The sequence below is a fragment of the Pseudobutyrivibrio ruminis CF1b genome (assembly GCF_000424005.1).
Lineage (GTDB): Bacteria > Bacillota > Clostridia > Lachnospirales > Lachnospiraceae > Pseudobutyrivibrio > Pseudobutyrivibrio ruminis_C.
Window position 1 is genome coordinate 403,701 of the sequence record NZ_AUJB01000008.1, and the last position, 57,671, is coordinate 461,371.

50 protein-coding genes and 1 riboswitch (2 of these 51 cut by a window edge) are annotated in these 57,671 nt (G+C 40.2%); of the genes, 45 read left to right on the plus strand and 5 right to left on the minus strand.

Going from position 1 to position 57,671, the window contains the following annotated elements; genetic code table 11:
- A protein-coding gene (locus G592_RS0104120) for an MFS transporter (protein ID WP_028246693.1) crosses the window boundary here: on the plus strand, nucleotides 1–1,215 show its 3' portion. The gene continues 189 nt to the left of window position 1, outside the view; only the last 1,215 of its 1,404 coding nucleotides appear in the window; the start codon falls outside the window, past its left edge; its stop codon occupies nucleotides 1,213–1,215.
- Between the two features lie 3 nt (nucleotides 1,216–1,218).
- On the plus strand, nucleotides 1,219–3,630 hold the full coding sequence (locus G592_RS0104125) for a glycoside hydrolase family 3 N-terminal domain-containing protein (protein WP_028246694.1): 2,412 nt from the start codon (nucleotides 1,219–1,221) through the stop codon (nucleotides 3,628–3,630).
- Here G592_RS0104125 and G592_RS0104130 read toward each other — a convergent pair.
- On the minus strand, nucleotides 3,619–4,584 hold the full coding sequence (locus tag G592_RS0104130; protein ID WP_028246695.1) for an AraC family transcriptional regulator: 966 nt from the start codon (nucleotides 4,582–4,584) through the stop codon (nucleotides 3,619–3,621). The genes G592_RS0104125 and G592_RS0104130 overlap by 12 nt on opposite strands.
- A gap of 113 nt (nucleotides 4,585–4,697) precedes the next feature.
- On the opposite strand from G592_RS0104130, the gene rhaB reads away from it, so the two are divergent.
- From rhaB to G592_RS0104170, 8 genes are all read left to right on the plus strand, one after another.
- Nucleotides 4,698–6,119: a rhamnulokinase gene (gene rhaB, locus G592_RS0104135; RefSeq protein WP_028246696.1), complete on the plus strand. Its 1,422-nt coding sequence runs from the start codon at nucleotides 4,698–4,700 to the stop codon at nucleotides 6,117–6,119.
- A complete protein-coding gene (locus G592_RS0104140) occupies nucleotides 6,113–7,534 on the plus strand; it encodes an arabinose isomerase (RefSeq protein WP_028246697.1) in 1,422 nt (473 codons plus the stop codon). The genes rhaB and G592_RS0104140 overlap by 7 nt, the downstream gene beginning before the upstream one ends.
- Nucleotides 7,535–7,546: 12 nt before the next feature.
- The gene (rhaD, locus tag G592_RS0104145; protein WP_028246698.1) at nucleotides 7,547–8,374 is read left to right on the plus strand and encodes a rhamnulose-1-phosphate aldolase; all 828 of its coding nucleotides are present in this window, start codon (nucleotides 7,547–7,549) and stop codon (nucleotides 8,372–8,374) included.
- A 144-nt stretch (nucleotides 8,375–8,518) separates the two neighbouring features.
- Nucleotides 8,519–9,766: a glutamine synthetase family protein gene (locus G592_RS15620; protein WP_036951711.1), complete on the plus strand. Its 1,248-nt coding sequence runs from the start codon at nucleotides 8,519–8,521 to the stop codon at nucleotides 9,764–9,766.
- Between the two features lie 13 nt (nucleotides 9,767–9,779).
- Nucleotides 9,780–10,343, plus strand: coding sequence for an ANTAR domain-containing response regulator (locus tag G592_RS0104155; protein ID WP_028246699.1), 564 nt, complete (start codon nucleotides 9,780–9,782; stop codon nucleotides 10,341–10,343).
- Between the two features lie 159 nt (nucleotides 10,344–10,502).
- Nucleotides 10,503–11,135 carry a hypothetical protein gene (locus tag G592_RS0104160; RefSeq protein WP_028246700.1) on the plus strand — a complete coding sequence of 211 codons (633 nt, stop codon included), beginning with the start codon at nucleotides 10,503–10,505 and terminating at the stop codon, nucleotides 11,133–11,135.
- 69 nt (nucleotides 11,136–11,204) lie between these two features.
- The gene (locus tag G592_RS0104165; RefSeq protein WP_028246701.1) at nucleotides 11,205–15,458 is read left to right on the plus strand and encodes a S8 family serine peptidase; all 4,254 of its coding nucleotides are present in this window, start codon (nucleotides 11,205–11,207) and stop codon (nucleotides 15,456–15,458) included.
- Nucleotides 15,451–16,251, plus strand: a complete 801-nt coding sequence (locus tag G592_RS0104170) for a cohesin domain-containing protein (RefSeq protein WP_028246702.1) — start codon at nucleotides 15,451–15,453, stop codon at nucleotides 16,249–16,251. The genes G592_RS0104165 and G592_RS0104170 overlap by 8 nt, the downstream gene beginning before the upstream one ends.
- Before the next feature lie 51 nt (nucleotides 16,252–16,302).
- On the opposite strand, the gene G592_RS0104175 is transcribed toward G592_RS0104170, so the two are convergent.
- A complete protein-coding gene (locus tag G592_RS0104175) occupies nucleotides 16,303–16,686 on the minus strand; it encodes a thioesterase family protein (protein WP_028246703.1) in 384 nt (127 codons plus the stop codon).
- Between the two features lie 103 nt (nucleotides 16,687–16,789).
- Between G592_RS0104175 and G592_RS0104180 the strand changes: the two genes are divergently transcribed.
- From G592_RS0104180 to G592_RS0104320, 29 genes are all read left to right on the plus strand, one after another.
- A complete protein-coding gene (locus tag G592_RS0104180) occupies nucleotides 16,790–17,161 on the plus strand; it encodes a hypothetical protein (protein WP_028246704.1) in 372 nt (123 codons plus the stop codon).
- A 120-nt stretch (nucleotides 17,162–17,281) separates the two neighbouring features.
- Complete coding sequence (gene argS / locus G592_RS0104185) at nucleotides 17,282–19,042, plus strand: arginine--tRNA ligase (RefSeq protein ID WP_028246705.1); 1,761 nt, start codon at nucleotides 17,282–17,284, stop codon at nucleotides 19,040–19,042.
- On the plus strand, nucleotides 19,043–20,362 hold the full coding sequence (locus G592_RS0104190; protein WP_028246706.1) for an RsmF rRNA methyltransferase first C-terminal domain-containing protein: 1,320 nt from the start codon (nucleotides 19,043–19,045) through the stop codon (nucleotides 20,360–20,362).
- Nucleotides 20,359–21,225, plus strand: a complete 867-nt coding sequence (locus G592_RS0104195; protein WP_036951719.1) for a YitT family protein — start codon at nucleotides 20,359–20,361, stop codon at nucleotides 21,223–21,225. Before G592_RS0104190 ends, G592_RS0104195 begins: the two co-directional genes overlap by 4 nt.
- Entirely contained in the window at nucleotides 21,225–23,768 is a 2,544-nt protein-coding gene (locus G592_RS15625; protein ID WP_051194753.1) for a translation factor GTPase family protein, read from the plus strand. The genes G592_RS0104195 and G592_RS15625 overlap by 1 nt, the downstream gene beginning before the upstream one ends.
- A 119-nt stretch (nucleotides 23,769–23,887) precedes the next feature.
- Nucleotides 23,888–26,044: an EAL domain-containing protein gene (locus G592_RS15630; RefSeq protein WP_051194754.1), complete on the plus strand. Its 2,157-nt coding sequence runs from the start codon at nucleotides 23,888–23,890 to the stop codon at nucleotides 26,042–26,044.
- A 45-nt stretch (nucleotides 26,045–26,089) separates the two neighbouring features.
- Nucleotides 26,090–26,286: riboswitch (cobalamin riboswitch) on the plus strand.
- A gap of 104 nt (nucleotides 26,287–26,390) precedes the next feature.
- A complete protein-coding gene (locus G592_RS0104210; protein ID WP_028246708.1) occupies nucleotides 26,391–27,602 on the plus strand; it encodes a sirohydrochlorin cobaltochelatase in 1,212 nt (403 codons plus the stop codon).
- A 12-nt stretch (nucleotides 27,603–27,614) separates the two neighbouring features.
- Entirely contained in the window at nucleotides 27,615–28,175 is a 561-nt protein-coding gene (locus G592_RS0104215; RefSeq protein ID WP_028246709.1) for a hypothetical protein, read from the plus strand.
- Nucleotides 28,176–28,210: 35 nt separating this feature from the next.
- Nucleotides 28,211–29,749, plus strand: a complete 1,539-nt coding sequence (locus tag G592_RS0104220) for an ABC transporter substrate-binding protein (RefSeq protein WP_028246710.1) — start codon at nucleotides 28,211–28,213, stop codon at nucleotides 29,747–29,749.
- A gap of 45 nt (nucleotides 29,750–29,794) precedes the next feature.
- Entirely contained in the window at nucleotides 29,795–30,775 is a 981-nt protein-coding gene (locus G592_RS0104225; protein WP_036951998.1) for a FecCD family ABC transporter permease, read from the plus strand.
- Nucleotides 30,762–31,538 carry an ABC transporter ATP-binding protein gene (locus tag G592_RS15635; protein ID WP_051194755.1) on the plus strand — a complete coding sequence of 259 codons (777 nt, stop codon included), beginning with the start codon at nucleotides 30,762–30,764 and terminating at the stop codon, nucleotides 31,536–31,538. Before G592_RS0104225 ends, G592_RS15635 begins: the two co-directional genes overlap by 14 nt.
- On the plus strand, nucleotides 31,526–33,025 hold the full coding sequence (locus tag G592_RS0104235) for a cobyric acid synthase (protein ID WP_028246712.1): 1,500 nt from the start codon (nucleotides 31,526–31,528) through the stop codon (nucleotides 33,023–33,025). The genes G592_RS15635 and G592_RS0104235 overlap by 13 nt, the downstream gene beginning before the upstream one ends.
- Entirely contained in the window at nucleotides 33,022–33,651 is a 630-nt protein-coding gene (locus G592_RS0104240; RefSeq protein WP_036951722.1) for a precorrin-8X methylmutase, read from the plus strand. Before G592_RS0104235 ends, G592_RS0104240 begins: the two co-directional genes overlap by 4 nt.
- A 133-nt stretch (nucleotides 33,652–33,784) precedes the next feature.
- Nucleotides 33,785–34,144, plus strand: a complete 360-nt coding sequence (locus G592_RS0104245; RefSeq protein WP_028246714.1) for an endonuclease domain-containing protein — start codon at nucleotides 33,785–33,787, stop codon at nucleotides 34,142–34,144.
- Nucleotides 34,137–35,315 (plus strand): cobalt-precorrin-5B (C(1))-methyltransferase CbiD, encoded by a 1,179-nt coding sequence (cbiD, locus tag G592_RS0104250; RefSeq protein ID WP_081660307.1) that lies wholly within the window; start codon nucleotides 34,137–34,139, stop codon nucleotides 35,313–35,315. The genes G592_RS0104245 and cbiD overlap by 8 nt, the downstream gene beginning before the upstream one ends.
- A complete protein-coding gene (gene cobM / locus G592_RS0104255; protein WP_028246716.1) occupies nucleotides 35,312–36,067 on the plus strand; it encodes a precorrin-4 C(11)-methyltransferase in 756 nt (251 codons plus the stop codon). Before cbiD ends, cobM begins: the two co-directional genes overlap by 4 nt.
- A complete protein-coding gene (locus G592_RS0104260; protein ID WP_028246717.1) occupies nucleotides 36,064–37,011 on the plus strand; it encodes a cobalt-precorrin 5A hydrolase in 948 nt (315 codons plus the stop codon). Before cobM ends, G592_RS0104260 begins: the two co-directional genes overlap by 4 nt.
- On the plus strand, nucleotides 36,990–37,745 hold the full coding sequence (gene cobJ / locus G592_RS0104265; protein WP_028246718.1) for a precorrin-3B C(17)-methyltransferase: 756 nt from the start codon (nucleotides 36,990–36,992) through the stop codon (nucleotides 37,743–37,745). Before G592_RS0104260 ends, cobJ begins: the two co-directional genes overlap by 22 nt.
- A complete protein-coding gene (gene cobK / locus G592_RS0104270; RefSeq protein ID WP_028246719.1) occupies nucleotides 37,742–39,805 on the plus strand; it encodes a precorrin-6A reductase in 2,064 nt (687 codons plus the stop codon). Before cobJ ends, cobK begins: the two co-directional genes overlap by 4 nt.
- Nucleotides 39,806–39,813: 8 nt before the next feature.
- The gene (locus G592_RS0104275) at nucleotides 39,814–41,154 is read left to right on the plus strand and encodes a cobyrinate a,c-diamide synthase (RefSeq protein WP_028246720.1); all 1,341 of its coding nucleotides are present in this window, start codon (nucleotides 39,814–39,816) and stop codon (nucleotides 41,152–41,154) included.
- The gene (locus tag G592_RS0104280) at nucleotides 41,141–42,220 is read left to right on the plus strand and encodes a nicotinate-nucleotide--dimethylbenzimidazole phosphoribosyltransferase (RefSeq protein WP_028246721.1); all 1,080 of its coding nucleotides are present in this window, start codon (nucleotides 41,141–41,143) and stop codon (nucleotides 42,218–42,220) included. Before G592_RS0104275 ends, G592_RS0104280 begins: the two co-directional genes overlap by 14 nt.
- Nucleotides 42,217–42,735, plus strand: coding sequence for a bifunctional adenosylcobinamide kinase/adenosylcobinamide-phosphate guanylyltransferase (locus G592_RS0104285; RefSeq protein WP_028246722.1), 519 nt, complete (start codon nucleotides 42,217–42,219; stop codon nucleotides 42,733–42,735). The genes G592_RS0104280 and G592_RS0104285 overlap by 4 nt, the downstream gene beginning before the upstream one ends.
- Nucleotides 42,732–43,514, plus strand: a complete 783-nt coding sequence (locus G592_RS0104290; RefSeq protein WP_028246723.1) for an adenosylcobinamide-GDP ribazoletransferase — start codon at nucleotides 42,732–42,734, stop codon at nucleotides 43,512–43,514. The genes G592_RS0104285 and G592_RS0104290 overlap by 4 nt, the downstream gene beginning before the upstream one ends.
- Before the next feature lie 20 nt (nucleotides 43,515–43,534).
- Nucleotides 43,535–43,867, plus strand: a complete 333-nt coding sequence (locus G592_RS0104295) for a bifunctional adenosylcobinamide kinase/adenosylcobinamide-phosphate guanylyltransferase (RefSeq protein WP_028246724.1) — start codon at nucleotides 43,535–43,537, stop codon at nucleotides 43,865–43,867.
- Nucleotides 43,868–44,443 carry a histidine phosphatase family protein gene (locus G592_RS15640; RefSeq protein ID WP_036951726.1) on the plus strand — a complete coding sequence of 192 codons (576 nt, stop codon included), beginning with the start codon at nucleotides 43,868–43,870 and terminating at the stop codon, nucleotides 44,441–44,443.
- Nucleotides 44,385–45,395 carry an adenosylcobinamide-phosphate synthase CbiB gene (gene cbiB / locus G592_RS0104305; RefSeq protein WP_028246725.1) on the plus strand — a complete coding sequence of 337 codons (1,011 nt, stop codon included), beginning with the start codon at nucleotides 44,385–44,387 and terminating at the stop codon, nucleotides 45,393–45,395. Before G592_RS15640 ends, cbiB begins: the two co-directional genes overlap by 59 nt.
- Entirely contained in the window at nucleotides 45,344–46,387 is a 1,044-nt protein-coding gene (locus tag G592_RS0104310) for a pyridoxal phosphate-dependent aminotransferase (RefSeq protein ID WP_036951729.1), read from the plus strand. The genes cbiB and G592_RS0104310 overlap by 52 nt, the downstream gene beginning before the upstream one ends.
- Complete coding sequence (locus G592_RS0104315; RefSeq protein WP_028246727.1) at nucleotides 46,380–47,144, plus strand: HD domain-containing protein; 765 nt, start codon at nucleotides 46,380–46,382, stop codon at nucleotides 47,142–47,144. The genes G592_RS0104310 and G592_RS0104315 overlap by 8 nt, the downstream gene beginning before the upstream one ends.
- An 18-nt stretch (nucleotides 47,145–47,162) precedes the next feature.
- On the plus strand, nucleotides 47,163–48,122 hold the full coding sequence (locus tag G592_RS0104320) for a Gfo/Idh/MocA family protein (RefSeq protein WP_028246728.1): 960 nt from the start codon (nucleotides 47,163–47,165) through the stop codon (nucleotides 48,120–48,122).
- Here the strand turns inward: G592_RS0104320 and G592_RS0104325 are convergent.
- Complete coding sequence (locus tag G592_RS0104325; protein WP_028246729.1) at nucleotides 48,119–49,018, minus strand: TIGR01212 family radical SAM protein; 900 nt, start codon at nucleotides 49,016–49,018, stop codon at nucleotides 48,119–48,121. The genes G592_RS0104320 and G592_RS0104325 overlap by 4 nt on opposite strands.
- Nucleotides 49,019–49,140: 122 nt before the next feature.
- On the opposite strand from G592_RS0104325, the gene G592_RS0104330 reads away from it, so the two are divergent.
- Nucleotides 49,141–49,563 carry a hypothetical protein gene (locus tag G592_RS0104330; RefSeq protein WP_028246730.1) on the plus strand — a complete coding sequence of 141 codons (423 nt, stop codon included), beginning with the start codon at nucleotides 49,141–49,143 and terminating at the stop codon, nucleotides 49,561–49,563.
- Here G592_RS0104330 and G592_RS15645 read toward each other — a convergent pair.
- The gene (locus G592_RS15645; RefSeq protein ID WP_051194756.1) at nucleotides 49,555–50,976 is read right to left on the minus strand and encodes an Mbeg1-like protein; all 1,422 of its coding nucleotides are present in this window, start codon (nucleotides 50,974–50,976) and stop codon (nucleotides 49,555–49,557) included. The genes G592_RS0104330 and G592_RS15645 overlap by 9 nt on opposite strands.
- Nucleotides 50,977–50,992: 16 nt before the next feature.
- On the minus strand, nucleotides 50,993–51,649 hold the full coding sequence (locus G592_RS0104340) for a hypothetical protein (protein ID WP_028246731.1): 657 nt from the start codon (nucleotides 51,647–51,649) through the stop codon (nucleotides 50,993–50,995).
- A gap of 397 nt (nucleotides 51,650–52,046) precedes the next feature.
- Between G592_RS0104340 and G592_RS0104345 the strand changes: the two genes are divergently transcribed.
- From G592_RS0104345 to G592_RS0104365, 5 genes are all read left to right on the plus strand, one after another.
- Nucleotides 52,047–54,170, plus strand: a complete 2,124-nt coding sequence (locus G592_RS0104345; protein ID WP_028246732.1) for a PTS transporter subunit IIABC — start codon at nucleotides 52,047–52,049, stop codon at nucleotides 54,168–54,170.
- 16 nt (nucleotides 54,171–54,186) lie between these two features.
- Entirely contained in the window at nucleotides 54,187–55,020 is an 834-nt protein-coding gene (locus tag G592_RS0104350) for a PRD domain-containing protein (protein ID WP_028246733.1), read from the plus strand.
- A 220-nt stretch (nucleotides 55,021–55,240) separates the two neighbouring features.
- A complete protein-coding gene (locus G592_RS0104355) occupies nucleotides 55,241–56,377 on the plus strand; it encodes a CobW family GTP-binding protein (protein WP_028246734.1) in 1,137 nt (378 codons plus the stop codon).
- Nucleotides 56,378–56,400: 23 nt separating this feature from the next.
- Nucleotides 56,401–57,357, plus strand: coding sequence for a GTP-binding protein (locus tag G592_RS0104360; RefSeq protein ID WP_028246735.1), 957 nt, complete (start codon nucleotides 56,401–56,403; stop codon nucleotides 57,355–57,357).
- Nucleotides 57,358–57,488: 131 nt separating this feature from the next.
- Nucleotides 57,489–57,671, plus strand: partial view of a sulfide/dihydroorotate dehydrogenase-like FAD/NAD-binding protein gene (locus tag G592_RS0104365; protein WP_028246736.1) — the beginning only. The gene runs 708 nt beyond the window's last position; 183 of the gene's 891 nt are visible here — the first part of the coding sequence; the start codon lies at nucleotides 57,489–57,491; its stop codon lies beyond the right edge, outside the window.

A 57,671-nucleotide genomic window follows, 5' to 3' on the forward strand; every position in this document is an offset into this window, starting at 1 on the left:
TGTAAAGTTATTGATGCTTTTACAGACATCATCATGGGTAATATTATTGACCATACAAAGCCAGGTAAAGAAAAGTACAGACCTTGGTTACTTAAGATGGCAATTCCAGCAGCGGTTGTAATCGTAGCATTGTTTACAGTTCCAGCTAATGCATCAGAAGGATTGAAACTTGCTTACATGCTTGTAACTAACATACTTCTAACTGCTATCGTTTATACAGCAATTGCAATTCCTTATAGTTCACTGATGGTAGTTAGAACAAACAGCCAGCAGGAGCGAGGAGTTATGGGAACTTGGCGAGCTGCAGCAGGATATGTATCAGGAATGATTATCTCCATCGGCATCATCCCAATTACAAATGCACTTGGTGGAAATCAGAGTGCTTGGGTTAAGTTCGGCGTGGGTTTTGCATTAATGGTTGTTCTTACAATGTTAATCTGCTATGCCCGCTCTAAGGAAACAGCAGTTGAATCTGGAAAAGAAGCTGAAATGACTTTTGTACCAGACGATGAAGAGGCAGTTCCTTTCAAAGAAGCCATTGGAAATCTTTTCAGAAATAAATACTGGGTCATGATTCTTGTTATGGGATTCCTTTCACAGTTATCTTATGGAATCACAAGTGGTGCAGGAGCTTATTATTGCAAGTGGATTTATGGTGATGATAACCTTACAGCTGTTCTTGGAGGTGTGGGATTAATTCCAACAGTTATCGGATTTGCGGTAATTGGTCCAATGATTAAAAAGCTCGGTGTTACAAAATCCCTTAAGGTATCGTTCTTTATTGGTATGGTGACAACAGCACTTAGAATTATTGATCCTACAAACTTTATGTACAACACAGCTCTTGGATGCTTTGCAACTTTTGCAAATATCCCAATGATGTGTTTGCTTGGCGTTATGACAGCCATGACAATTGATTTCAATGAATATAAGTATGGCAAGAGAATGGTTGCTACATCTCAGGCAGCATCAGGTTTTGGTGGTAAGATTGGCTCAGGTGTTGGATCATCAGTGATTGTTTTCTGCCTTGCACTTGCTAACTATGATGGATTTGCAACAGTGCTTACACCAGCCGTTAGACAGGCGATTTACACATTTAGTATCTATATTCCATTAGCACTATTTATTATAATGTTTGTAATAACACTTAAGTTTGATCTAGAGGAAAAATTACCGGAGTATAGACAAGAAATAGAAAAAAGAAAGAGAGCATAAATTATGCAACTGTATGAAAAGAACCATTTAGATTTTGTACTTAATAACGCAGCAGAGTGTGCTGTACTTCTTAAGTCAAATGGAGATTTTCCAATTGAGAAACCGGGAAAGCTTGCAGCCTTCGGAGCAGGACTTCGCTACACAATCAAAGGTGGTACAGGTTCTGGTGAGGTAAATTCAAGATTTAAGTACACTATCGAGGAAGGACTTGAGCAGGAAGGTTTTGAGATTACATCCAAGGGCTGGCTTGACCAGTATGATGAAGTTCGCGCAAAAGCCAAAAAGGATTTCTATAAAAGAGTTCGTAAAGAATTAAAGGGCAATTTCCTTGCAATTATGGGCAAGACCATGAGGGAACCTGAACATAATCTTACACTTAGTGGCGAAGGTGATGTTGCTATCTATGTACTTAGTCGTAATTCTGGCGAAGGCTCAGATAGAGAAGTGGTAGAAGGAGAGGTAAAGCTTAACAACTCTGAGATTCGAGATATTTTAGAGCTAAACAAGAGTTATCAAAAGTTTATGCTTGTTCTTAATGTTGGCGGTGCTGTAGACCTTACACCAGTTATGGATGTTGATAACATTCTTCTTATTTCTCAGCTTGGTGTAAATATTGGAAAAGTTCTTGCTGATATTTTAGTGGGCAAGCAGAATCCATCAGGAAAGCTTACTACCACATGGGCTACTTGGGACCAGTACAGCAATGAGGGAACCTTCGGTGAGTGGAATGAGACTAAGTACACAGAGGGTATTTATGTAGGATATCGTTACTTTGATACCTTTGGAAAGAAAGCTCTTTTCCCATTTGGATATGGTCTTTCTTATACTAATTTTGAAGTTGGCGAGACAAAAGTTCAGGCAAAGGCTTCAGAGATTATCGTAAATACGGTAGTAAAGAATACTGGCGTATGTGCTGGTAAGGAAGTAGTTCAGGTTTACTTATCAAAGCCTACTGGCAAGCTTGACCAGCCATATCAGGAGCTTGTTGCTTTTGCAAAGACTAATAATCTTGCAGCAGGTGAGGAGCAGGAGCTTCAGCTCACCTTTGATTTACAGGATGTTGCTTCTTATGATGAGGAGACAGCCAGCTACATTCTTGAAGTAGGCGATTATTTAGTTCGCGTAGGCAATAGTTCAGTAGCTACAAAGATTGCTGCTGTAGTATCACTTGATGCTACTGTTACATGTCTTAAGGCAAAGAACTGCCTTGGAGATCCAGGCTTTAAGGATATTAAGGCACCAGCAAGAAACGCTGAAGCTGTTCCAGCTGAGGCTGCCAGACTTCAGATTCTTGCGGCAGAGCTTCAGAGCCAGTCAGTAAGCTATGACACTAAATACGATATCGCAGATCAGGCAAAGAAGATGACTGATGAGGAGCTTATCTATATGGGTATCGGTGGATTTAATCCAGATGCCAAGATGTTCTCTGCAGTTGGTAATGCAGGTTCCCATGTGGCAGGCGCAGCAGGTGAAACCACTTCTCAGGTGAAGGGCGTAAAGCCAATGATCATGGCTGATGGCCCTGCAGGTCTTCGTCTTTGCAGAACTTATTTTGAGGATGAAAAGGGAGCTCACGACGCATCAGGAAAAGGCAGCATGCCTGAAAGCGTAACTGACGCTATGGGACCTGTTGTTAGATTCATTGCAAATCTTGTGGTTGGAAAGACAAAGGTGCCAAAGGATGCTGTAATTAAAGAGCAGTCATGCACAATGATTCCTATTGGAACAGCTATTGCTCAAAGCTTTAACTATGATTTGGCAAAGAAGTTTGGCGATATTGTTGGAACAGAGATGGAAATGTTTGGAGTTCATTTATGGCTTGCACCAGCTCTTAACATTCATAGAAGTATACTATGCGGACGTAACTTTGAGTACTATTCAGAAGATCCATTTGTTTCAGGTATGATTGCTTCTGCTATTACAGAAGGTGTACAGCAGCACAAGGGCTGTGGCACCACAATCAAGCATTATGCTGCAAACAATGCAGAGACAAACAGATACAACAACGACAGTCAGGTTAGTGAGCGTGCTATGAGAGAAATCTATTTAAGAGGTTTCGGACTTTGCGTTAGAAAGACTCAGCCCAAGGCAATCATGACCAGCTACAACCTTTTGAATGGCGTTCATACAGCTGAGCACAGAGGCTTGATTGAGGATATCTTAAGATGCGAGTATGGCTTTAAGGGTATCGTAATGACGGATTGGATTCTTGAAATGATGGCAGACAAAAACTCTATCAACAGAATTGCTCTTTCAAATGAAGTGGCAAAGGCAGGTGGCGATTTATTTATGCCAGGCTGCAAGGGAGACTTCAATAGGATGAAGGCCGCAATTGAAGATGGCTCACTTTCAAGAGAGCAGCTTCAGATTAACGCAACTAGAGTACTTAGAATGATTGATACCTTAGTTGGCTAATCTATAATCTCTAGGAGACATGCCATAGGCTTCCTTGAATTTGCGGTAGAAGTAACTACTGTTATCGTACCCAATGTAGGTATAAATATCTTCAATGGTAAGAGTGGTGTGGCTGAGGAGATAGGCCGCCTGTTGAAGACGACGTGTCATCAATTGTTCTTTAAAATTTTTACCAGTGTGCTTTTTAAGCAGTCTACTTATGTAATAGGTAGGCTGCTTTGTTTGTTCAGCAATTGCTTCAAGGGTGCCATGCTTATAGTGAGCATCAATATATTTCAAAACAGTAAGTAAAAGGTTTTGTTCATACTGAGATGGTGTGCCTTGGTTAACCAAAGAAACATATACTGAAAGGGTCTGTAATAGTAGACCCATTGTGGTCTTATTTATATTATTGATAATTGTTTCTGAATCCTGTTTTAGCATAGTGAAAATCATATTTTCCATAAGATTTTGCACAGGAAGAATATCTGCAGTAGGAAAGTGCAGATAAGTAAGGAAGGATGATTCTGGAGACAGTGTGGAAATCAAAAAGTCTCTAAGTAAGTCTCCTTCTGGAATCATTTGTAATGCTTCATCAAAAAACTCAGGAAGCAGGATAAAGTTAATTGCAACATCACCCTCTGATGCTGGAAGAATTTCCTGAGTAGCATTTTGGTTCAAGAATAAAAGTTCACCGGCTTTTAGTGTGATTTCATCAGTTCCATTTAAAATATGATGAGTTTCCCCTGAAACCATATAAACGAATTCAACATAGTTATGGGTGTGCTTTGGAAAGTGCACAAAACGAGTATGAGGACGTATCTCTATGAGACGTCCTTTTTTTAATAGCTTCTCGCTGTCGATGACAAAACTGTTGCCGCTGGAGTACCTATTTTTGTCAATGACACCGCCCTTTAAAATTTCTTGTTCTTCCTCTGTCAGCTGTGATAGCTGCTGTAATAAACTCTTTTCCATAGATAAATTATATAATGAATCTAGCTGCAAATAAAGTCCTATTTTTGATTATTTTACGACCTTAAAAGTTAGCTTATCAGGATATATACTCATATCATAAACGAGGTGAAACTATGAGTAACTATTATTTGGCAGTAGACATTGGGGCCTCAAGTGGCCGTCATATGCTATTTACAATTGAAGACGGTAAGATTCAGATGGAAGAAATCTACCGTTTCGAAAATGCCATGACAAATGTAGGGGGAAAGCTTCTTTGGGATACAAAAAAGCTTTTTAACGAAATCAAAAATGGCATGAAGGAATGCAAAAGACTTGGTAAGATTCCATGTTCTATGTCCATTGATACTTGGGGCGTTGATTACGTGCTCCTAAATGAAGAGGGACAGGTTCTTGGTGATACATACGGTTATCGTGATCACAGAACTGATGGAATGGATGAGGAAGTTTATAAAATCATCTCTGAAGAAGAATTGTATAAGCGAGTTGGAATTCAAAAAGCAATTTTCAACACAATATATCAATTGACAGCAGATAAGCTTCAAAGACCAGAGGTGTTAAAAGAAGCAAAGACTTTGCTTATGATTCCGGATTATCTAAATTTCCTTCTTACAGGTGTTAGAGCATCAGAGTATACCAACGCGACAACAACAGGTCTTGTTAATCCTCATACCAAGCAGTGGGATTATCAGTTAATAGAAATGCTTGGTCTTCCTAGAGAAATCTTCTTAGAGCTTAAGCTTCCTGGTAATGAAGTGGGTAATCTAAGAGATGAAATCAAAGAGGAAGTAGGCTTTGATTTAAAGGTGCTTCAGTGTGCCAGCCATGATACAGCTTCTGCTGTAATGGCAATGCCTCATTTAGGCAACGAGGGGCTTTACATCAGCTCTGGCACCTGGTCACTAATGGGTGTGGAAAATACAGAAGCCCTCACCCGCGATTGCGACAGAAAGAGTAACTTCACAAATGAGGGTGGTTACGATTATAGATACAGATATTTGAAAAATATCATGGGTCTTTGGATGATTCAGCAGGTTCGCCATGAGGCAAACGATGCGCTTAGCTTTGCAGAATATGCAGAGTTGGCAGCAAGAGCAAACAGCTTCCCATCTCTGGTGGATGCCAACGATGAGCGATTCCTTTCGCCAAAGAACATGACAGAGGAGATCAAGCAGGCCTGCGCTGACACTAGACAACAGATTCCAACAACCTCAGGAGAGCTTGCTGCAGTTATCTACAAGAGTTTGGCAGCTTGCTACGGAAATACAATAAAAGAGATTAGCGCAAATACAGGCAAACAGTACAAGGTGCTTCATATTATCGGTGGAGGTTGTAAAAACAGGTATTTAAATCAGCTTACAGCAGATGCCACAGGACTTACAGTCCTTGCAGGCCCATCAGAAGCAACAGCCATCGGAAATGCAATGGTGCAGATGATTGAAGATGGTGCGTTGGCAGATCTTTTGGCAGCTCGTGAGGCGGTACATAGGTCATTTGATATAGAGGTTTTTAATCCAAAAGGAGGAGAAAGATGTTAGTAAATACAAAAGCTAAGGTGGGAGTTTTTTCAATTGCACTTGGAGCATACCTTCCACAGTTTCCAAGCTTAGTTCCAGAGTTTAATAAACAGTTTGAGAATTTCAAAGCGTCAATTCCTGACACAGTTGAAATCATTGATGGTGGTGTAGTTACCACAAAGGAGCAGTCACAGGCTGCAGGAGATTTGTTCAGGGCAGCAGATGTTGATTTAGTATTCATGCAGCTTCTTACTTATGCTACATCTTACAACATGCTTCCAGCAGTAAAGGATTTAGATGTACCAGTTGTACTTGTAAATCTTCAGAAGCTTAAGGCTCTTGATTACGATACAGCCGGCACAGCAGAGTGGCTTGGTGAAGCATATGCATGTGGTGCAGTTGGTGAGATGGTAGCTGACTTAAATCGTTACGGAAAGCGCTCTGCTGTTATCACAGGTGTAGTAGAAGGCGGCGATGCAGCTGTTGCAAAGGAAATTGACCAGTGGTGTCGCGCAGCACAGTGTCGTAGAAGATTTAGAGAGACAAATCTTGCTCAGATTGGTCGTCCTTATCCTGGTATGATGGACCTTTATATTGATGAGTCAAATCTTTACAGAAGAATGCACGTATATACAAAGCAGTTCGATTGGGAGAAGATTTGGGCTATTGCAGATGATATTACAGATGAGGCTGCTATCAAGGCAAAGGCTGATGATATCATTGAGACCTTTGAGGTAGTTGGTGGTGTTGATGAAGAGAAGCTTCACGAGATGGCAAAGTACGTTGTTGCCTTCGAGCAGTGGGTTAAGGATGAGAAGCTTGGTTTTGTAGCATCTCACTACGATGGATTCGCAAAGGGGCAGGCAGGAGTTGTTGACAGTATTCTTATTCCAGCCTTCTCAATGTTAATAAAGCAGGGCACAGCATGTGCTGTAGAAGGCGATATCAAGGTTGCCATGGCAATGAGTATCTTAAAGACAATTGCAGGCTCTGGTCAGCTTTCAGAGATGTACACAATTGATTTCAATGATGGAGTAACTCTCATAGGACACAGCGGTTCTGGTGATGCAGATTTCTCTCAGGCTAAGAAGCCTACTATGAAGATTGTAGATGTATTCCACGGCAAGACAGGTGGTGGATATCTTACACAGTTTTATCCACCAGAGGGAGATATTACATATCTTGCAATTACTCAGGATGGTGAAGGTCACTTCAAGTTCGTTTGTGCTGAGGGTGTAAATGTACCAGGAAAGATTCTTCAGAATGGTGACACAATGATGCGTACAGAGTTCGCAATTTCACCAGCTGAGTTCGTAACAAAGTGGAGCGAGGCAGGTCCTACGCATCACTTTGCAGCGGCAATCGGTCGTCACATCGATGTAATTGAAAAGGTAGCAAAGATTTTTGATGTACCAGTGGAAATCATCACAAGATAAGGAGATATAGAAATGAAGATAACAGAAGTAAAGTTTGTAGAAGGTTTTATTAGAATGGCAAATGATGGATGGGAGCAGGGCTGGCATGAGCGTAACGGCGGTAACCTCTCATATAGAATGAAGGATGAGGATGTTGCAGCTGTTAAGGAATTCCTTTCAGAAGATGGTGAGTGGAAGGAAATCGGCACAGAGGTTCCAGGTCTTGCAAATGAGTACTTCATGGTAACAGGTAGTGGAAAGTATTTCCGCAACGTTATCATTGATCCAGAGGATTCTATCGGTATCATCAAGGTAGATGAGACTGGTACAAAGTATCAGATTCAGTGGGGCTTCGTAAATGGTGGAAGACCAACATCAGAGCTTCCTTCACACCTTATGAATCTTGAAGTAAAGAAGCGTGTTACAAATGGTAAGTACAGAGTTGTTTACCACGCTCACACTACAAATACAATCGCTCTTACATTTGTACTTCCGCTTAAGGATGAGGTATTTACAAGAGAGCTTTGGGAGATGGCTACAGAGTGTCCAGTAGTATTCCCATCAGGAATTGGCGTTGTGGACTGGATGGTTCCAGGCGGAAAGGATATTGCAGTAGCAACATCTAAGCTTATGGAGCAGTATGATGTAGCTATCTGGGCTCATCATGGTATGTTCGCATCAGGTGAAGATTTTGATCTTACATTTGGTCTTATGCACACTGTAGAAAAGGCTGCAGAGATTCTTGTAAAGGTCCTTTCTATTACACCTAACAAGCTTCAGACAATCACACCAGATCAGTTTAGACACCTTGCAAATGATTTTAAGGTTGAGCTTCCTGAGAAGTTTTTATACGAAAAGTAAAATGGTTCTAGATTAATAAAAAACACTTTACAAAAGGATACGCCTGTTGTACTCTAGATGAGTACAAAGGCGTATTTTTTGAGCAATAGAAGGCTTAAAAAGTGCGCCATTTTTTTACATAAAAGGATTTATCTAGGAGGGAATATGTCACAGTTTACAGTTGAAGATGTAATTGAGTTTATTGAAGAAAATGACGTTAAATTTATCCGTCTAGCATTTTGCGATTTATATGGTATTCAGAAGAATATTTCCATAATGCCTGGAGAGCTTCGTTCAGCTTTTGAAAAGGGAATTAATTTTGATTCCTTCCTTATAAATGGATATGAAAAAATCGAGAATCAGGATTTATTCTTAAAGCCAGATCCTGACACACTTCATATATTACCTTGGCGTCCACAGTCTGGCCGAGTAGTTAGATTATACTGCGATATCGTTCTTGCTGATGGCACACCATTTGCATACGACTATCGTCACTTTCTTAAGGAGACTTTAAAGGAGTGTGAGGCAGAGGGATTTAATACAAGAATGGGATTAAAGTCTGAGTTCTATCTTTTCAAGACTGATGAAGATGACAATCCTACAAACATTCCATTTGATAATGGTAGTTATTTTGATGTTGCTCCTAATGACAAGGGTGAAAATATTCGAAGAGAAATCTGTCTTACACTTGAGGAGATAGGTATCAAGCCACAGTCATCTCATCACGAGAGAGGACCAGGACAGAATGAGATTGATTTCATGCCAGATGATGTACTTACAACAGCAGACAATTTTGTTACATATAAAAATGTAGTTGAAAACATTGCTGCAAGAAATGGTGTATATGCATCCTTTGATCCAATGCCACTTGAGGACAAGCCAGGAAACGGTCTTCATATTAAGATGGCTAATTATAAGAAGGGAGAGAATCTCCAGATTACAGATAAGGAATTTTCAGAGAGCTTTATAGCAGGAATTCTCAACAGAATGAGAGACATCACTCTCTTCCTTAACTGTAGAAAAGATTCGTATAACCGTTTTGGAATTACTGAAGCACCAAAGTATATTACATGGTCTTCCCAGAACAATTCCAGACTTTTAAGAGTGCCTGAGATTAATGGTCACAGTGAGCATTTCATCTTACGTTCACCTGATTCATGTATTAATCCATATCTTGCAAGTGCTATTGTTATTCAGGCTGGCTTGGCAGGTGTTAGAAATAAAGAACAATTGCCACCACCTCTTGATATTAATTCAAGATTATTAACGGAGGATAGAACAGCAAATTTGGCAACACTGCCTCTTACTATTGAGGATGCCATTGAATGTGCTTCGAATAGTGAATTTATTAATAATTCCAATTTCAAGGATATTGCAACTCATTACATTGAGACAATTAAGAGCAGAGTTTAAGGAGTATTAATAAATGGATAGGGCACTAATTGTGTGCGATAACGAAAAGGGAACTTCCTTTTACAAATCCTTCCTAAAAGAAAATGGCTATATTGACATAGTGGCAGTTACAAGTGGCCCTATGGCAAAGCGAGCTATTTTGGACTATGATTTTGAGATTTGCATTATTAATGGTCCTATAGGAGGAACCAGTGGAGAAGAACTTTCCATAGATATCGCTGAAAAGAATATGTGTCAGGTAATACTGTTTGTTAAGGCTGAGCGTTTGGAGGAGATTTCTGCCCAGGTAGAAGACTATGGCGTAATCACCGTAGGCAAGCCTATTAATAAGCAACTCTTTTGGCAAGCGCTAAAGCTTGCGAAGGTTGCCCAAAGACGTATTAACATGGCACATAAAGAAAATGAAAAGCTTGAGAAAAAACTTGAGGATATGAAAGTTATTTCCAGAGCAAAAATACTCCTTATGGTGGAGAAAAATATCTCTGAGGAAGAGGCTCATAAGCTGATAGAAAAGCAGGCTATGGACCGAAGGATGACCCGAATAGAAGTGGCCAGAGAGATAGTAAAAAATGCATAAAAATACATGATTATTTAATAATAAATTCCTATATCGAAGTATAAAAAAAAACTATATAGGAATTTATTTTAAACTTCTTGACTTTAACACTTGAAAGTGATATCAATTTAAATTAGTACTGTTTATTAAACATAGTTTTATTTTTTGAGTAGAGAAGATATGGCAAAAGTTGAATTTACTGAGGTTACAACAGATTCATTTGTAGGAAATAATTTAGACAAACAGGAACAGGATACCACAATCAATAAAGATGAGTTAGGTATATCTGAAGGTACAAATAGTGATGCTGTTGTGCATGCTTATATCGTATTTACGAATGACATTTCTATTGATGAAGGCATTGGTACTATTGAAGAAAAGGTTTGTAATGGTCAAACCCTTAAAGTTATCAGAAGAGATGATTCTGGCAATGCAGTAGTAGCTGTTATTTCACAGGCAGAAGCTAAATCAATTGAACAGTTATCGCTAGTGTCATCTGTAAAGATTGATACAGGTGTAGAGACTACAAATACTGATAAAAAAAAAGATGCTACAAATGAAACAGTAGAGACAGCAAATAAGACAGAAGAGAAGACAGATGAGAAGGTAGAAGCACAAGAAACAGAAGAGACATCAAATACTGATTCACAATCAGTTATAAGCAACGATATTACTTCAGAGACAACAACTGAAGTTCAGGACAACAATTTAGATACTAGTATTAAAACAGGGGTCACTTTTCCAATTGTAATAGCGGCACTTTTAGCTGTAGCTATTCTAATCGGAATTATTATAAAGAAAACCAATAGATAGAAATACGTATCTGACTGTATAAGGTTGGGTACGTTTTTTTATAAATAATATTAAGGGAGGACTCATTATATGAGAAGGAACTGGATACCTAAAAAGGTATTGTCTGTAATTCTGGCAGCCGCCATGACAATGTCGCCAGCACTTACAGCACTTGCTAGTCCAGTTGACGAGTCAGCAGAGGTAGCCGTCGAAGCAGCTGCTTCAGAGGAGGCTGTTGAAGCCGCTTCAGAAGAGTCAGATGAGGCCGAAGATGTTGAAGCATCAGAGGAAGAGACTGCAGAGGTTGAAGAGACATCAGATGCTGAGGAGCCACTGTTTGAGGAAGTAGATCCTCAAGAAGAAGGTCTTGTTGATCCTAAGGAAGCTATCGCAGGGGAGGAAGTTGAAGCACCTGTAGAAGCTCAGGATCCAGAAGAACAGACCAGAGTTATTATTGTTATGGAGGGCGACAGCGTCCTCGACAAGGGATTCGACACAGCAGATTTAGCAGACAACAAGGCTGCTATGAAGGCCGCTGATAAAATCGAAGCTCAGCAGGAGAATGAAGTAAAGAAAATCGAGAGAGAAGCTCTTGACGGAGAAGCTCTTGAGGTTAACTACAATTTCTCTATCTTAACAAATGCTATTTCAGCTGATGTAGCATTTAAGGACATTGAGGAGATTGAAAAGGTTGACGGAGTTGCAGCTGTATATGTAGCAGCACAGCATGACCCACAGGTAGAGGCAGAGCCTAATACAATCACTTCAGGTGACATGGTAGGCAGCTACAACACATGGACAGCTGGTTACACAGGAGCAGGAACAAGAATCGCTGTAATCGATACAGGTCTTGATATTGATCATCCATCTTTTGATGGCGGTGCATTCGATGCTCACCTTAAGGAGACAGCAGAAGCTGCAAGCAAGACTGTAGCTGATTATGATCTTCTTGATAAGGAAGAAATTGATAACGTATTACCAAATCTTAATGCGTTCAAGAGAGATGCTGATATCACAGCAGATACTCTTTACAACAACGAGAAGGTAGCATTTGCATTTAACTATGTAGATTCAAACCTTGATATTACACATGACAATGATGATGAGGGAGACCATGGTACACATGTAGCTGGTATTTCTCTTGCAAACACTTATGTACCAAGTGCAACTTCAGCAACAGGTTATGATAAGCAGGCAGCAGGCGTTGTAGGTATCGCTCCAGATGCACAGCTTATTGTAATGAAGGTTTTCGGTACAAACGGTGGTGCATACACAGATGATTATATGGCAGCTATTGAGGATGCAATTCTCCTTAAGGCTGATGCTGTAAACCTTTCACTTGGTTCTTCAGCTGCTGGTGAGTCATCTGATGTAGAAGGTTATATCAATGATATTTTCAAGAAGCTTGAAGGAACAAGTACTGTAGTTTCTATCTCAGCTGGTAACTCAGGTCGCTGGTCAGATAGCTCTCAGTATGGAGTAAACTTAAGCAAGGATGTAAACCTTGATACAGTTGGCTCACCAGGTTCATACTTCAATGCTCTTACAGTAGCTAGTGCTGTTAACTCAGGTTTAACATCTTTCTATTTTGCTACTACAGATGATAAGCATGTATTCTTTGCAGATGGTTCAGATTCACTTGCACCACATTTCTATGAGCTTGATACAACAGCTGATCAGAGTGGTGTTGAGTATCCATTCGTATACTTTGATGGTATCGGTGAAGCTTCTGATTATGAAGGTGTAGATGTTAAGGATAAGGTAGTACTTGTATCTCGTGGTTCTATCACATTTGCTCAGAAGCACATGAACGCAGCAGCAGCTGGTGCTAAGGCTTGTGTAATTTACAATAACCAGCCAGGTACAATCAGCATGACAATGCAGGGCTCTGATGCAACTATTCCAGTATGTTCTATCACACAGGCTGATGGACAGGCTGTAGCTGCAACAGGTAAGCAGGTCGCTGAGGGCGTTTACGAAGGAACAATCAAGGTAACATCACTTCCTGAGACAGTAAGAGATGTTGCAGATGGTTACACAATGAGTGATTTCTCATCAGTTGGTGTTCCTGGTACACTTGATCTTAAGCCAGAGATTACAGCTCCTGGTGGAAATATCTTCTCAACAAGAGATAATGGTTCTTACGGACTTATGAGTGGTACTTCAATGGCTGCTCCATCAATCGCTGGTCAGAGTGCACTTGTTCAGCAGTACATTCGTGAGAATGATCTTGCAGAGTTAAATGGTGTTTCTGTACGTACACTTGCTCAGTCACTCCTTATGAGTACAGCATCACCATTATATGAAGGAAATGACAGAGAAAACGGTCTTGAGTATTCTCCACGTGCACAGGGTGCAGGTCTTGCAAACGTTCAGGATGCTGTTTCATCACCTTCATATATCCTTGTTGGTGACAAGGAAGGAAATGATGGTAAGGTAAAGGCTGTTCTTGGTGATGATCCATCAAAGACAGGTTCTTACTCATTCGACTTTGACATTTACAACATGGAGGTTGAGCCACAGTACTATGTACTTGATTCAACAGTATTAACAGAGGAGCTTTATGATAAGCAGGGTACAACATACTTCTCTGGCACATCACATAAGCTTAACCCAGCTGTAACACTTACAGCTGATGATACAAAGCTTGTATATGACCTTAACGATGATGGTAAGGTAAATGCAAAGGACCGCAAGGTTCTTCTTCAGGTAGTAAATGGTACAAAGTCAGTAGCAATTGTTGAGAGCAACGAAGAATACTTCGATTTCAACAAGGATGGCGTTGTAAATACAAAGGATGTTTACACCTTTGCTAAGGCAATCAAGGGTAACGCAGATGTAAATCTTGGCCTTGAAGTTGTTGAAGTTAAGGACAGCACAAAGATTTCTGTTAACATCAACCTTTCAGAGGAGGATAGACAGTATCTTGCAGGCTTCGAAAATGGTATGTATGTAGATGGATTCATCTATGTAAATGGTACTGTAGATCTTTCAGTTCCATTCCTTGCTTTCTATGGAAGCTGGGCTGATTCTCCAATGTATGAAGACTTTGATTTCATGGAGTACTGGCACAATGAAGATTATGATGCAGTTACATACTCTGGTGTTCAGAGAACAAACTTCCTTTCAATCTTCCCACTTGGAATGAATAATGAGAACTACTACGTTCCTAACTACTTCACAGATGATGCTAAGTACATTGCTGATAGAAATGCAATCAGCTCAGAGAATGGCACATACCTTGGTTCTCAGTACTACACATTAATCAGAAATGCTAGCAGAGTTGTTCTTACAATTAAGGATAAAGAGACTGGCGAGAAGTACTTTGAGAAGGTTTCAAAGGGCGAGAATTTCGCTGAGTTCTATTATGCAAGCAAGGGTAGATGGATGGAAACTCTTGCAGCGCAGGAACTTAACTGGGCTGGTACAGATGCTGAAGGCAACCCACTTCCAGATGGAACACAGGTTGATATTACACTTCAGGCAATTCCTGCATACTATGATGATGTTGAGGATGTAACAACACTTACAGCTCCAGGCATGTACCTTACAACTCCAATGACAATTGATAACACAGCTCCAGCTGTTGTAGATGCTGTTAAGGGTGAGGATGGCAAGTATGACCTTACATTATATGATAATCGTTATACTGCTTCTGTACTTGTAATTGGTAGCGATAAGGAAACAATCATCGGCAAGTATGCAGTAAATCAGGAGACACCAGATGAGGATATTACAATCTCTATCGATGCTCCAGAAGATGTATTCTATGTAGACGTTATTGACTACGCTATGAATAAGTCAGTATATCGTTTCAACAATACTGGTCACGCTGATACAAAGTATGTTTCAGAGCTTACAGTAGATAAGGATGAAGTTGAGCTTCAGGTAGGCGAGAAGGCACAGGTTACAGCTACTGTTGGTCCTAAGTGGTTAGCAGAGGGCTACAATCGTGTTGTTTGGATTAGTGATGACAGCCGCGTTGCTTCTGTTTCTCAGTCAGGTGTAATCACAGCTAAGAAGGCTGGAGAGACAACACTTACAGTTTATACTGTAGCTACAGATAAGAGAGGTAAGCACCTTACAGCTGAAGTAAAGGTAAAGGTTGTTGATTCAAAGGATGAAGATGCTGAGGACACAAAGGCTTCTGAAGATGAGAAGAAGGCTGATGATGTTAAGGCAGAAGAGAAGGTAGATTCTAAGAAGTCAGAGTCAGATGATGATGAGACAAAGGAAGAAGCTACAGAAGAGACTACAGATGATGCTACAGAAGAAGAGACAGAGGAATCAGAAGAGGATTCTGAAGTAGTAGAGGACCAGTTAGGAGGAGAGAATGATGAATAAGAATTTAAGAAGAGCAGTCGTTCTCGGTATGGCAGCAATTACATTACTTACTGGAATACCTGCTACACCAGTTTTAGCTGCAGAGAAGGCACCTGTTCATACATTAGTGCAGTCTACAGGTAAGGGCGACAGCCAGAAAGTTACTGTAAAGGTAACTTTAGATAAGACAACTGTTACAGATGGTAGAGTTGCTGTTGAATATGATCCAGCTGTTCTTGAGCTTAAGAGCGATTCAGAGGGAATCAAATTCGCTGATGCAGATGTTAACAAAGCATTTGAGGATGGAGCTTCAAAGGGAGTTGCATATGCCTTCGTTGGTGATGCTCCAAAGTCTGTTAAGGGAACTCTTATGACTGTACAGTTTACAGTTAAGAAGGGACTTCAGTCTCAGAAGACAACAATTGGAACAAAGGTTTATGGCATTAATAATGAAGAGGCAGCAGTTGTTGAAGAGACAGTTTTAGAGGATGTAGTAGAGGTTGGAAGACCGAAGCTTAAGAAGCCTTCAATCAGTGGAATAGATCAGACACTTCTTGGCGTTCTAGTAAGGTGGAATAAGGATGCTAACGCTGATGGATATGTTGTATATCGCAGCACATCAAAGAATGGTAAGTACACAAAGCTTGCTACTGTAAGTGGTGTTAACGGTTATTGGAATCTTTCAGTAGAAAATAACAAGACATACTACTACAAGGTGGTTTCATACCAGGGAAGTGGCAAAGACAGAGTATATTCAGAGGAGTCTGCACCTGTTTCAATTAAGGTAAAGAAGTTCTTCGGATTATTCGGCTAAGTAAAAAATGCGGCTGGGACATTTAAGTCCCAGCCGTTTTTTATTGTTTTTTTATTTATGTCCTGTAGCTTTTTGCATAAATTTTTCGTTATTGATAATGAAGCGCTCGTGGGTACCCATTCCCACCATTCCGTTCTCGTCGGAGCAAACTACTTCGAATGTAATCTTGCGTCCATCAATATTGATGAGAGTTGCTTCGCACATGACTGTGGAGCCAATAGCGCTTGGTGCCATGTGACTTACATCAACCTTTGTACCTACGGTGCCCAGGCCTTCCTCAAGCTCTGGCTGTACCATTTTCCAACATGTTTCCTCCATAAGAGAAATCATGGCTGGTGTTGCAAAAACCTCCAGAGCTCCACTTGTAAAAGCTTTGGCAGTGTTGTCCAGAGTGACGACTGTTTCTGCATTTCCCTTCATTCCGATTTCTAACATATTTAGATGCTCCTTCCTCTAAAAAGTTCATAGAAATATTATACTCTTTTTATGAATAAAGTGGTAAAATTATTCTAAACTCTAGACAGAAAGGGGAATAAGCATGATTAGCGAAGAAAATATTATCGACTTATCTGATTTTGCAGAACGTGATATTAAAGAAGAGTTTACACGGCTGAAGGACAGTATCTCTGTGCTTGAAAAGCTTATTGATTCCAAAGATCTAGAACAGCCTGGTGAGAACAACGGAAATATCGCTAAGCAATTAAAGAGCTCAATTCGTGAGAACATTGAAGAGGTAACTCTGCCTTTAGAGCAGAAATGCGATGTTCTTGAGACTAAGCTAAACGGAATACAGGAAACACTTAATCAGGTAAAGCTCAGACAGGAGACCAGAGAAAAGTTACTGATTCTTAACTCAATCGGTCTGGGTATTATTCTTGTGATTTATATCTTGAATTATATTGGTATATAATCCTTGATTTATTGAGAATCCCGCGATTGTGGGATTCTTTTTTTTATGGTATAATCAAGCACCGTGGGTTTGACTTATTTTAAGTTAATTTTATAAATAGATTTTATATGGAGGATAAGAATGAAAGCAATTCTTCAGCAGATTAAGGAAGAAGTTGTAGCTGGTTTTACAGCCTGTGGCTATGACGAAAAATACGGAATGGTTTCTCTTTCAAACCGTCCAGACCTTTGCCAGTTCCAGTGTAATGGAGCTCTTGCAGCTGCAAAGGAATACAAGAAGGCTCCTATCGCCATCGCAGGCGAGGTAGCAGAGAAGCTTGCTGCAAACAGCATGTTTTCAAAGTGTGAGGCTTGCCCTCCTGGTTTCATTAACATGAATCTTTCAGACGAATTCATCGCTGAGTTCGTTTCAAATATGGCTAATGATACAGAACGTTTTGGTGTAGACAAAGTTTCTTCACCAAAGAAGGTTATGATAGATTACGGCGGACCAAATGTTGCAAAGCCACTTCACGTTGGTCATCTTCGTTCAGCTATCATTGGTGAGTCTATTAAGCGTACAGCACGTTTCATGGGCGATGAAGTAATCGGTGATGTTCATCTTGGAGACTGGGGTCTTCAGATGGGTCTTATCATCACAGAGCTTAAGCTTCGCAAGCCAGAGCTTGTTTACTTTGATGAGAATTACGATGGAGAATATCCTTCAGAGCCTCCATTTTCTATTACAGAGCTGGAGGAGATTTATCCATGTGCATCAGGAAAATCAAAAGAGGATCCTGCATATAAGGAAGCAGCCATGACAGCTACATTCGAGCTTCAGCACGGACGTAAGGGCTATCAGGCACTTCTTACACACATTCTTAATGTTTCAGTTACTGACCTTAAGAGAAACTATGAGAAGCTTGATGTAGATTTCGATCTTTGGAAGGGTGAGTCAGATGCGCAGCCTTACATCCCTGATATGGTTCAGAAGATGAAGGACGACGGATTTGCTTACATTTCAGAGGGCGCTCTTGTAGTAGATGTTAAGGAAGAGACAGATACAAAAGAGGTTCCACCATGTATGATTCTTAAGTCAGATGGTGCATCTCTTTACAATACAACAGACCTTGCAACACTTGTATGGCGTATGAAGGATTACAATCCAGATTCAATCATCTACGTTGTAGATAAGCGTCAGGAGCTTTACTTTACACAGGTATTCCGCTGTGCAAAGAAGACTGGCATTGTTCCAGCAGATAAGAATCTTTATTTTGTGGGATTTGGTACTATGAATGGCAAGGACGGCAAGCCATTTAAGACACGTCAGGGTGGCGTTATGCGTCTTGAGTATCTTCTTCAGGAAGTAGAGGAGAAGATGCTTGAGAAAATTCGAGAGAATGGTACTATGAATGAGGAAGAGGCAGAAAAGACTGCACAGATTGTTGGTCTTTCAGCTGTTAAGTATGGTGACCTTTCAAATCAGGCATCAAAGGATTATATCTTTGATATCGATCGTTTCACTTCAGCAGAAGGAAACACAGGCCCATATATTCTTTACACAATCGTACGTTGTAAATCAATCCTTACAAAAGCAGGAGTTAGCTCATTTGATGGAGCAATCTTACCTGCACATTCTGAGTCTGAGCGTGCACTTCAGCTTGAGCTTACTAAGTTCATGGCTGCTCTTTCATCAGCTTATGAGGAGATGGCACCACACAAGATTTGCGCTTATATCTACGATTTAGCAAATGCATTCAACAGATTTTATCATGACACAAAGATTTTGGCTGAGGAGGATGAGACAGTTAAGGCCAGCTACCTGAAGCTTTTATGGCTTACAAGGGGCGTTCTTGAAAAGGCCATTGACCTTCTCGGTTTCAATGCACCGGAGCGTATGTAAATGGATACATCTTTTTTACCAATTGATTTTGTTAATCGCATGGAGCAGGACTTAGGTCCTGACTTCCATGCGTTTTTGCGTTCTTATGAGGAAAATAAGATATCTGCACTTAGATTTAATCCTGTAAAAGCAGATGATTCTGCAGTGGAAGCTATGTCTTCAATGCTTACAGGAAAGGTGGAGTGGAGCCAGAATGGCTACTACTATGATGACGACTCCAGACCGGGGCTTCATCCTTACCATGCTGCAGGTGTATATTATATTCAGGATGCATCAGCACAGCTTCCTGTAGAGATGTTATCGCCTGTTCCAGGGGACATCTGTCTTGATTTGTGTGCTGCTCCTGGAGGAAAGTCTACCCAGATTGCAGGATATTTAAATGGCGAAGGAATATTGATTTCCAATGAGCCTATGAAAAATCGTGCAAAAATTCTATCTGAAAATGTGGAAAGACTTGGCATTAGAAATTGCATTGTCACATCAGAATATCCAGATAAGCTTGCAGAAACATTTCCTGAATATTTTGATAAGATAATGGTAGATGCACCATGCTCGGGCGAGGGCATGTTTAGAAAGAATCATGATGCCTGTGCTGAATGGTCTTTAGATTCTGTTCAGATGTGTGCTGACAGACAGGCAGAGATTTTAGACAGAGCCTATGAGATGCTTATTCCTGGTGGAAGAATGTGTTATAGCACATGTACTTTTGCCAGATTAGAAGATGAGGAAGCAGTGGCTGCTTTTATCAGTCGTCATCCGGATATGACTCTTATTGAGGAAAGGCGTTTGTGGCCTCATGAGGTTAAGGGAGAGGGGCATTACGCAGCTCTCCTGGAAAAATCAGATGCTCAGTCCCGCAGAGAAGAATGTGCTGAGGATAGAGCCATATACGACTTAAAAAAAATAAATAATAAAATACTAAATGATTATTTAGTATTCGCTAAAGATACACTGGAGGGAAGCTTAAACAGCAATTTGTTATTACTTGGAGATTTGCTTTACAGTCTTCCAAACAACTGTCCAGATTTTAGCGGACTTCATGTACTTAGAGGAGGACTTTTCCTTGGTACTTTGAAGAAAAACAGATTTGAACCTAGCCATGCATTGGCATTGGCACTTACCAGAGATGAAGTGAAAAACAGCTATAACTTATCGGCTGATAGTCAGGATATTCAGAATTACCTTAGAGGGCAGTCAGTGATGGCTGATGTGTCTGATGGGTGGACACTTATCTCTGTAGATGGATATTCTGTAGGATGGGGTAAGGCTGTTAAGGGTCAGATAAAAAATCATTATCCGAAGGGGTTACGTTTATTATGATTCATAAAATTTACATGCACAAACAGGATATTTACGAATATATCATGTTTACAATAGCATCCGCTGTTATGGTTATTGGAATCTATTTCTTTAAATTCCCTAACCACTTTTCATTCGGCGGTGTCAGTGGTATTTCTATCGTACTTGCTGAGCTTTTACCTAGAACACCGGGAAATATCAACTTAATCATTAATATGATTCTGCTTGTAATCGGATTCCTTGTATTTGGAAAGAAATTTGGGTTAAAGACTACATATATTACTTTGCTTGTTTCCTTTGGACCTAGAATTTTGGAGATGGTTTGTCCTATGGATGGCCCTCTCACAAACCAGCCAGTCCTGGAGCTTTTATTTGCTGTAGGACTTCCAGCTTTTTCATCTGCAATATTCTTCAACCTTGGTGCATCCTCAGGTGGAACAGATATTGTGGCTATGATTTTAAAGAAATATACAAAGGTAGATATTGGTACAGCACTTTTGATGTCTGATATTTTCATCGTTGCATGTGCCTGCCTTGTATTTAATGTACAGACAGGTCTCTTTTCACTGGTTGGCCTTTTGGCTAAGTCTCTTGTAGTGGATGAGACCATTGAAAATATTAATCTTGCAAAGTATTTTACTATAATTTGCAGTGACCCAGAGCCTATAGTCAATTTCATTATGAATGACTTGGGAAAGGGTGCTACTGTTTACAAGGCAGAGGGAGCCTATGGTCATCAGGAGAAGACAGTAATTCTTACAATTCTTAAGAGACAGCAGGCAGTTGAGCTGAAGAATTTTATCAGAAGAAACCAGCCTTCTGCATTTATAGCAATTACCAATTCCAGCGAAATTATTGGTAAAGGATTTAGAGGTTATAATTAATGAAAACAGTGTGGGGAATAATGGCACATGTAGATGCGGGAAAAACTACATTGTCTGAAGCAATTCTGTATAACGCAGGCCAGATAGCGTCCATTGGTCGAGTAGACCATGGGGACGCTTTTTTGGATACTGATTCTCAGGAAAAGGCCAGGGGAATCACTATCTTTTCAAAGCCTGCAGTTTTTAATTTTAACAATCAGTCGATTACTCTTTTGGACACACCAGGCCATGTGGATTTTGCTACTGAGGTGGAGAGAGCTATCTGGGCTCTTGATTATGCAATCCTACTGATTTCTGGTACTGATGGTGTTCAGTCTCATACCAAAACCATTTTTAGGCTTTTGGAAAAGAACAATATTCCTACTATTATATTCGTAAATAAAATGGATATGGAAGCTGCCAGTCTGGAGGATGTGCTTGTTGATTTAAAGGCACAGCTTTCTGATAGATGTGTTCTCTTTTCTGACAAGGAATCTATGTCCATGGAAGATGAGGCAGCCATGGAGGAGTTTCTTGAGACAGAGGATTTATCGCAGGAGACAATTAGCAGGCTGGTTGTTGAACGAAAAGCATTCCTGGTATTTTCAGGTTCGGCCATGAAAAATGAAGGTGTAACTGAGCTGATGACATTTATGTCATTACTGTCAGAGAGCCTTGAAAGGGTGCAGGATTTTGGTGCACGTATTTATAAAATAGAAAGTCTTGGCAGAGATTCAAGACTTACCTTTACAAAAATAACAGGGGGCCAACTTAAAGTTAAAGAGGTTCTTCCAAATGGAGAAAAAGTAAACGAGCTTCGTATTTATTCCGGTCTTAAATACCAGCAGGTAGAAATGGCAGAAGCCGGTGATGTGGTAGCCATTGTGGGACCAAAGGAAACATTTCCAGGTCAGGGACTTGGTATGGAAGATAATAGAATGGAGCTTATGCTTCGTCCTGTTCTCCAATATAAGCTTGTGTTCACAGATGGAACGGTGCCAAAGCTGGCGTACCCAAAGCTTCTGGCACTTAATGAGGAAGACCCATCTTTAAATGTAAGCTGGGATTCCCATCAGGAAGAGATAAAAATGAATCTCATGGGCGAGGTTCAGACAGAAATCCTTATTAATAAAATCAAGCGAGAGCTAAATTATGATATAGAGTTTGAAGAATCTGGAGTTCTTTACAAAGAGACCATAGCAGGACCCGTGGAGGGCGTTGGACATTTCGAGCCACTGAGACACTATGCGGAAGCTCATATTATGATGGAGCCTTTGGCGGCTGGCAGTGGAATAGTTGTGGAATCGGATGTGGCTACAGATGATTTGGCATTAAACTGGCAAAGACTTATAGAGACTCATATTCTAGAGAAGGAACATTTAGGAGTAGAAATAGGTGCTCCCTTAACTGATATAAAGTTTACCATTGTAGGAGGACGTTCTCACATCAAGCATACTGAAGGTGGAGATTTCAGAGAGGCTACTTACAGGGCTATAAGACAGGGCCTTATGGAGGCAGGCTCAGTTATTCTGGAGCCCTACTATAAATTCGAGCTTCTGGTTCCAGCAGATGCTATAGGAAGAGCCATGACTGATATCGAGACCATGTCAGGCTCATTTGAGGTGCCAGAGGATGTGAATGGCATGTCAAAGCTTTCAGGTATAGCACCAGCTTCAGAAATCAGAAACTATCAGTCAAAGCTCATTACCTACACCAAGGGTGAGGGCCAGCTGGCACTTACATTCCATGGTTATATGCCTTGTCACAATATCCAGGAGGTAAAAGAACAGATAGGATATAATCCTGAATCTGATGTGGAAAATCCAGCTTCATCAGTCTTTTGTTCACACGGCAGTGCTGTTATTGTAGGCTGGGATGAGGTTAAAGAAAAATGTCATGTGCCTTGTCGCAGTGAAAAATCAGCAGCAGAAGATGAAATGGTTGTCACTAAGAGAATGAATCATTCTGTTGATGAATGGCTTGATCCAGATGAGATAGATAAAATCCTTCACATGGCTACCCACAGTAATCATGGGAAGAATCCTAAAAAGGGTTGGCACTATGGAGACAGCAGTCGTCCTAGACGAGTAGATTCGGATTATGTCTACACAGCTCCAAAGGAAGTAAAGGCAAAGGAAAAATATCTTCTTGTGGACGGCTACAATCTTATTTATGCATGGCCAGAGCTGAAGGCTGTTTTGGATGTTAATTTAGACGGTGCCAGAGGAAAGCTTTTAGATATTCTTAGTAACTATAAGGCTATGACAGACTACAATGTCATTGCAGTTTTTGATGCTTACAGAGTTAAAGGTCATGAGGTAACCTACTCAGATTATCTTAATATTCATCAGGTATTTACAGCAGAAGCTCAGACAGCTGATGCATATATTGAGAGATTTACCCATGAACATGGAAAGAAGTACGATATTTCTGTTGTTACCTCAGATGGATTGGAGCAGGTAATCATCAGAGGTGCAGGAGCAAGACTTATATCTTCCAGAGAATTTATTGAGGAAGTGGAGAGAAGAGCCCAAGAACTTCGCGAACAGTTTGATATTAAATAATTATAAAAAATAATGAATTGAATGTTTTTTTAACAGTTAATTCATTATTTTTTTTTATACTGACTTTTAGTAGGTGATTCAAGCTATTTGTTTTGAAATGAAAAAGGGGTTATTCCAAAATGGACAAGTATAACTTTGATGAATCTGAAAAAAGAGTTTTAGAACGACTTAATATTGCCATGGCAATATATCAGTATATAGATAAGCGCGTAGTGACAGTATTAGTTACCGATGGAATGTGTAAGCTTATGGGGATGGAGCGAGAGGATGTCATTGCACTTTTAGATGAGGACATGTATAAAGACACTCATCCCGATGATAAAGCCAGAGTAGCTGATGCAGCTTTGAAATTCGCTGCTGGTGGTGATAACTACGATTGTGTATACAGAACAATGTCAAAGTATACTAATGACTATGTTATTTTACATGCCCATGGAGAGCATTTCTTTACCCCAAGCGGACTTATGCTTTCAGCTACCATTTATATGGTAGAGGGATTAAATGGGGATAATCCACTTACAGAAAAGCTGGCTTCTAATTTCAATGATATTATGACAAAGGAAAGTCTGATAAGGGATAATTTTTATGATACGCTTACAGGCTTACCAAACATGTCTTATTTCTTACAACTTGCAGAGGCAGGCGGTCGAAGATATCGTAAAGACGGATATACTCCGGCTATGGTATTTTTTGATTTGACAGGTATGAAATACTTTAATGAAAAGTATGGACTTCGAGAAGGAGATAATCTTTTAATAGCCACATCAATAATTTTAAAAAAGTATTTTTCAAATGAGAATTGTGGACGAATGGGTTCTGACCATTTTGCCGTATATACGAAAATGGAAGGACTAGAGGAAACATTAAATAAGATATTTGAAGATATGAAATATGCCAATGAGGGCAGAAGTGTTCCTGTTCATGTTGGTATTTATTCTGATGCATTTGAAGAAATATCTGCAGCCAGTGCCTTTGATAGGGCAAAGATTGCCAGCGATAAGGAAAAGGGGGCCTATGTTTCAAAGTTTTCTTATTATGACGTAAACATTCATGCATCCTCAACTAACTATGAGTATGTAATTAATAATTTCGAAAAAGCCATGGAGGAGGGGTGGATTCGTCCATACTATCAGCAGATTATAAGAGCAATAAATGGTCAGGCTTGCGATGAAGAAGCTTTGGCCAGATGGATTGATCCTGTTAAAGGATTAATTCCTCCACAGCACTTTATATACATATTAGAAGATATAAAGCTTATTCATAAGCTGGATTTATACATTCTTGAATGTGTATTGCGAGATTTAGAGGAGGTTGAAAGAAAGGGCTATCCTATAGTTCCTGTTTCAATCAATCTTTCAAAATACGATTTCCAGTTATGTGACATAGTAGAAGAAATAGCAAAGAGGGTAGAAGCATCATCAATTACTCCAGATAAAATAACCATTGAAATTACAGAAAGTGTATCATCACTGGAAACAGAATTTGTAATAGAACAAATTAGAAGATTCCACAATGCTGGCTTTAAGGTTTGGATGGATGATTTTGGCAGTGGATATTCTTCCCTCAACATGCTGCAGAAATTCGATGTTGATTTGATTAAGTTTGATATGAGTTTTATGCGTGAGTTTGCAACCTCTAAAAAAACTCATGTCATTATTACCCAGCTTATTCAGATGGCACGAAAGCTTGGAATTGATACTGTTGTAGAAGGAGTGGAAACAGCAGATCAGGTCAAGTTCCTAAGAGAAGTAGGTGCAGGAAAACTACAGGGATTTCATTTTGCAAAGCCTATTCCTTTGGAAGAGTGGTATACAATTATTGAGGCAAATGTAGGAAATATAATCGAGCATGAGGCTGAAGTAGAATATTATGATGCAATAACCCGCACTAATGTAATGAGTCCAGATGTGACCGCAGATGTTAACTGGACTGGAAATGAATTTTTAGGACAGATTCCTACTGGAATACTTGAGCTCAGGGCAGATAGTTTATTTGTTGTTCGTTACAATAAAGCTTTTGCACAGTTTCTTGTGAAGCTTGGATATATAGAGCAAAGTGATCTTGGTCATATTATGATTAAACAAAAGTCCCTTCCATCTCAAAGATTTTTAGATACTGTTTCTGTTACGGATACAAAAGATTGGGTTCTTGTAGAAAATGCCTGTGAGGCTGGACTTTTGATGGATGTTTTTATAAAGCGAATTGGTCAGAATCCAGTTAACAATAATATCGCATTTGCGGTATCAGTTATTTCTATTAAGAATGACAGTGCATAAGTTTGACATAGTAGGGTAAATGTGTTAACTTTTCTTAGAATTAAATATGTTTTAAGAAGTATAGGTGCCTATAGATTTCGTATTTGCGAAATTGGTATGGGTGAAAAGGGAATCTGGTGAGAATCCAGAACGAAGCCGTCACTGTGTCAGGGAGTTTGTATTCATGTCACTGAGCATTGCTTGGGAAGAGAATGCAGATGATGATCGAAGTCAGGAGACCTGCCTATTCTTAAATTAATGATTTGCGGACTTTCGAATCTTAATTCTTGTTTTTGTAGAATTGAGGGTCGCACTATGCGACCCTTTTGATTTGTTGTCCGCCTGAAAAATGGAGGTATAATAAAAAATGAAGAAAAAAGTTTTAAGTGTTTTACTTGTTGCGGCTATGTCTTTAAGTCTTGTAGCTTGTGGAACTAGTGAAGAGGCTAAAACTGAAACAGCCGAATCAACAGAAAGTAGTGATGCAGTTTTTGAAGAGCCCAATGGAGATGCAAACGTAAACAGAGCAATGGAAGTAGCAAAATTAATTGATGCAATTTATGTTCAGGAGTGGACAGAGGACACAGAAGCACAGTGTAAGGCAGCTAAGGAAGCTTGGGATGCACTTACTGATGAGGAAAAGGAATTAGTTGAGGGAGAGGAAGCTGATCCAGATTACTTTGGTAGAGATACAGGTGATGCATCTAAGGATGATCCTTTAAATCAGGATGAAATCGGTGAGAACGAAATTCTTGTAGTAAGCTTTGGTACATCATTCAATGATAGCCGTGTAAATGATATCGGTGGTGTAGAAAAGGCTATCGCAGAGGCTAATCCAGATTGGTCAGTAAGACGTGCATTTACAGCACAGATTATCATCAATCACATTTTAGCTCGTGATAATGAAAAGATTGATAATGTAAAGCAGGCTCTTGATAGAGCAGTAGATAATGGTGTTAAGAACCTTGTTGTTCAGCCTACACATCTTATGCACGGTGCAGAGTATGATGAGCTTATGGAAGCAGTTGATGCATATGCAGATAAGTTCGATTCAGTAAAGGTTGCAGAGCCACTTCTTGGTCAGGTTGGAAAGGATGCAGCTGAGGTAAACAAGGATAAGGAAACAGTAGCAAAGGCTGTAGTAGCAGAGGCTGTTTCTGTAGGTGGTTTTGACAGTCTTGATGCTGCAGCTGATGAAGGTGTTGCATTTGTATTTATGGGACATGGAACAAGCCACACAGCAAAGGTTACATATTCACAGATGCAGACACAGATGAATGACCTTGGTTATAAGAACGTATTTATTGGTACAGTAGAAGGTGAACCAGAGGAGACATCTTGCGAGAATATTATTGCAGCTGTTAAGGAAGCAGGATTCAAAAAGGTAGTTCTTCGTCCACTTATGGTTGTTGCTGGTGATCACGCAAATAACGATATGGCTGGTGACGATGATGACTCTTGGAAGTCTATGTTTACAGCAGATGGAAGCTTTGAGTCAGTTGATTGTCAGATTTCAGGACTTGGTGGAATCGAAGATGTTCAGAAGATTTACGTTGAGCATACAAAGGCAGTATTATAGGAGATTTATTAAATGAAAAGCAGATTTTTAGCATTAGCATTAGTATTGACAATGGCGGCAGCTCTTGCAGGCTGTGGTAATAAAACAGCAGAGGTTACAGAAGAACAGACTGTAGTAGAGGAGACAGTAGCTCCTGAAACTGAGCAGGTGGAAGATACTGTTGAGGATACTGAGGCAGAGGCTACTGAGGTAGCTGAAATCGATCTTGAGGATGGAGTATATCAGGTAGATTTTAATACAGATAGCAGCATGTTCCATGTAAATGAGGCTATGAATGGTCACGGTACTCTTACAGTTAAGGATGGTCAGGCTACAGTTCACATTTCACTTGTTTCTGACAAGATTCAGAATCTATATGTAGGTCTTGCGGCTGATGCTGAGAGTGATGAGGCTAATTGGCTTCAGTCTACAGATGACGAAGTGACATATGACGATGGCACTTCAGAAATGGTTCATGGCTTTGATGTTCCAGTAGCTGCTTTAGATACAGAGTTTGATCTTGCTCTTATTGGAGAAAAGGGTGTTTGGTACGACCACAAGGTTAGTGTTACAAACCCAGTCGTAGAAGAATAGATCCGGGACTGCAATAGCAGTTGTAGAGGTGTTTTTTGAAAAAATTTGGTTTAATAGCTGCAGTGCTGGCTTTGAGTCTTACAGCCTGCAGCTTTTTTAATAAGGACAATTTAATAGAGAATAATGTTGTAGAATCCAGGCAGGAAAGTGCAGTTTATAGCTGTCAGGTCACCTTGGAAGGTGGCAGCGGCAAGGCTACGGTGGAATCTCCTGCGGAGGTTTCAGTAACAGGAGAGAACAAGACAGTTAAGCTTGTTTGGTCCAGCTCTCATTATGACTATATGGTTGTTGATGGCGTAAGATTTGATAATGAGGCTACACCTGAGGAGCATTCCGTATTTACGATACCATTTTCACAGTTTGATAAAGCATTTACTGTAATTGGTGATACTACAGCCATGAGTACTCCTCATGAGATAGAGTACACGCTTACTGTATATTCACCTGATAATGAAAATAATGATGCTGCGGCAGAGAAAGAGGTATTATCAGGATCAGCTTCCATAAAGCCAGACCTGAGTGGGTACACATATGTATCTTCTTTAAAGCTTCAGTATGCCACTGAGTATTCTGTTGATTTCTATCAGGATGAAAATGGAAATCAATTTTCATTTATCACTATTGGTGAGGGAAATGCGGCCCAATATTTTATATACCCTGAAAAAGCAGGAACCTTTAAAGGAAATGTAAAGGGGGCAACAGTCCTTGGTGCAATTGATAAGACATATCTTGTATCTACATCTGTGATGGATTTATTAGCATCCATTGATGCCTTATCAAATGTAAGACTTTCTGGTACGGACGTTAATGATTGGTATATTCCACAGGCGAAGAAGCTTATGAAAAGTAAAGATATTCTTTATGCCGGAAAGTATTCAGCGCCTGATTACGAGCTGCTTCTTACAGAAGGCTGCAATCTTGCCATTGAGAATACCATGATTTATCACAAGCCTTCCGTTAAGGAAAAGCTGGAATCATTGGGAATACCTGTTATTGTAGAGCAGTCCAGTTATGAAAAAAATCCACTGGGACGACTTGAGTGGATTAAGCTTTATGGTCTTTTATATAACAAAATAGATGTAGCTAACGATGTTTTTGAAAAACAGGTTAAAAGAGTTAGCAAAGTGGAGGAAAATTCCAATACTGGACTAAAAGTCGCAGTATTTTCTATCTCATCTAATGGTCAGGTGGTGGTACGACGCCCAGGAGATTACATTTCTACTATGGTAGGGATGGCCGGTGGTAACTACGTACCAACAAACATTGAGGATACAGAAGATAGTGCTGTATCTACCATTAAGATTACAATGGAGGATTTCTACCTTCAGGCCGCAGATGCAGATGTGCTTTTATATAACAGCACAATAGAAGGCGAGCTTTCATCTATTGATGAGCTTGTTGCCAAGTCAGAGGTTTTAGCAAATTTCAAGGCTGTTAAGGAAAACAGAGTGTACTGTATTGAAAAGAGCTATTTTCAAAGGACCAGTGATGTGGCAGAATTAATAGAGGATATACATAATATTTTAGTTAAAGAAGATGAGTCGTTATCATTTATTTATCAGCTAGAGGATTAAACATTGAACAACAAAAAAAGATATTACTTGATTAAATTTTTGGGAATGACAATATTGCTTTTTGCTATTTTTGTGCTGAGCATTGGTATGGGCAGCGCAGATATTACTATGCCACAAATCTTAAAAGCACTCTTTAATTCAGGAGATGCTTATCTCGATAAAATCATTATTTCTATAAGGCTTCCTAGAATTCTCGCGGCCATAATTCTAGGTGGAGCCTTGGCTGTTTCAGGCTTTTTACTTCAAGTTTTCTTTGGCAATCCAATTGCAGGACCTTATGTCCTTGGTATTTCATCAGGGGCAAAGCTTTTTGTAGCTCTCACAATGGTAGTTTATTTAGAGCAGGGAAGAATTATGAGCTCTGCTGGAATGGTTATAAATGCTTTTGCAGGTTCACTGATTTCCATGGGAATTGTTTTGCTGTTATCCAGAAAAGTAAGAAATATGTCTATGCTTGTAGTATGCGGCGTAATGATTGGATATATCTGTTCCGCAATTACGGAATTTATTATCGCATTTGCGGATGACTCAAATATTGTCAATTTACACAACTGGTCTTTAGGCAGCTTTTCTGGTGTTAGATGGGAAAATGTCTATATATCAGCGATTTTTATTTCAGCATCCCTGTTTTTTTCATTCTTTTTATCAAAGCCAATAGGGGCTTATCAGTTAGGTGAAAACTATGCAAGGAATATGGGTGTAAATATTAGTGCACTTAGAATTTCACTTATTATGCTTTCAAGTGTGTTATCAGGTACAGTAACAGCTTTTGCCGGACCAATTTCTTTTGTAGGAATAGCAGTGCCTCATATTATGAGAGGTCTCATGAGGACTTCGAAACCTATAGTAATGATTCCAGCATGTTTTTTAGGTGGAGCTATTATCACATTGGTTTGTGACGGTATTGCACGTACTGCCTTTGCACCAGTGGAGTTAAGTATCAGTGCAGTAACAGCTATCGGACTTGCGCCTGTAGTAATTTATCTTTTAATAAAGCGTAAGGAGGCGGGACATGGAACAAATTAGTGCAAGGGATTTAACAGTCGGATATGGAAGGGCTGTTATTTCAGATGCGACTTTTCAGGTTTTGCCAGGAGAAATAATAGCATTAATTGGTCCAAATGGTTCTGGAAAATCTACAATACTAAAAACTATAACAAGACAGCTTAAAAAGATGTCAGGAAAGCTATTTATAGGTGAGGATATAGATGATTCACTTACTGAAGTTGAGCTTGCCAAAAAGATGTCTATGTTAATGACAGAAAGAATCCATCCGGAGCTGATGACATGCTTTGAGGTGGTGGCCATGGGAAGATATCCATACACGGGCCGACTCGGATTGCTTACTGCTGAGGATAAGAAAAAGGTAGAAGAGGCAATCGCCCTTGTTGGAGCTGAGGATGTAGCTAACAAGGACTTTATGAAGATAAGTGATGGACAGCGTCAGAGAGTCATGCTTGCCAGAGCAATTGCTCAGGAGCCAGAGATAATGATTCTCGACGAGCCTACCTCCTTCCTTGATATTCAGTATAAGATCGATATTTTATCTGTTATCAAGAAGCTGGCTGTGGAGCGAAATATTGCCGTATTAATGTCTATTCACGAACTTGAATTTGTACCTGCCATTGCAGATAAGGTTATTGGAATCTGTGATGGAAGTATTTATAAAATCGGAACTCCAGAGGAGATTTTTACAGGGGAGAATTTGGAGAAAATGTACAGGATGAAACCGGGAACCGGAGACAGAATAATATCTGGATTATTGGAGTATTCAAAATGTCTAAAGTAATCATGGTCCAGGGCACCATGTCCAATGTAGGTAAAAGCCTTCTGGTGGGTGGCCTGTGCAGAATTTTTAAACAGGATGGTCTAAAGGTGGCACCATTTAAATCTCAGAATATGGCGCTGAATTCCTTTGTGACTGCAGATGGTCTGGAGCTTGGAAGAGCCCAGGCTATGCAGGCAGAGTGCGCAGGTGTGGCACCATCCGTATATATGAATCCTATTTTGCTGAAACCTACAAATGATGTGGGCAGCCAGGTGATTGTAAATGGTGAAGTGGTGGGCAATATGTCTGCCAGAGATTATTTCGCTTATAAGAAAAAACTTGTGCCTGATATTCTAGCAGCTTTTCACAAGCTTGAAGAGTGGGCAGATGTGATTGTAATAGAGGGAGCAGGCTCTCCGGCAGAGATTAATTTAAAGTCAGATGACATTGTAAATATGGGAATGGCAGCCCTTGTGGATGCTCCTGTTCTTTTGGTGGGAGACATCGACAGAGGTGGTGTTTTCGCACAGCTTCTTGGTACTTTGGAGCTTTTGGAAGAAGATGAAAGAGCCAGAGTAAAAGGGCTAGTTATAAATAAATTTAGAGGAGATAAGAGTCTCCTTGATTCTGGAATTGAAATGATTGAGCAGATGGGTAAAGTGCCGGTGATTGGCACAGTGCCTTATGTGCGATTAATGATAGATGATGAGGATAGCCTGAGTGAAAGACTTAGCAATTCCTTTGATTACGGTGATAACGTAAATACGGTAGAGTTGGCGGTGATTCGCCTGCCTCGAATATCAAATTTTACTGATATAGCACCTTTTGAAAATATTCCTGGTGTTAATGTTAGATTTATTTCTAACCCAAGGGAGCTGCAAGGCTCAGACCTTGTAATTATTCCAGGAAGTAAAAATACAATATCGGATTTACGATGGATGCGTGAGTCTGGTATGGAAGCAGCCATAAAGAGATTTGCCATGACAGGTCCCGTAGTAGGAATCTGTGGTGGATTCCAAATGATGGGAAATACAGTCCTCGATCCAGAAGGGGTTGAAGAGGGCGGTTCTATCAGAGGACTTGAGCTGTTTCCTCTTGAAACTGTGCTCAGTGGAGAAAAATATCGCAGCCAGACAGAGGACTGCTTTGATGATTTAACAGGAATTTATTCCGGATTAGCTGGGGAAGAGTTTGTAGGTTATGAGATTCACAATGGTGTGACAACCGTTGATTCAGAGAATCCTTCCTTGGAGATTGTGGAGCGGGATGATGAAGGAAATATTATTCTTGTTCAGAATAAAAATCTTCTTGGAACCTATGTCCATGGAATTTTTGATAATGGAGATTTGGCATACAGACTTGTTTCTGAAATCGCCCAGTCAAAGGGGCTCAGCCTTGAAGCTGACTCTGTAGATTACCAGCAGCTAAAGGAAGCAGAGTACGATAAGCTGGCTCAGGTGTTACGTGAAAATTTAGATATGGAGTATATATATAAAATATTAGGATGAATATAGAATTTGTACTTCCAAACGAAATTGAAAAAAGAAGCTTTGAAATAATCAGGCAGGAGCTGGCTGATCGAGGTGTCACACTCCCTCCCCAGGAGGCTCCAATCACTATGCGAACCATTCATACCAGCGCAGATTTTGATTACGCCGAAACTATGCGCTATTCAAGTGGCGGCATAGAAAAGGCCAGAGAGCTCATCAGAAACGGGGCTGACATTGTCACAGACACAAACATGGCCTTATCTGGAATTAACAAAAAGAAGCTGGCTACTTATGGCGGTCAGGTACATTGCTTCATGGCTGACGAGGATGTGGCAGCAGAAGCCAAAGAACGCCAGGTTACCCGTGCTACTGTATCAATGGAGCGGGCAGCCAAGCTTGGAAAGCCTGTAATCTTTGCAATAGGCAATGCACCTACAGCACTTATTTCACTTTATGAAATGATGGAAGCAGGTACCTTCACTCCAGAGTTTGTCATAGGAGTACCTGTTGGTTTTGTAAATGTAGTGGCAGCCAAGGAATTATTCCTAAATTCTGACGTGCCATACATCATAAACGAAGGAAGAAAAGGTGGCAGCAACATCGCAGCCGCTATATGTAATGCGCTTATATATGGTATAGAATGAAACCTTCCATCCTAACGGCTGGAAGCTCTTGATTAAGCCTTCCCCTTGAGGGGAAGGTGTCAGCGGAGCTGACGGATGAGGTGTATGCTTCCCGAAGGGAAGCCAAAATTCATTTTACATCAAGGTGATAATTATGAATGAAAACTATAATCCATTGTTGAAGTCATACTCACAAAAACTGAGAAAAGAAATGACAAAAGAAGAGAAGCATTTATGGTTTGATTGTCTTAAACAATTGCCATTAACTTTTAAGAGACAACAGATTATAGGTGATTATATAGTTGACTTTTATTGTGCCAAGAAAAGTATAGTAATAGAGTTGGATGGAAGTCAGCATTATGAAAAAGATGGAATAGAAAAGGATAATGAGAGGGACTCTTTTATGCAAAGTAAAGGAATCAAGGTCCTTAGATATTCAAACTATGATATTAATAAAAATTTTATAGCTGTTTGTGAGGATATAAGAAAGAATTTAGGTTTATCTAATGAATAAGGTACAGACACCTCATCAGTCACCTTCGGTGACAGCTTCCCCTCAAGGGGAAGCCTTAAGAAAAGGATTCACCACGGGGAGCTGTGCGGCAGCTGCTGCGAAGGCGGCAACGTACATGCTTCTGACAGGGCAGGAAAAACTGAATATTGAGATTGAGACTCCTGCAGGAATCATGTTTGCAACTGACATTGTGGATGTGAATCGTGGTGAAGAGCAGGTGAGTTGTGCTGTGATTAAGGATGGTGGAGATGATCCCGATGTGACTACAGGTTGCCATGTGACAGCAACAGTAAGCATTTTGGTGCCATCGGCAGAGGCTACAGCAGGACAGAGCCTGGAGCTTGAGATTGATGGTGGTGAAGGGGTAGGCAGGGTGACTTTGCCAGGACTTGACCAGCCAGTTGGAAATGCAGCCATCAATCATGTGCCAAGAGAGATGATTGAAAAGGAAGTGACAGAGGTCTGCCAGTTGTTAGATTTCAACGGCAAGCTTCAGATAATCATTTCCATTCCTGAGGGAGTGGAGCTGGCAAGTAAGACATTCAATCCCCGACTTGGAATAGTAAATGGTATTTCAGTCCTTGGAACCACAGGGATAGTGGAGCCTATGAGTGCCAAGGCTCTTATTGATACCATAGAAGTGGAGCTGAACCAAAAGAAAGAACTGGGATTTAAGACAGCCATAGTCACTCCAGGAAATTATGGACTGAAGTTCATGAAGGATTGCTATGACTATGATTTGGATAAGAGTGTAAAATGCTCAAACTTTATCGGTGAGACAGTGGATATATGCATTAGACTTGGGTTTGAAGGCATGCTCATCACTGGCCATATTGGAAAGCTTATTAAGGTGGCCGGAGGCATTATGAACACCCACTCCCATGAGGCGGATGCCAGAATGGAAATTTTATCTGCCTGTGCACTAAGAGCAGGAGCAGATGCTGTGCTTGCAGGGAAAATATTAGATTGTCTCAATACCGAAGAGGCATTAAAGCTTGTAGATGAAGCAGGTTTACTAAAACCTACCATGGATATTGCCTTGGAAAAGATACTTTTCTACCTGGACTTCAGAGCACAGGGCAGATTGAAGCTTGATTGTATTTTATATTCAAATGATTTTGGACTCCTTGCAGAGTCAGAAAATGCCAAGAATATTTTGGAGGATATATGATTTATTTCGTTGGTGCAGGCTGTGGAGCAGCCGACCTGATTACAGTTAGAGGAATGAAGCTTTTGCAGCTTGCAGATGTGATAATTTATGCAGGCTCACTGGTTAATCCAGAACTTTTGGAATATGCCAAGAAAAGCTGCGAGATTCACAACAGTGCCACCATGACTTTGGATGAGGTCATGGAGGTGATGCTTAAAGCTGACAAGGAAAACAAAACTCTTGTGAGACTTCACACTGGAGAGCCAAGCATCTATGGAGCTGTGCAGGAGCAGATGCATATTCTTGATGAAAATGGGATTGCTTATGAAAGTTGTCCTGGTGTCAGCGCATGTTTTGGCGCGGCGGCCGCTCTCAATCTGGAATACACACTGCCTGAAGTAAGCCAGTCTCTTATTATTACAAGAATGGCTGGTCGCACCGGGGTTCCTAAGAAGGAATCCATTGAAAGCTTTGCGGCTCATGGTGCATCAATGGCGATTTATCTTAGCTCAGGAATGTTAAAGGAGCTTCAGGAAAGACTCCTTGCTGGAGGTTACAGAGAGGATACTCCTGCAGCAATAGTTTATAAAGCCAGCTGGCCAGAGGAAGAAAAGTACATCTGTACAGTAGGAACTCTGGCAAAAACAGGTGAAGAAAATGAGATTAAAAATCTCGCAGTAGTATTAGTTGGTGATGTGATAGCAAAGTCTGGCTACGCACTATCAAAACTATATGACCCAGAGTTTGAAACAGCTTTTAGGAAACCAAAATGAAAATAATAAAAGTAGTGTATTTTACTGAAAATGGAAAAATGACATTGCAAAAGCTGAAGGAGGCGGAGGTCCAGTTTATCTTTGAGGAAAAGGAGGCGGATGCCGACTTAAAGCAGTGGACAAAAGAGGCCTTTGAGATGCATCTTCCTATATTGTTTATTGGGGCAACGGGGATTGCGGTACGCGCTATTGCTCCTTTTGTAGAGAGTAAGCTTACTGATTCGCCGGTACTTGTAATGGATGAGCTGGGGAAGAATGTGATTCCGATTTTGTCAGGACATTTTGGTGGTGCCAATGAAATAGCAACTGAGATTGCGGCATTAGCTGGGGCAAATGCAATTATCACTACAGCAACAGATATAAATAACGTATTTGCGGTAGATGTATTTGCAAAAGTCAACGGCCTTAAAATCACTGATAAAGATAAGATAAAAATCGTATCATCAAAGGTACTAAAAGGGGAAAAGCTAAAGCTTACCCAGACAGATGATGCAATAGAAATAGATGAACTTAGGCTTGAGCCTAAAAGACTGGTTCTTGGAATGGGCTGTAAAAAGGATAAGCCCTTTGAAGACTTAAAAGCCTTCCTTAATGAGTTTTATACAGATCAGGAGCTAAAGGATAATCTTTATGCTATTTGCTCCATAGATGTGAAGGAAAGGGAGACAGGATTAATCAAACTGGCCCAGTACTACGGTGCAGAATTCCTTACATTTTCCGCAGAGGAACTAAAAAATGCACCAGGAGAATACCAGGAATCAGATTTCGTAAATGAAACTGTGGGCGTGGGAAATGTCTGCGAAAGAGCAGCAGTGCTTGGAGCTGGAAAAGACTCAACATTGATAAAAAATAAAAGTGCAAAAAACGGAATGACTTTTGCAGAGGCACGTCGTGAAAAGATAGATTTGAAAATGGAGAGAAAATGGCAGGACATATTTATATAGTTGGAATGGGACCAGGTGACAAAACAATGATGACAACAGAGGCATATGATGCCATGGAAAAAGCAGACGTCATTGTTGGATACACCGTATATATCGATCTTGTAAAGGAACATTTCCCTGACAAGGAATTCTTTACAACTCCTATGCGAAAGGAAATCGAAAGATGCAGAGCCTGCTATGATTTTGCAATAGAGGGAAAAGATGTGGCTTTCATCTGCAGTGGAGATGCTGGAGTATATGGCATGGCTGCGCCTATGTATGAGCTCCTTCCGGAATACGTAAATGCGAATCCAGAAATTTCAGAGGACAGTATTACAGTTATCCCTGGTGTGACAGCTGCTATTTCAGGTGCTGCAGTACTTGGTTCTCCAATCAATCACGATTTTTGCGTGATTAGTCTTAGCGATTTACTTACTCCATGGGAGGTAATAGAGCGCAGAATCATCTCTGCTATCTATGGAGATTTTGCTATAGCAATCTACAATCCATCCAGTCACAAGCGTCACGATTATTTACAGAAGGCCTGCGATATTATGCTGGCAGCAGGTGCCAGGGAAGACAGAGCCTGTGGCTATGTAGAAAACATAGGACGAGAAGGTTGCAAGGGCACAGTATGTACTCTCAAAGAGCTGAGAGATACACAGGTAAATATGTTTACCACTGTTTTTATTGGAAGTTCCAGAAGTGAAATCATAAATAACAAACTGGTTACACCAAGAGGATACAAAATATGAAAAAAGTAATCATTTTTGGCGGAACAACAGAGGGAAGAAAGCTGGCTGAAACACTTGAGGCGGCAGAGATAAACTGCGTCTACTGTGTGGCCACCGAATATGGCAAGGAGCCGGTGAAAGAATCCTCTTATATTAAAATTCACTCAGGGCGACTTGATGCTGAGGGGATGGTTAGTTTGTATGAGTCGGAAAAGCCAGATGCAATAGTGGATGCCACCCATCCATTTGCAGAAATTGTAAAAAAGGAAATCGAGACCAGCCTTTTTAAATATCAGGCTGTGCGTTTTTTAAGATTGGCAAGAGATGAGGAGCAGATTGATTACAGCAACTGCACATTCTTTGATTCAGTTCAGGAATGCGCCAAGGCTCTTAAAGAGACTGCTGGAAACATTTTCCTTACTACTGGCAGCAAAGAGCTTCCTGTATTCTGCGAAGATGAGTCTGTAAGAGAAAGAATTATTGCAAGAATTATTCCTAATGATGAGAGTCTGGAAATCTGCAAACAGCAGGGCCTTAAAGGAAATCAGATAGTGGCAATGCAGGGGCCATTTTCAAAGGGGATGAATATTGCATGTCTTAAGGAATTTAATGCTGATATTTGTGTCCTTAAAGAAAGCGGAAAATCTGGCGGAGAAGCCAATAGAATAGAAGCGGCAAATGCCTGCGGCACGAAATGTTTTGTAATCAGACGGCCTCAGGAGAATGCCAGTGCAATGACATTCAAACAGGTGGTTGAGGCCATTTTTAAAGAATTCGGCATTGAAAAATCTCCGGAGCCTGTACTTGAAAAGATTACGGCTGATTCCATAACGGCAGATAAAAAAATAGTAGTATCTCTGGCTGGATTTGGAATGGGATTTGGCACTGTCACAGCAGAGGTTAAGCAGGCAGTGGCAGAGGCAGATTATCTTTTTGGCGCTCCAAGAATGCTACTGGGACTGGAAAGTGATGCCAAGAAATATCCTTATTATCTTGCCAAGGATATCCTTCCTTGTATGGAAGAAATAGCAGATAGCATTCAGTTTGGGAAGAAGAAGGCAGTGGTACTTTTCTCCGGTGATACTGGATTTTACAGCGGTGCCACAAAGCTGGCGGAGGCATTAAAGCAGACAGGTTATATAGATGTCAAAATATTGCCTGGCATTTCATCTATAAATGCAGTTGCAGCAAAGGCCAATCTAACCTGGCAGGATGGACATTTTTTAAGTGCCCATGGAATTTCTGAGGATAAGTGGCGACCTGCCCTTATAGATGCTGTACAGCACAGAGACAATACCTTTGTAATCACATCTGGAAGCAAGGATGTGAGAGATATTGGTGATATTCTTTTGGCTCTTGAGCAGGCTGACAAAGGAAAATACAGGGTTTTCATCGGAACCAATCTATATTCTGATGAAAAGACTGGTTGGTATAGCTCAGAAAAATGCAGCACCTATAATCATGATGGATTAAGTACAATCATTATTCAAAATCAGAAGCCTACTCCAAAGGTACTTGCACCTGAGCTTTCTGATAATGACTACATCAGGGACAAGGTTCCTATGTCAAAAGAGGAAATCCGTCAGTTATCTATTTGCAAGCTTCATTTGCATAAGGATGCTGTGGTTTATGACATTGGCAGTGGAAGCGGTTCTGTGGCAGTGGAAATGGCACGTATGGCCCCTGGCATCAAGGTGTACGCCATAGAGCTGAAGGATGAAGCATGTCAGCTGATTCGTAAAAACGTAGATAAATTTATGCTGGAGAATGTAAATGTTATTTCCGGAATAGCTCCAGATGCCCTTGAGAATCTTCCAGTTCCTACCCATGTATTCATTGGTGGCAGTGGTGGAAGACTTGAAGATATTATTGAAAAACTAAAGGGCTACAATTCGCCTATACGAATTGTAATCAATGCTGTTACCATCGAGACCATCTCGGAGATTAACAGCGTATTAAAGAAATATGAAATAGAAAATGCAGATGTGATTCAGGTTACAGTGTCCAAGGCAAAGAAGGCTGGAGACTACAGCATTATGCAGGGCCAGAACCCCGTATATATAGCTGCGTTTGAATTATAGGAAAGACTATGAATTATCCAAGAGTTGTGATAGCTGCTCCTAAAAGCGGCAGCGGCAAAACTACAATTACATGCGGAATATTACGTGCACTGACAAACTCAGGGCTTAGTTTGTGCAGCTTTAAATGCGGCCCAGACTATATCGACCCGATGTTCCACAGAACAGTGCTTGGCATTCCATCAGGTAATCTGGATACATTCTTCACTGACGACAATATTACAAAATCTCTTTTCAGTAAGACCTACTCAGGCGACATGGCAGTTATAGAAGGTGTCATGGGACTATATGATGGAATCGGAGGAGTTGAAACTCAGGGTTCTACCTACGATTTAGCCCGAGCTCTTTTAGCTCCAGTGGTTTTGGTGGTGGATGCAAAAGGTGCAGGCCGCTCGGTCATCGCTCAGCTTAAAGGTTTCCTGGATTACGATGAGCATCATCTTATAAAGGCTGTGATTCTAAACAGAACCAGTGTAGCCTTTGGTAATACTCTTGGAGATATTATTGAAACAGAGATTGGACTTAAATACCTTGGCACCATGCCTGATATGAAAAATCAGGAGCTTTCAAGCAGACACTTAGGGCTTGTTATGCCAGAAGAGGTGCCAGAGATAAACGAGAAAATAGATGAGCTTGCAGGTACTATTCAAACGAACCTTGACCTGGATGAGCTTAAAAATATTGCCACTTCAGCTTCTGAATTAGATATAATTAATGATAAGAAAGGTATAAGAAACGTAAATGCGAATCTTACTCTGGCAGTAGCAAGAGATCAGGCATTTTGTTTTTATTACAGGGAAAACTTAGAAATCCTTAAGGAATTAGGTGTAAAGCTTGTAGAGTTTTCACCTATAAATGATTCCAAGCTACCGGAGAACATAAATGGAATCCTTCTTGGGGGTGGTTACCCTGAAAATTATCTCAAGGAGCTTTCTGGGAACGAAAGTATGAAGGCTTCAATCAAAACTGCATATGATAATGGAATGCCAATCCTGGCTGAGTGCGGTGGCTTTATGTATCTGTCAGAATCTGTAAAGAATCAGAATGATGAGACCTACGCCATGGTCGGTGCTATTGATTCAAAAGTAGAGTGGATGGGCAAGCTTGTGAGGTTTGGCTATATCACAGTGGATACAGGCAAGCTTCAGATAAAAGGTCACGAATTCCATTATTATGACAGTGATAATAACGGTGAGTGCTGCGTTGCCACAAAGCCATTCGGTGGCAAAAGTTGGAAATGCATTCACAGCAAAAATGGAAGTTATATAGGATTTCCTCACCTTTATTATCCATCCAATCCAGAATTCATTAATAATTTTGTGGAGGTTATGAAAAATTATGGGGGACACTAGATATTTATTCGACGATGTACTTGAAAACAAGCTTGTTGTAGAGCCTGTTGATAAAGAGGCTTTGAAGGCGCTTCAGGAGGAATGGGACAAAGTGGCAAAGCCAATTGGAAGCTTTGGTACTTTTGAAACTGTTTATTCAAAAATTGCAGCAATTCAGGGCTACAAAGCACCTGATTTATCTCACATGAGACTGATTGTCTGCTGTGGAGATCACGGCGTAGTAGAGGAAGGTGTCAGCCAGACCAGTCAGGATGTTACCAGAATCTGTGCCACTAATATTGGCAAGGGTGTCACCACAGCCGGTGTTATGGCAAAATATCTTGGCATTGATGTTATGTCTGTAGATGTGGGAATCAATTATGCCGAGGAAGTGCCTTATACCCTCAATCGCAGAGTTAAATATGGTACCTGCAATTTTCTTAAGCAGCCAGCCATGTCTGTAGAAGAATTTTCCCGTGCAGTTCAGGTGGGAATGGATTTGGTTAAGGACAGTAAAGAAGAGGGAAAAAACGTAATCCTTATTGGCGAAATGGGAATTGGCAATACAACATCAGCTTCAGTTATGGCTGGATACCTTTTGGATTTAAACGCAGAGGCAGTTACCGGAAGAGGTGCAGGTCTTGATGACGAGGGCTTCAGCAGAAAGCGAGCAGTAGTATCAATGGCCCTTTCAAAATACAGCGGATTAGATCCAGTTGAAATCTGCAGTAATTTTGGTGGACTTGAGTTGGCAGCCATGACAGGAATTGTTATTGGTGGAGCTTTGTACAAGGTGCCAATTATTTTAGATGGAATGTTAAGTATGGTTTCTGCACTTGTGGCAGACAGATTACTTGAAAATACAAAGGAATATCTTATTCCATCCCACATCAGCAAGGAGCCTGTGGCCAGAAAGATTGCCAGCAAGCTCGATATCGAGCCTGTTATTGATGGAAAGATGGCCGTAGGAGAAGGGGCAGGTGCAGTTATGATGGCTCACATGCTTCGACTTACCGATGAAGTATTCCACAATGCACTTAAGTTTCAGGATTCTGAAGTAGAGCAGTATGAGAGATTTAATAAATGATTACTTTGATTTATGGTGGTAGCAGCAGTGGAAAATCCGCATATGCGGAGGATTATGTTTGCCAGTCCAATTGTAAAAATCGATATTATCTGGCCACTATGCTTGCACAGGATAGTGAATCCCAAGAGCGTGTTAAAAGGCATAGAAATCTTAGAGCAGGCAAGGACTTTATCACCCTTGAGCAGCCATATGATATCGGAAATACGGTAGAGACCAAAGAGGACAGCATTATTCTTTTAGAATGTATGTCCAACCTGGTGGCTAACGAGATGTTTAGGGAGGGCAAAATAAATTCTCAGGCAGCTACAGTAAGTAAAATAATAAATGATATCAAGGAACTTGATTCAAAGGTTGCTCAGCTGGTAATCGTATCAAACGATGTCTTTGAGGATGGGCTTGAATATGATGAATATACAAAAGATTACCTTAGAGCATTAGGAAAAATAAATGCTGAAATAGCCAAAATGGCTGATAAATCCGTAGAGGTTATCGTAGGAATAGGAGTGGAAAGATGAAAATACTTAAATCAATAGCGGTGGCATTTTCCATGTATTCAAGAATTCCTATGCCACGTTTCGATTGGGACAGTAAAGACATGGAGTATCATCTTATCTTCTTTCCATTTATTGGAGCAGTTATTGGAGGCGTCATGTTCCTATGGTGGAAAATGTACTATCTTTTTCCTCCAATGGGAGGCATCCCATTTTCAGCTATAGCAATTGTTATTCCAATAGTGATAACAGGCGGCTTTCACGTAGATGGATTTATGGACACCAGCGATGCCCTAGCTTCCTGGGGAGATAAGGAAAAACGCCTTGAGATTTTAAAGGATTCCCATGTGGGAGCATTTGCAATTATCAGGCTTTTGACTCTTGGATTAATACTTTTTTCAGCAATATATATGATGGATGATTCAGCAATACTGACCTGGTGCTTTTCATTTTTCGCTGCCAGATGCATTAGCGGAATTTGCGTTGTAGCCTCAAAAAAAGCAAAGAATGATGGCATACTGTCTACCTCAGCAAAAAATGCAAAGGATAAGGTAGTTATCATATGTCTTGCTTTGGAATTTATTATTTGTAATTTATTTGCAGGTCTTATGTTTCAGTGGTACTGGACAGCATCACTTTTTGCTCTTGCCATAGTGCTTGTATATTATATTTATGTAGCATATTCAAAATTTGGTGGAATCACAGGCGATTTAGCCGGATGGTTTGTTTGCAAATCAGAGGTTTTGATGGCTGTTGCAGTTGCAATAGTTTCTGCATTAAATATGTACGGAATTAATCAGTAAATTTATAGAGGTATTTATTTATGATTTTAGTAGTTGGTGGTAGTTATCAGGGAAAGACAGAATTTGCAAGAACAGAATTTCCTGATGCAAAGTATTTTAATCAGCTTCATCTATTTGTAAAAAAGCGTATTTCAGAGGGAAAGAACAACAGTGAGATCCTTGCTGAAATCAGAGATGTAATCAAAGATGGAGACTGGGTAATTATTTCAGATGAGATAGGAAATGGAATCGTTCCATTGGATGAAAACGATAGAACCTGGAGAGAGGTTTGCGGCCGTATCATGATCGAACTGGCCAAGGACGCAACAGAGGTTTATCGTGTGGTTTGCGGAATCGGGCAAAGGATTAAATAAATGGATAAAACAATAACCTTTATTCGTCATGGAAAAACAGCTGGCAATCTTACCAACTGTTATATTGGAATCACAGATGAACAGCTTACCATTGAAGGTGAGAAGGACATTCTGGACCGCAGCTATCCTGAGGCAGATATTGTCTTTGTAAGCCCACTGAGTCGATGCATCAGAACAGCAGAGATTATTTATCCATCCCTTGATCCAGTTGTTATTGATGAGCTCAGGGAGACGAATTTTGGTAGTTTTGAGGGGAAGAATTATAAGGATTTATCCTCAAATCCAGATTATCAGCGATGGATTGACAGTGGCGGCGATTTGCCTTTCCCAGGAGGAGAGAGCAAACAGGAAGCTACAGCCAGGGCACTTATAGGTTTTGACAAACTGCTTGAGCTTAGTAAGGATTATTACAATATTTCTGTGGTTGCCCATGGAGGCACTATCATGGGGATTCTTAGTCATATCTTTGGGGGAGATTACTATTCATATCATGTAGAGAACTGTGAGGGATATACAATTGATTTATCACATGACGGCATTTTTAGCGGGCTTTATCCTAGATCTTTTCGTAGGTGATCCAATAGGTTTCCCACATCCTGTCAGATGGATTGGCAGCCTGATTAGCAATCTGACCGACTTATTTTTAAGTAATGCAGAAAGGACACTGGAGCCAGAGAAGATTAATAAACGTAAGAGAAGATTAGGCCTTATTATGGTCATTATCGTAATTACGGTTTCAGCTGGGATTTGTTTTGCTATTGTTCACATTGCTTATACCCTGAATTCAATATTGGGAGTTATAGTAGAATCCGTAATTACGTATCAGTGTATTGCCACAAAGAGTCTTTACACTGAAAGTATGAAGGTTCAGAAAGCACTTAAAAGCGACGGCCTTGATGCAGGGCGCAAAGCAGTATCTATGATAGTAGGCAGAGATACAGCCTGTCTTGACGAAAAGGGAGTTATAAAGGCAGCAGTGGAGACAGTAGCAGAGAATACTTCCGATGGAATAATAGCTCCACTAATTTATCTGGCCATTGGCGGTCCTGTTTTAGGAATTGCCTACAAAGCCATAAATACCATGGATTCTATGGTAGGCTATAAAAATGACAAGTATATGGATTTTGGAAGAGCTGCGGCTAAGCTAGATGATGTGGTAAATTTCATTCCAGCCCGTATCAGCGCAGTCCTTATGATAATAAGCTGCATCTTCTTAGGAAAAGATTATAGTTTTTCTGGAGCATGCAGGATTTTTAAGAGAGACAGATTCAACCATTCCAGCCCTAATTCAGCACAGACAGAAAGTGTTTGCGCAGGCGCACTTGGAGTTCAGCTTGCAGGGCCAGCCAGTTATTTCGGAAAGATTGTAGATAAAAAGTTTATCGGTGATCCTGTTCGTTCTATAGAATTGGATGACATAAAAAGGGCCAATATTTTGATGTTGGTTACAGCCATAATTTGTGAGGTTTTATTAATATGCACGGTGGTGATATTTACAGGAATAGCATACAGTATGATTTCTCAGTAAACATAAACCCAATGGGAATGCCCTCTGAGGTCCAGTGGGTTTTAACTGAGGCTGCTTTATACTCAAACAGATATCCTGATATCTATCATGAAAGATTGATTGAAGAAACATCAGGTCTTTTTAATGTTCCTAAGGAAAACATTGTATACGGTAATGGTGCATCTGAAATAATCATGGCTGTTTGTCATGCCATTTCACCAAAGAAGGCACTTTTTATCGCACCATGCTTTTCAGGTTATGAGACCTGTGTGAAGGGAGCCTGCCCTGATTGCAGCCTTTCCTATTACACTTTGTCAGAGGATAACGACTTCGAGATTCATCATGATATTCTAGAACATATTCAGGTAGAAAAAGCAGATTTAATGTTCCTTACCAATCCAAATAATCCTAATGGAAGACTTATCTCAAAAGAACTTTTGGATGAAATTGTTTTAGCCTGTGAAGAGGCTGGCACCACACTTGTTGTAGATGAGTGTTTTCTTGCTCTTACAGGAATGGACAGAGAAAATTCTCTGGCCTATGAAATTAAAGAACATAAATCATTGATTGTACTTAGAGCCTATACAAAGACCTTTGCCATACCAGGGGTAAGAATTGGGTATAGCATTTGCTCAAATGAATCAATTGCTACATCTTTAAAGAATCATCTTCCAGAATGGAACCTTTCCGTGTTTGCGCAGATGGCAGGTGTTGAATGCCTGAAGCACATGGAGTATCTTGAGGATTCAGTTAAACTAATTGAATCAGAGAGAAGGTATCTGACAGAAGGTCTTGGGAAACTGGGGGCAAAAGTTTATACCAGTGATGCCAATTACATTTTATTCAGATGTAATGATTTGGAGCTGGAGAAAAAAATATTACAATATAGTATTTTAATAAGGGAGTGCTCAGATTATAATGGGTTGGAAAAAGGGTTCTATAGAGTAGCAGTAAAATCTCATGGAGATAACGAAAAGCTGCTGATAGCCCTGGAGGACTTACTTAATGATTAACGAACAAAAAGTTAAACAGTTATTTGCAAATTATACGAAGGATTACAATCCTGAAGACCCAAAGATTTCACTTAAGATATCACATACCTACAGAGTAGCTGAAAATTCAAAAGCCATAGCAGAAAGCCTTGGATTATCAGATGAAGACATTGAGCTGGCATGGCTTATAGGTATGCTTCATGATATAGGAAGATTTGAACAGATTAAAAGGTATCAGACATTTAGTGATGACCGTTCTGTAGATCATGCTGAGTTTGGCGCAGATTTATTATTTAAAGACCCTGGTTTGATTAAAGATTATATCGAGACCAGAGATTACGATGATATTATCGAAACAGCCATAAGAGAGCATAACAAATATCGTATTTCCGAAGATTTGGATGACAGAACAGAAATGTTTGCAAATATTATCAGAGATGCGGATAAAATAGATATTTTCCGCGTTCAGGTGGAAGAGCCTATAGAAGGAATCTACGGTGTTCCTTTTGAATATATAAAACAGCAGCCTCTCAGTGATCAGGTGCTTGAGCAGATTAAAGCTCATACAGCAGTTTTAAGAAGTACCAAGATTTCCTATCTTGATTATTATGTGGGACATTTTTCGCTGGCCTTTGAGCTGGTGTTCCCACACAGTAGAAAGCTTACCCTTCAGCAGGGATATTTAGAGCAGCTTCTTACCATTCATGTGGACAATGAAGCTACTCAGCAAAAGCTGGATTTTATAAAGAAGGAAATCGAGAATTTTTTATTTGCATAAATTAAGGAGAATAAACTTATGAAGCTTGGAATAGCAGGAAATGGTGTCATCGTAAAAGAAGTTCTTTCATTTATAGATGAAATAGGATTCGAGGAAATCTACATCTGTGGAAGAAAGCAGAGCGAAGACAAGCTTAACGAACTGGCTAAAGAGTATCATCTAAATGGGGTTTATACAGATTATGATGCGCTTTTGGCATCAGATATTGATGTGGTTTACATAGGTGTTTTAAATGACATGCATGCAGAATATTCAAAACGTGCCATTGAGGCAGGTAAGCATGTAATCTGCGAAAAGCCAATATCTATCACGTTGGAAGAGCTTCAGCAGCTTGATGACCTTGCAAAGAAGAAAAATGTTATGCTTTTTGAGGCTATGAGCATTTATCACCTGCCTGCTTATAAGCAGCTCCAGAAGGATGTTAAGCTGGTTGGAGATTTAAAGCTTTGCAATTTTAATTACAGCCAGATGTCCCGCAGATATATAGCTTTCCATGAAGGTACAGCCACAGCTGCAGTATTTGATAAGAATCATGCTGGTGGCGCACTTAGAGATTTGAATGTTTATAATCTCTCAGCCATGGTAGGATTATTTGGAATGCCAAAGGCAGCAAGCTACAGCCCTAATATGGAAAAGGGTGTTGATACAAGCGGCGTTCTCCTTGCAGATTACGGCAGTTTTAAATGTATCTGTGCAGCTACAAAAGACTGTAACGCACCAGGACCATCTACTATACAGGGCGTTGATGCCACAATTTGTATCTATCCTCATGTAAATGGCATGACAGAATATGATGTTTTGTTTAATGATATGGATACTGATACAAAAGAGGTGGATTTATCTGATGGTAGCCACAGATTGTTCTTTGAATTTGTAGAGTATAAGAGAATCATTGAAGAAAATGATTCCAGCGCACAGCAGAAGCTTATGGAATACAGCAAAGCTGTGGCTGGTATCATAGATATGGTTCAAAATTAAAGTTCAGAAATATATTTATGCATAGTGTTCATTACAAGCTTCTTATTGCCACTCCAAAGCGGGACGATAAGAAGCTTTTTTGGTCCATCCCCAGTGAGACGATGGATAACAGTTTCCTTTGGAAGGAGTTTGAGACATTCTCCCACAAGCTGGCAGTATTCATCCAGCTCATATATATGGAAAGGCTTTTCCTGAAACATTTCAGCCAGCTTTGTTCCTTTTAATACATGTAAAAGTTGAAGCTTTATGCCAAAAAGCGTTGGCTGAAGGCGGGAGAGATACTGTACAGTCTCAAGAATGTCATCATTTGTTTCTCCAGGAAGACCAAGAATCACATGGACCACCACTTTAAGACCAGCATCAGTCAATCTTTTGTAAGCGTCATCAAAAACAGGAAGCTTATAGCCTCTATTAATAAGGAACGCTGTTTCTTCATGTATGGTTTGTAATCCAAGCTCTACCCAGACTTCCTTATCCTTATTTAATTTCTCCAAAAAGCTAATCATTTCATCTGACAGGCAGTCCGGTCTGGTGCCAATGGAAAGACCAACGATTTCCGGATAGGAGAGAACCTCCTTAAAAAGAGCCATAAGGCGCTTCTGGTCACCGTAGGTATTGGTGAAAGACTGGAAGTAAGCTATGTACTTTCTGTCTGACATAGGAATTTTTTCAGGAATCTTGGCATCCACTAACTTTCTTGCAGAAGCAATCTGCATATCCAGTGGCATAAAGCTGGCGGCAAAATCGCCAGAGCCACCCTCAGAGCAGAAGATACATCCACCTGTGCTAATACTACCGTCTCTGTTTGGACAGGTGCAGCCACTTGTAAGTGAAAGTTTGTATACCTTCGTTCCATATTTATCTTTTAAATAATCTGAAAGGCTTAAATAATTCATGACACAATTTTAATTAATAAAAAAGTGATTGACAAGGTGATGAAATTGTTATAATATCATCAAGGTTTTGGAAACGGATTTGGTATTATAACGTTTTTTATTGGTATCGAGGGATAAGAATTATGATTACAGTTCGTACTAGAAGAAAGCTTGGAATGACACAGCAGCAGCTTGGTGGATTTAAGGAAGAAGCATTTATTGTAAGTTTAGGACAGAATTTTATCGATTTTGTTGATAAGTATTCAGAGAACGGTCAGTGTGAAGAGTCACTTCTATATGACAAGATGAATGAATACGTTAAGGCTAAGGATTATAAAAACATCGAGAAGCTTTTTTCTACAATCCAGGTTTTTGGTACATATGATAAAGTTACTCAGTTTACAACAAAGTATAAGACTGTAAAGTCTGCAGTTGGTAATGCATATAATGGCACACTTTTAGAGGGTGGAGCAGATGAGAAGGCTGAGCTTGATAGAATTGTTGCTCATACATGTGGAATGTGTTCAGCTCAGGGAGATGAGTTCCTTGGAAAGCTTTTAGCGTAACCATAAGATAAAAATACAGGTGATAGTTACTAATATCGCCGCGAAGACCAGGAAGGACACAGTTCTCCTGGAAATCATAAAGCTGGAATTGATGATTATGGTGGCATCTTCGGCTCGCAAATCATCGCCACTGTATTTCAAAGGATTAATGTGACGCATTTTTCTGGATACAGATACCAGCAAATCAAATAATTCCATATGTTTTCTTAGAAATTGAATTAGATTGTCTGAGGTATGTCGCATCTTTAAAATAGAAATGACTACTTCAGGCTTTTTTCCTATTATCTCCATTAATAAATCGTAATTAGTCACAAAGTTAATTGCACCAAGCATATTGGTGCTGAAGCCATTCTGCTGTAAGATGTCTCTTACAGAGTCCACCATTTTAGGTTTTTCAACTTTATAGCGCAATGTGTAGGCTATTAATTTGGCCGCACTGTCAGAGTTGTTTTGGTCAGAGAAGGAATATACCAGCTTATCTGTATCGCCGCTTGAGGCGTTAACAATAACGCTGCCAAGCATATTGGCAACCTTTTCCTTAGTTGACATTCTGATAGATCTGATAAAGCTGTTAAGCATTTTATCAAGTGCAGACATTTTTTTATCCTGTCCAGGTGCTTCATGCAAAGACATCTCACCGATGTCATCGTAAAATGCAATGGCATTTGGGCAATGATTTTCTGCAAAGCCAAGTCTTCCATAATTTGTGCCAAGATAAAACTGCTTCTTTCCCACATCATTAAGAAGAATATTTACAAAATCACTTTCAGCGCTGATATTCAGAATCTTACTTTGATTTTTAACTATAAGAGGAGAGTATTTGCGAATGAATTCGTCAGAAAAGCCCTGACCATCAAAAGAAAAGCAATTGTCTACCCTGTCATCCATGATAGTGATAAACTTTGCCTTATTACCGCCCTTGGAATGGCCGGTCACAGTAATGGTATCATATCCATCCAGGTCTAAAGATTTAAACCAGTTTAAAGCATTATCCTGAAATGCCGTTGGGACCTGATAAAGTCCGGAAACATTATCTATCCACTCAGCATCACTTTGGGTACCCTTGAAAGCAACGATGGCTTCGTTGGCAGTAGGGTCGAATAGAAGAGCACTTCGGCCACCGCCTGCGCCCTCACTTTCATAATGCACCTGCATGATAATAATCTTTTTAAGGTGCTCCATAGGCCTGATGGCCCACATAAGTTGCTTATACTCAGCGCCAGTTACACCGGTGCTGTATTCTTTGTCGTTTTCAATCTTTGTGGCATAGTGGAGCACACCGTCCACAAAATCCCCAATAGTTCTTGATTCCTGGCTTATAGACAGGAAGGTTCCCCTTGGTCCTCCAAGATTTTCGCAGTAGAGCAGGCAGTTAATTAAAACGATTTCTTCTATAGATAAGCAACTGTTCATATTAATACCTCACGAATTACAACAATATACTATCTGAAAAAACTCTGTCTCTTGCAGCATCTGCATTTTCGCCTGATAAGATAACCAGATAAACCTGGCCACTAATATTGTTAGCCTGAAGACATGTTTTTATCTTTTCCATAATGGCCTGATAATCTTTGTCTACAAGCTTGGAATCATCAAGAAAGATTTTAAAATCGTTTCCGGCATCTATTTCTCCGGTGAGAACTTTTTCAGGAGATATTTCTTCTCCATACTCCTCACCAAGATATTCCCAAAATGATACTTCTATATTAAGAACTGGAAGGTTAGCGTTGTTAAGGATGCTTAACAGCTTTTCTGTTATTGGCTCACGTATAAGCTGTCCAAAGAAGGCATCTCTTATTTTATAGTAATCACCTGCCTCCTCAGACATGGCAATGAAAGCAGATTCTCTGTCAATCTCCGCAGATTTGAAATACCATTCGGAGTAGGTTCTTGTGGTACCTGACTTCGGTTCACAGCCTGTTATTTCAAAGTGAAAGTTGGGATACTTCTCAATCAGGTATTTTCCAACTGCCCTCATTTCTGTAAGCAGGGCAGCATCGCTTTCTCGTAGATTTCCACTTTCAATTTCTTCTGTGTTAAATGAAATCCCATTTAAAACCTTTTTTTCGGAAGCAGTTAAATCCATACAAACACCTCCATCCCTCTATCACGACAGCATAGCCATTCTACCACGCAATTATGAAGACAGTGTTAAATTAGGTCGCTTGATTATGAGGAGAAAAAGGGCATAATTCCCGGTAATTGATAGACAATTTAATATTTATGAGAACGTATGAGAAAAAAGTTACTTAAACGTTTACGAAAATTACGAAAAAGTATTGACACGAGGTCACATACATGGTAATTTATCATGCGTAGTGTGTAACTTGTAACCAATCAAGGCACGAACTATACATAATAACTTTCTGTATTTATGTGGGTTCGTGTCTTTTTTTATGCCCATTTAACCCATCAACGTGGCTGAAAAAGACAAAACAACTCAGATAGGTACGCAAAATTTTTCATGTATAGGAGATAAAAAAATGAAAGACAAATTATTTGCAGTATTGCAGCGAGTTGGACGCTCATTCATGCTTCCAATCGCAATCCTTCCAGTAGCAGGTTTGCTTCTCGGAATCGGTGGTTCATTCACCAACACAACTATGCTTCAGACTTATGGTCTTGAAACAGTTTTAGGCCCAGGTACAGTAGGAAACGCTATCCTTACTGTTATGAACGAGGCAGGTAACATTGTATTTGCTAACTTACCAATCATCTTTGCTATCGGTGTTGCGATCGGTATGGCAAAGAAGGAGAAGGAAGTAGCAGCTTTAGCAGCAGCTATTGCATTCCTTATCATGCACGCTTCAATCGGCGCTATGATCACAATTCACGGCGGTGCAGAGGCAATGCTTGATGGTGCTACAACATCAGTTTGCGGTATCACTTCATTACAGATGGGTGTATTCGGTGGTATGATCGTAGGTCTTGGTGTAGCAGCTCTTCACAATAAGTATTATAAGATCCAGCTTCCACAGGTATTATCATTCTTCGGTGGTACAAGATTCGTACCTATCGTTTCAGGTTTGGTATACACAGCAGTTGGTATTTTAATGTTCTTCGTATGGCCATTCATCCAGCAGGGTATTGCTGCTGTTGGAGGTCTCGTAATGGAGTCAGGTTATGCAGGAACATGGATTTACGGTATCATGGAAAGACTTCTTATTCCATTTGGTCTTCACCATGTATTCTATCTTCCATTCTGGCAGACTTCACTCGGTGGTACACTCGAGGTTAATGGTCAGCTTATCGAAGGTGCTCAGAACATCTTCTTCGCACAGCTTGGTGCACAGAACACAATTGATCACTTTGCAGTATCAGCTACAAGATTCATGTCTGGTAAGTTCCCATTCATGATCCTTGGTCTTCCAGGTGCAGCTCTTGCTATGTACAGATGCGCACTTCCTGAGAAGAAGAAGGAAGTAGGAGGTCTTCTCCTTTCTGCAGCTCTTACATCTATGCTTACAGGTATCACAGAGCCAATCGAGTTCACATTCTTATTCGTAGCTCCAGCTCTTTACGGTATCCACTGCGTATTCGCAGGTGCATCATACATGCTTATGCACATCTTAGGCGTTGGTGTTGGTATGACATTCTCAGGTGGTCTTATCGACTTAATCCTCTTTGGTGTCCTTCCAGGTAACGCTATGACATCATGGGTATGGGTTCCAGTTGTAGGTCTTGGATATTTCGTAGTTTACTACTTTCTTTTCACATTCCTTATCAAGAAGTTCGACCTTAAGACACCAGGTCGTGACGCTGATGAGGAGGTTAAGCTTTACAGACGTTCAGATTACAATGCAAAGAAGGAGTCTATGAACGACAACACTTCTGAGAAGATCTGCAACGGTCTCGGTGGCAAGGCTAACATCTCTGATGTTGACTGCTGCGCAACAAGACTTCGTTGTACAGTAAAGAAGTCTGAGCTCGTAAATGATGCTATGCTTAAGGCTACAGGTGCTTCAGGTGTAGTTCACAAGGGTAACGGTGTTCAGGTAATCTACGGACCACACGTTACAGTTATCAAGTCAAATCTTGAAGATTATCTTGAGACAGCTCCAAATGTTGAGTATAATGGAGCAAATGATGCTGTTGCTGAGGAAGCAAAGGCAGTAGAGTCAGCTGAGCCAACAGGTAAGGTTGTAAAGACAGTTATTCTTGGTAGCCCACTTACAGGTGTTGCTGCTGATTTAGCAGAGACTCCAGATGATGTTTTTGCTCAGAAGATGATGGGTGATGGTGCCGTTGTTACTCCTAAGGAGGGCAAGGTTGTAGCACCAGCTGATGGTACAGTTGTATTCGTATTTGATACAAAGCACGCTATCGGATTCAAGACAGATGATGATGTGGCTATGCTTCTTCACTTTGGTATTGACACAGTTAAGCTTAAGGGTGAAGGTTTCAACGTTCACGTAACAAATGGACAGAAGGTAAAGAAGGGTGATGTACTTATGGAAGCTGACTTAGATTACATCTCTAAGAACGCTCCTTCAATTGCTACACCAGTTCTTTGCACAGAGCTTAAGGGTAATCAGAAGCTTCGTCGCATCGCAAATGGCGATGTTAACGCAGGTGATGACTTACTTGCAGTAGATTTTTACGAGTAATCATTAAGGAGAAAAAATGTACAGAGTCGAGAAGGTCCTCAATCACAATGCGCTGATAGGTATCTTGGATAACACAACACAGGAGTATCTTATTCTCGGTAAGGGAATAGGGTTTGGAAAACATATCAGTGAGATTATTGAGACTACTGACGAGCATAAGATTTATTCTCTTAAGGAGTCTACAGAGAGAGGCGATAAAAAAGAGTTAGCAACCAGTATCGATCCTGTATATCTTGAAATTGCAAACGAGATTTTAGATGGCGCCGAGGAAGCATTTAAAACAATTGATCGTGATGTTTTGCTTCCTTTGGCAGACCATATCGAGTATGCAGTTAAAAGAAGTAAGAACAATGAGCAGCTAAAAAACCCCCTTACAGACGATATCAGAGTTCTTTTTCATTCCGAATTTAAAGTAGCAGAAGCAGCAAGGGAGATTTTGTCGAATCGTCTTGATGTCAATCTTACAGACGACGAGATTGGATATATTGCACTTCATGTGCATTCATCTATTATGGATCAGGCAGTATCTCAGGCTATGCAAATGGCCGACGCTGTGAGACAGTGCGTGAGCATGGTAGAGAAAGAAACAGGAAAGAAGATAGATACTCAGTCATTGTCATATAACAGGTTGCTCAATCATATTCGTTATATGATTGCACGTACTTTAAAGGGAGAGGTAATAAAGCTTGATATGAACGACTACATCAATGCCTCTGCCGCAAATTCATTTCAGGCAGCCACAAAGATTTGCAAGGAGCTTTCAAAGAGCTTAGGTCGTGATATCCATGATGCAGAGATTGGATATTTGGCTATGCATATCGAAAGAGTTGCATTAGACGAAATGAATTAATAATGTTTTTTTAAATCCCTAAAAACAGTTCACATTAAATAATCCCGATTTTTTTATAATCGAAACTTTATATAGCCAGCTTATTGAAAAATAAGCTGGTTTTTTGTTGAGATTTTTTCCCGATAGCAGATGGGGGAAGTGTAGAAGTTTTAACAATTTTGTGATAATATATATGTTTGTTGTATAGAATAAAATTTTGTCAAAAAGGAAGGTTATTATCATGACAAAGATTGATATAATTTCAGGTTTCCTGGGTGCAGGAAAGACTACTTACATTAAAAAGATGCTTGAAGAAGCTTATAAAGGTGAGAAAGTAGTTCTTATTGAGAACGAGTTCGGCGAGGTTGGTATCGACGGCGGTTTCTTAAAGGATGCTGGTATCACTATTTCAGAGATGAACTCTGGTTGTATCTGCTGTTCACTTGTTGGAGATTTCGATAAGAATCTTCACGAAGTTCTCGAGAAGTTCAGCCCAGATCGTATTCTTATTGAGCCATCTGGTGTTGGTAAGCTTTCAGATGTTATGACATCTGTTATTAAGCTTGAGGAGACAGCTGATGTTAAGCTTTGCGGCCTCGTTACAGTAGTAAATGCACTTAAGGCTTCTAAGCAGATGAAGGCCTTTGGTGAGTTCTTCAACAATCAGATTGAATTTGCTACTACAATCGTTCTTTCACGTTCACAGACAGCTACAGAGGATCAGCTTGAGTTCTGCGTTAAGCAGATTCAGAAGCTCAATCCAAAGGCTGCTATCATTACAACTCCATGGGAAGAAATCACAGGAGAGAAGCTTCTTTCAGTTATGGAAGGACAGGATAATCTTGCAGCTGAGATGAAGCACCTTGCTGAGGAAGCTCACGAGGAACATGAGCACGAGCATCATCACCACGATCATGATGAGCATGACCACGAGCATGAGCATCACCATCACGATCATGATGATCATGACCACGAGCATGAGCATCATCATCACGACCATGATGAGCATGACCACGAGCATGAACATCATCACGAGCATGGCGAGAACTGCACATGTGGTTGCCATGACCATGATCATGAGCATCATCACCATCATGCAGATGAAGTATTTAATACTTGGGGCAAGGAAACACCTCATAAGTTCGAGAAGGCTACTATCGAGAAGGCTATGAAGGCATTTGCTAACACTACTGACTACGGCACAGTTATCCGTTCAAAGGGTATGGTTGAGTCTGTAGAGGGCGGCTGGATTTACTTCGACTTCGTAGACGGAGAGTACGAGCTTAGAAGCGGTGAGCCAGATTACACAGGACGTCTTGTTGTAATTGGTGCAGATATTGATGAGCACAAGATCGAAGAACTTTTCGGTTTAGAGTAATACATTTTTAGATAGAGGTTAGAATGGCTAGAGATATACCAGTTTATGTCTTTACTGGATTTATGGATAGTGGAAAAACTACTCTTATTCAGGAGACATTGTTTGAAAATGACTTCGCTCAGGGCGGAGAAGATAAGATCCTCATTCTTTCTTGTGAGGATGGAGATGTAGAATACGACATCGAGAAGCTTAAGACTATCAATGCAAAGGTTGCTACTATCGATTCTGAAGAGGAGTTCAACCTTGAAAATCTTACACGCATCTCAAAGGAATATGACCCTGATGTTATTTTCCTTGAGTACAATGGTACATGGGGTGTTGATAAGATTTATGATGAGCCACTTCCAGAGGGATGGGTTCCAGCACAGAGTCTTGCTACAGTAGATGCTACTACATTTGAGAACTACCTTAACAACATGCGTACCATGATGATGGAGCAGCTTTTCAAGGCAGAGGTAGTTATCTTTAATCGTTGTACAGATGCTACACCAAAGACAAAGTTCAGAGGACAGATTAAGTCTATGAATCGTCCAGCTCAGATTGTTTATGAGCGTGCAGATGGTACAATCGATGATTCTCCAGAGGAGCTTCCATTTGATATCGATGCAGATGTTATCGAAATCACAGATGCTGATTATGCACTCTGGTTTATGGATTGTATGGAGACACCAAAGAAGTACGATGGTAAGACTGTTCACTTCAGAGGTCTTGTTTATAATCCGAATGATAAGAAGCTTCGCAGGGATGTATTTATTCCAGGTCGTTTTGCTATGACTTGCTGTGTTGAGGATATTCAGTTCCTTGGCATGAAGTGTAAGTGGGACAATGCAACATCTCTTGGCCATAGAAGCTGGATTGATATCACAGCTACTATTAAGGTTGAGTTTGCAAAAGAGTATAAGGGTAAGGGTCCGGTTCTCTATCCTGTATCTATTGAGCCAGCTGAGAAGCCAGAAGATGAGCTTGTATATTTTAGTTAAAGATATTTTAAGTTACTATTCACAGTAAAGTATTGTGAATAGTAACTTTTTTATGCGCTTTAACACTTTACAAAACTAAAGAAATGAGATAAATTATTAGAAATTGGTTAAAAAGGGAAGGAGTCTTGTTTATGTATCCAATCGTAAAGAAGGAAAAGCTTTCTGATAAGATTTTCCTTATGGTGGTTAAGGCACCACGTGTTGCTGACGGTTGCTTACCAGGTCAGTTTATTATCGTAAAGATTGATGAGGAGGGTGAGCGTATTCCTCTCACTATTTGCGACTATGATAGAGCAGAGGGAACAATTACTATT

Bases quoted from the DNA above. Each gene is read 5' to 3' on its own strand.
- G592_RS0104225 (WP_036951998.1), top strand. From the start codon at position 29,795: ATGACAATATTGCTTTTTGCTATTTTTGTGCTGAGCATTGGTATGGGC.
- G592_RS0104215 (WP_028246709.1), top strand. From the start codon at position 27,615: ATGAAAAGCAGATTTTTAGCATTAGCATTAGTATTGACAATGGCGGCA.
- G592_RS0104140 (WP_028246697.1), top strand. From the start codon at position 6,113: ATGTTAGTAAATACAAAAGCTAAGGTGGGAGTTTTTTCAATTGCACTT.
- cobJ (WP_028246718.1), top strand. From the start codon at position 36,990: ATGGCAGGACATATTTATATAGTTGGAATGGGACCAGGTGACAAAACA.
- G592_RS0104350 (WP_028246733.1), top strand. From the start codon at position 54,187: ATGTACAGAGTCGAGAAGGTCCTCAATCACAATGCGCTGATAGGTATC.
- G592_RS0104175 (WP_028246703.1), bottom strand. From the start codon at position 16,686: ATGTTAGAAATCGGAATGAAGGGAAATGCAGAAACAGTCGTCACTCTG.
- G592_RS0104315 (WP_028246727.1), top strand. From the start codon at position 46,380: ATGATTAACGAACAAAAAGTTAAACAGTTATTTGCAAATTATACGAAG.
- G592_RS0104195 (WP_036951719.1), top strand. From the start codon at position 20,359: ATGATTCATAAAATTTACATGCACAAACAGGATATTTACGAATATATC.
- G592_RS15645 (WP_051194756.1), bottom strand. From the start codon at position 50,976: ATGAACAGTTGCTTATCTATAGAAGAAATCGTTTTAATTAACTGCCTG.
- G592_RS0104295 (WP_028246724.1), top strand. From the start codon at position 43,535: ATGATTTTAGTAGTTGGTGGTAGTTATCAGGGAAAGACAGAATTTGCA.
- G592_RS15620 (WP_036951711.1), top strand. From the start codon at position 8,519: ATGTCACAGTTTACAGTTGAAGATGTAATTGAGTTTATTGAAGAAAAT.
- argS (WP_028246705.1), top strand. From the start codon at position 17,282: ATGAAAGCAATTCTTCAGCAGATTAAGGAAGAAGTTGTAGCTGGTTTT.
- G592_RS0104165 (WP_028246701.1), top strand. From the start codon at position 11,205: ATGAGAAGGAACTGGATACCTAAAAAGGTATTGTCTGTAATTCTGGCA.
- G592_RS15630 (WP_051194754.1), top strand. From the start codon at position 23,888: ATGGACAAGTATAACTTTGATGAATCTGAAAAAAGAGTTTTAGAACGA.
- G592_RS0104360 (WP_028246735.1), top strand. From the start codon at position 56,401: ATGGCTAGAGATATACCAGTTTATGTCTTTACTGGATTTATGGATAGT.
- G592_RS0104245 (WP_028246714.1), top strand. From the start codon at position 33,785: ATGAATGAAAACTATAATCCATTGTTGAAGTCATACTCACAAAAACTG.
- G592_RS0104280 (WP_028246721.1), top strand. From the start codon at position 41,141: ATGGGGGACACTAGATATTTATTCGACGATGTACTTGAAAACAAGCTT.
- G592_RS15635 (WP_051194755.1), top strand. From the start codon at position 30,762: ATGGAACAAATTAGTGCAAGGGATTTAACAGTCGGATATGGAAGGGCT.
- G592_RS15640 (WP_036951726.1), top strand. From the start codon at position 43,868: ATGGATAAAACAATAACCTTTATTCGTCATGGAAAAACAGCTGGCAAT.
- G592_RS0104290 (WP_028246723.1), top strand. From the start codon at position 42,732: ATGAAAATACTTAAATCAATAGCGGTGGCATTTTCCATGTATTCAAGA.
- rhaD (WP_028246698.1), top strand. From the start codon at position 7,547: ATGAAGATAACAGAAGTAAAGTTTGTAGAAGGTTTTATTAGAATGGCA.
- G592_RS15625 (WP_051194753.1), top strand. From the start codon at position 21,225: ATGAAAACAGTGTGGGGAATAATGGCACATGTAGATGCGGGAAAAACT.
- cobK (WP_028246719.1), top strand. From the start codon at position 37,742: ATGAAAAAAGTAATCATTTTTGGCGGAACAACAGAGGGAAGAAAGCTG.
- G592_RS0104180 (WP_028246704.1), top strand. From the start codon at position 16,790: ATGATTAGCGAAGAAAATATTATCGACTTATCTGATTTTGCAGAACGT.
- G592_RS0104170 (WP_028246702.1), top strand. From the start codon at position 15,451: ATGAATAAGAATTTAAGAAGAGCAGTCGTTCTCGGTATGGCAGCAATT.
- G592_RS0104190 (WP_028246706.1), top strand. From the start codon at position 19,043: ATGGATACATCTTTTTTACCAATTGATTTTGTTAATCGCATGGAGCAG.
- G592_RS0104310 (WP_036951729.1), top strand. From the start codon at position 45,344: ATGCACGGTGGTGATATTTACAGGAATAGCATACAGTATGATTTCTCA.
- G592_RS0104285 (WP_028246722.1), top strand. From the start codon at position 42,217: ATGATTACTTTGATTTATGGTGGTAGCAGCAGTGGAAAATCCGCATAT.
- G592_RS0104355 (WP_028246734.1), top strand. From the start codon at position 55,241: ATGACAAAGATTGATATAATTTCAGGTTTCCTGGGTGCAGGAAAGACT.
- G592_RS0104260 (WP_028246717.1), top strand. From the start codon at position 36,064: ATGAAAATAATAAAAGTAGTGTATTTTACTGAAAATGGAAAAATGACA.
- G592_RS0104330 (WP_028246730.1), top strand. From the start codon at position 49,141: ATGATTACAGTTCGTACTAGAAGAAAGCTTGGAATGACACAGCAGCAG.
- cbiD (WP_081660307.1), top strand. From the start codon at position 34,137: ATGAATAAGGTACAGACACCTCATCAGTCACCTTCGGTGACAGCTTCC.
- G592_RS0104210 (WP_028246708.1), top strand. From the start codon at position 26,391: ATGAAGAAAAAAGTTTTAAGTGTTTTACTTGTTGCGGCTATGTCTTTA.
- G592_RS0104275 (WP_028246720.1), top strand. From the start codon at position 39,814: ATGAATTATCCAAGAGTTGTGATAGCTGCTCCTAAAAGCGGCAGCGGC.
- G592_RS0104130 (WP_028246695.1), bottom strand. From the start codon at position 4,584: ATGGAAAAGAGTTTATTACAGCAGCTATCACAGCTGACAGAGGAAGAA.
- G592_RS0104340 (WP_028246731.1), bottom strand. From the start codon at position 51,649: ATGGATTTAACTGCTTCCGAAAAAAAGGTTTTAAATGGGATTTCATTT.
- G592_RS0104325 (WP_028246729.1), bottom strand. From the start codon at position 49,018: ATGAATTATTTAAGCCTTTCAGATTATTTAAAAGATAAATATGGAACG.
- G592_RS0104235 (WP_028246712.1), top strand. From the start codon at position 31,526: ATGTCTAAAGTAATCATGGTCCAGGGCACCATGTCCAATGTAGGTAAA.
- G592_RS0104345 (WP_028246732.1), top strand. From the start codon at position 52,047: ATGAAAGACAAATTATTTGCAGTATTGCAGCGAGTTGGACGCTCATTC.
- G592_RS0104160 (WP_028246700.1), top strand. From the start codon at position 10,503: ATGGCAAAAGTTGAATTTACTGAGGTTACAACAGATTCATTTGTAGGA.
- G592_RS0104320 (WP_028246728.1), top strand. From the start codon at position 47,163: ATGAAGCTTGGAATAGCAGGAAATGGTGTCATCGTAAAAGAAGTTCTT.
- G592_RS0104155 (WP_028246699.1), top strand. From the start codon at position 9,780: ATGGATAGGGCACTAATTGTGTGCGATAACGAAAAGGGAACTTCCTTT.
- G592_RS0104125 (WP_028246694.1), top strand. From the start codon at position 1,219: ATGCAACTGTATGAAAAGAACCATTTAGATTTTGTACTTAATAACGCA.
- cobM (WP_028246716.1), top strand. From the start codon at position 35,312: ATGATTTATTTCGTTGGTGCAGGCTGTGGAGCAGCCGACCTGATTACA.
- G592_RS0104240 (WP_036951722.1), top strand. From the start codon at position 33,022: ATGAATATAGAATTTGTACTTCCAAACGAAATTGAAAAAAGAAGCTTT.
- rhaB (WP_028246696.1), top strand. From the start codon at position 4,698: ATGAGTAACTATTATTTGGCAGTAGACATTGGGGCCTCAAGTGGCCGT.